Here is a 46,499-nt window from a genome sequence, read left to right as displayed (position 1 = left end):
GTTCGATCAGTTCCCACTCGCCGTCGGTCAGGTCGCCACGGGTCATACAACCGTGCTACCAGCTGGAGCACCCGAACACGAAAGACGACCATCCCGCCTGTGATCCGGACCCGGAACAGGCCCTAGCTGTGAGAGCAGGTCCTGGCCGCCCATGTCGTGTTCGGACCACCCCACCAGTCCAAGATCACTGCCATCGATCGTTCTGGTGCCCGTTCCTGGATGAGACGGAGTCCGGCGGAGAGGGAATGGCGCAGGTAGGCGGCGCGGTTTCGCTGGCCGTCGGGTCGGGTCGGGTCGACGGCAGGCAGGTCTATGTCATTACTGGTTGGTCAGTTTGTCCGCGATCTGGTCGATGAGGCCCTGCTCGACGGCCGGCGGCGGAACGTCCTGGATATTGTGGACCTCGAGCTCGACAGCGACCTGGCCGACGTAGAAGTAGACGGCGTCGAAGACGTAGCCGTAGGTGCCGTACTCGTCCGTGATGCCCATCGAGGTGCGGACGAGCGCGGTGGCTCCCGGCGGCGGGGACGGTGTCTCGACCGCGACGATCTCGTAGGTGAAACCGCTCGCGTCCTCGCCTGCCAGCTGCTCCTCCAGCGCGCCGCGGTAGCAGTCGGCGAAACGAGGGCTCGTCACGATCTCGGCGTTCTCGCTGATCTGCTCCGCCGGTAGGATCTGGGCCCGGCTGATCGCCTGGAAGTCGGATTCCTCGATGTTGGTGAACGTGTCACCCGTCGTCTCGTCCGACGGCGGGGGCGGGTCGTAGCCGGGGACGCCGACGCACGCCGCGATCTCGGCGCGCATCGCGCTGCTGCCGCTGTCCGGGTCGTCGGCGCCGCCCGAGCTCTCGAAGCCCGCCGTCTCCGGCCCGGCCGTGAGCACGTAGTCTCCTGCGCGCAGGTCTCTCGCCGGAGTGTCGATGGCCTGGGCGGGGGCGCCTGTGGGCGTGGTTGCGGCCGGCGGTGTCGCTACCGGTGTCGTGGACGAGACGACCGCGAGGCTGCCCTCCTGGCATCCCGCGGCCATGACCGCCAACACCGACGCGACGATGCCCCCGGACACCGACCGAAACACACTCCGGTCCCGCCGCCTGCCGCCCATTCCTACCTCCGCGATATTCACCCGAGCCGTTCCGTGAACGGTCGTCACAGTTGTTGTCGAGGAGCAACACGATGCCGGAGCAGAGCGGATCAGCGTTCGTTTTCGGCTGTCGCTCGTGGGACACGTGTGAGCACGAAGAACCCTGACCATAATTCGGCGGGTTGCCTTCCGGTGAATCTTCACGTTGCCCCCCTTGACGGGCGGGCGTCCGTGCCAGTCTGCGGCCTGCTCGGGTTGTCGGCCGCTCGCGTTGACGGCGGAGAGGCGGGGGTGCCGTGATCGGCAGGGGCGGGCGGCCTGTTTCGCTCCCGCAATGTCACGCAGCGGGGCGGACGCATCGCTTTCGGTGCTCTGTCTGTCTGGGCTGACGTTGTTCGCTAGGCGACACGTACACATGCACATCCGGCGAACGGTGCAGTCTGTGTCGATCCCTCCTCTCAGGAAAGGCGCAGATGAAGATCATGGCCAGGCGGCGGCAGGCACCTTTCGTCAACCGGGCACTCGCGGTCGCGGTCACCTTGGCCGCGGTGACCGGATTCTCGGCCTGTGGTTCCGAAAGCGACGCGGACACGTTCGCGGAGAAGCTGCGCTCCCAGGGCTACGGCACGGTCGACGTGTCAGCGGACCGGGAGAAGAAGAACGGGAAGTCCCGCCTTGTCGCCTACGACGCGCACATCATCGTGAACACCGACGCGGACCCGCAGACCTGCGACGTCGAGCTCGAGAACGACGTGCCTTCCTCCGGCAAGGGCCTCGTGGGCGCCTTCGACGTCGACGATATACGCGACGCCCGCGGCGCCCAGCACGGGGTCGAGAACGACCGTGCCTGGCCGGACAACCCGACGCTCACCACGCTGCGGGCCGAACTGGCCGAGCACGCCATCGACTGCTGATGTCGCACCCGGTCCGGTCCGCCGCCGCCGCGTCCTGCCGCTGCGGGCCAGGGCGGTGGGGACCAGGCGCGGCGAGTGCGGCGGGCCCGGGGCTGCTCAGCGTTGCGGCTGCGACCGGGTCCGGGCGTCGTAGCGGCGGCGAGCCTCGTCGATGTCGTCGGCGTTGCTGGCCGCCCAGGCGATCAGCGAGGAGACCGTGGCGAGCAGGGTGTGGCCCAGGCCGGTGAGCTCGTAGTCGACCCGGGGCGGGATCTGCGCGTAGACAGTGCGGCTGACGAGCCCGTCGCGCTCCAGGGTGCGCAGGGTCGAGGTGAGCATCCGCTGGTTGATGCCTGGTACCGCGCGCCGGACCTCGGAGAAGCGCCGCGGGCCTGCGCTCAGCTCGGAGACGACCGCCAAGGACCACTTGTCGCCCACCCGGTCCATGATCGTTCGGACCCGGCAGTCGGCTTCGCCCTGTGGTTCCCAGGCATGGGCGGGCTCCTCGTCGGGCTCCGGAAGCTGCTGTGGCACGCTCGGTTCCAGCACGTGTTCGGTCACGACGACCTCCGTTCAGTGGTTGACGGCGGTCCTGCTCCCGCAAATACTACTTTTCATGTCGGTGAAGTGGACATTCAGCCGGCGGCTCGCCGTCGACCTGTCGCGGGGCAGCAGCGCGCTCTGTTCGTGACCGGTGACCCGGCCCGCCCAGAAGGATTCGCCTCGAGCCCCGCGGAGCCACAGCTGTGTCCCTCACCTTCCACTGGTTCCTGCCCACCTCCGGAGACGCGCGTGACGTGGTCGCCGGCGGGCACGGCGCGCCGGCCGTCGCCACCACCCGGGGGCGGCCGCCGACACTGGAGTACCTCGGGCAGATCGCCCGTGCGGCCGAGCAGCTCGGCTTCGTCGGCGCGCTGACCCCCACCGGTTCGTGGTGCGAGGACGCCTGGCTCACCACCGCGATGCTGGTCGAGACCACGCGGCGGCTGAAGTTCCTGGTCGCGGTGCGGCCCGGGTTCGTCTCGCCGACGCTCACGGCCCAGATGGCCTCCACCTACCAGCGGCTCTCGGGCGGGCGGCTGCTGCTCAACGTCGTCACCGGCGGCGAAGCGGACGAGCAGGAGTCCTACGGCGACTTCCTGAACAAGGAGGAGCGTTACGCTCGCTGCGACGAGTATCTGACCGTTCTGTCGGAGCTGTGGCAGGGCCGGACGGTGGACCGCGACGGGCGTTTCGTGCGGCTGCGCGGCGCGACGTTGTCCCGGCTGCCGGACCCGCCGCCCGAGATCTACTTCGGCGGCTCGTCGCCGCCCGCGATCGCCGTGGCTGCCCGCCACGCCGACGTCTACCTCACCTGGGGGGAGCCGCCGGACGCGGTGGCGGCGAAGTTCGCCGAGGTCCGCGCGGCGGCCGAAACGCTGGGACGTCGACCGCGGTTCGGCCTGCGCGCCCACGTCATCAGCCGCGACAGCGCCGACGAGGCCTGGGCAGCCGCCGACCGCCTGATCTCCGGGCTCGACCCGGCGGCCATCGCGACGGCGCAGGCGCGGCTCGCCCACAGCGACTCCGAAGGACAGCGCCGGATGCTGGCGCTGCACAACGGCTCGGCCGAGAAGCTGGAGATCCACCCGAACCTGTGGGCGGGAGTGGGCCTGATCCGCGGCGGTGCCGGCACGGCCCTCGTCGGCAGCCACGAGGAGGTGGCGGACCTGATCGGGACCTATCGGCAGGCGGGTGTCAGCGAGTTCGTGCTGTCCGGCTATCCGCATCTGGAGGAGGCGTACTGGTTCGGAGAGGGCGTGCTCCCGATCCTGCGCGCCCGCGGGCAGTGGGAACCGTGAGAGGGCTGTTGCCGCCGCGTTACCGGCGCGCAGGCCGCAGTGCGGTAAGCGGGCCAGTGCCGCTTTTCGATGATGGTGACAAAGTGAATGTCCAGGACTCGCGAACCTGTGCCTTCGGGACTATTGACATCGGCTCCGGCGGAGACGAAAGTCCTGGTATGCCGTGGCTGGGTTCGGCGACATTCAGGACTATGCGTGCGACGCGCCTCGTGACCCGCTGTCACATCGATTTCCTGCTGGTTTCCTCGGCGGCCTGTACGCGCTCACCCGCGGGCTGAGAGCTCCGCTCGCCCGTCGAGGTGCGCTCGGCGCACCCGGTCTCCTCCCGCGTGATCCGGCTGCCGTTACCGGGCGAACCGTGAGGGCCGGCCCGGTCGGTCTGGTCGGTGGGGCCGGCGCTGCAGCACGCGCCGTCGGTGCGGCTGCGGGGAGGTCCGGGGTGTGTCGCCCTGATCGCTGGCGCTCCCATTGTCGCTGACGTTGGCGCTTTCGCCGACGTTGGCATTCTCGCGACGCCGTTGGCCGTGTCGCCGCTGCCGGCAGTGCCATCGATGCCGGCCGCACCGTCGTTGCCGGCCGCACTGTCGTCACCGGTCCCGGTACAGCCGTCCTGCGGTCAGCCCCCGCAACAGCACCTTCCCCCTGACCCACTGAACGCCGCGTGGCTGAACGCCGGAGTTCCCGTCCTCAGGAGCAACAGATGCCCCCGCTGACCCACACCCGCCCCACGCCCCTCAGCCCCCATCGCCAGGTGCGGGCCTACATCGGCCGCGCAGCCACCCGGTTCTGGCCGGCCGCGGACGGGGCCGCGGCGCCGCGGGCATCGATCGTGATGATGCCCGGCCGAGGTGAGGACGCCGCGGTCTTCGAGCGGACCGCCGTCCGCCTGGCGGTCGACGGCTACGACGTCACCTACCTCGCCGCGGGACTCGCGGCGGGAGAACATGTCAGCGTCGCGCTCGCCGAGGCACGGCGGCCGGACGTGCCGTTCGTCCTGTTCGGTTCGGACACCGGAGCACTGCGGGCGCTGTCGCTGGCAGGATCGCCCGCTCTGCGGCCGGACGCCCTCGTCCTGCTCGGTCTGCCGCTGCTGCACCGTCCGTTCGCCGGCGAGGTGCCGGCGGAGCTGCCGCCGAGGGCGTTGCCGGACCTGCCCACCCTGCTCATCCACGGCGAGCGGGACGAGGTGAGCCCGCACCACATGGCACGAATGATCACCAGGACGGTGCGGACCGCGCAGCTGGAGACGGTGCCGGGCGGCCACGGGGTGCTGGACGGGCCGGGGGTGCGCCTGGTCGCGGCTCTCACCGTCCTGTTCGTCGAGTCGCTGCGCCAGGGGGGCGTCGCACCGACATCGCGCTGACCGTGTTGGTTACCTCCAGTAAACCAGGGCAGAAAAAGGTGCCTCCTTCCGTGGCTCCCGGGCCGCGGCAAGAATTCTGGCTGACCCCGCCGACCGAGGAGGACTGCCCCTTCGGAAGGCACTTATCCGGAAAGGACAGAAATGACAGTCGAAGCGCTTCCGCTTGACGAGACCTTTGGTAACGCGGCCGGGGAGGCCAGCCTCGAGCGCGCCACCACCGCGCTGCGGGGGAACGGCTTCGAGGTCCACGTGGTGGACACCGCGGAGCAGGCCCGCGAGCTGGTGGGCAGGCTGGTGCCGACCGACCAGTCGGTCTTCACCGCGTCCAGCGAGACCCTGCGGCTGTCCGGCATCACCGCCGACATCGACGAATCCGGGAAGTACCAGTCGGTGCGGGCCGCCGCGCCGCCCCCGAGTGCCGACGTCTACGCCACGATCCGCCTCGGCGCGACGCCGGACGTCGTCCTCGGCAGCGTTCACGCGGTGACGGAGGCCGGCCACCTCGTCATCGGTTCCGCCAGCGGCAGCCAGTTCGCGCCGTACGCCTCCGGTGCGCGTCGCGCGATCTGGGTGGTGGGTGCCCAGAAGGTCGTTCCCGACCTGGACACGGCGCTGCGCCGCGTCCGCACCTACAGCCTGCCCCGTGAGAACCAGCGACTGTCCGACCTCTACGGCCAGTCGTCGTTCATCGGCCGGTTCCTGATCCTCGAGCGGGAGGCGTTCCCGGACCGCGGGGTCGTCGTCCTCGTCCGGGAGTCCATCGGCTTCTGACCCGGCCGCGGGAGCACCAGCCACCGGTGCATTACCACGCAGCACAACGCCCAAAAAGGTCATTCGACGGGTAGTGCCCGTCGCTGACACAAACACCGGGTGGTACCCGGCCGAGCCGGCTGTCGGGCCGGGTACCACCGGGGCGTTTTCGTCGCCGCTCCCCGGATCCTCCGAGTACCGTGAGGGTCACAGCTGCATCGGGGGATCGGGATGGGAATGCCGGCCTGGAGGGTTTTCCTCAGTCATACCAGCGAGCTGCGGGAACTCCCCGCCGACCGGTCGTTCGTGCAGGCATCCGAGGACGCCGTAAAGCGCCTCGAACACGCCCCGGTGGACATGGACTACTTTGTCGCCGAGGACGACGATCCGGCGCGGATGTGTCGTCGCCGGGTCGCCAACTGCGACCTCTACGTCGGCATCATAGGTTTCCGCTACGGGTCACCGGTCGCCGGTATGCCGGGCGTCTCCTATACGGAGCTCGAGTTCGACACGGCGACCGATCTCGGAATCGAGCGACTGGTTTTCCTTCTCGACGAGGCCCGTACGGTCGGGGTACGGAGGTTGTTCCACGACCCGGTGTACTGGGAGCGCCAGGAGGCGTTCCGCCGGCGCCTGCTCGGAGAGTCCCGCATCACCATCAGGCTGGTGGCGTCCCCGGACGAGCTGGAAAAGGAGCTGTTGCTTTCGCTCGGTGAGGTCGCCCGGCGCCGCGCTGCCGCGGCGTCGGCGGCGTCGGCGCTTTCAGGGCCGTCAACGCCGTCAGCGCGGAGGACCGCCGCGACGGGAGCGGGGGCCTCCGGTTCCGTGGCCACCTCGCCCGTCTACTGGATCCCGGACCTGACGACCCGGGTGGTCGACCGCCCGGGCCTGCTCGCCCCGCTGGTCAGGGCGTTGACCGGCGGTGATGCGGGCGTCGTGGCGGTGCACGGGGCGGGTGGCTACGGCAAGACGACGCTGGCGCACATGGCCTGCCGGAATGAGGATCTACGTTCCGACTTCCCCGACGGGATCCTGTGGACCGACATCGGGCCGGACATCGCCGACGCCCGGCTGGCCGAGAAGATCAACGGATTGTGCCGGCGGCTGGGGGACGACCATCCCGGCCCGTCCGACCCGCTGCAGGCCGGCATGCGGCTGGGTGAGCTGCTCGCCGGCCGGCGGATGCTCCTGGTCGTGGACGACGTCTGGTCCCGCGAGCAGCTCACGCCGTTCCGACAGGGCGGCCCGGACTGCCGGCGACTTGTCACGACCCGGGACCGGGCGACACTGCCGCTCGACTGCCCGGTCATCGCCGTGGATCTCATGCGGCTCGACCAGGCCGTCCGACTGCTGCGCGGCCGCGTCCCGGAGCTGGCGGACTCCGACGCCCGCGCCCTGGCCGAACGGTGCGGGCGGTGGCCGGTGCTGCTGCGCCTGATCGCCGGGCACCTCTTCCTGCGGGTCGAGGCGGGCATGCCGGTCGGCGCGGCACTGGAGGAGGCCGTCCGAGATCTGGACGAGGCCGGTCCGGCGGCGTTCGACGACCAGGGGAGGCTCCGGGCGGTCGCGGCGACTGTCGAGGCCAGCCTGCGGCTGCTGCACAGTCTGGGGGCGGCCGATGACAGCCCGCTGGCCCGCTATCTGGAGCTGGTCGTCTTCCCGCAGGGCACGGTTGTTCCGCGTGAGGTGCTCGAGGTCATGTGGAAGCACACCGCCGGTTGGTCACCGCTTCGGACCAGGCGGTTCTGCGACCGGCTCGCGGAGCTGTCCCTGATCCGAGCGGTCCGCGGGGACAACGCCGGAACGCCCGGTGTCCGGCTTCACGACGTCATGCACCGGTACATCCGCGAGCGGGTCGGGCCGGAGCTGCGGTCGGCGCATGCCCGGCTGCTGGCGGCATACCGCGCCGAGCTCGGTCAGTCCGCTCCGTCGGCATCGGCGTTGGCTTCGACGCCGGCGGATCCGGCGGTCCGGCGCGGATCCGCTGCCGCGTGGTGGCGGCTGTCGCCGTCGAACAACTACCTGTGGGCCAATCTCGCCCTGCACCTGCGTGAGGCCGGGGAACACGCCGAGCTCACGGCGCTGGCGCACGACCTGCGCTGGGCCGCCATGAAGATCCACCTGGCCGGCTCGGTGACCCTCGAGGCGGACCTGGCGCTCCTGCCCGGCGACCTGGCCGCGCAGGCGCTGGGCCGGCTCGCCCGCCAGATCGCCAACCTGCACCAGGCGACGGATGATCCCGCCGTCACCATGACGACGCTGGCGGTCTACGCGGCCGGCGTCGACGTGCTCGGCGAGGCGGCGGAACGGCTGTTCCAGCAGATGCCGCGGCCACACCTGCGGCCCACCGTGCCGCCGCTGCCAGACCAGCCGGATCCGGCCCTCGCCTGCACCCTCACCGGCCACCGGTCGCATGTGGCCGCCCTGGTCCTGGCGCCGGACGCCTCCTGGCTCGCCTCCGGCGGCGGTGGCGAGTTCTTTGGTGGTGGCGACGGGTCGGTGCGGATCTGGAACCCTGCGGCGGGGGAGGAGCGGATGACGCTGCCCGGCCATCCCGGCGGGGTGTCCGCGCTGGTGGCGGCGCCGGACGGGTCGTGGCTCGCCTCGGCGGGGCGGGATGGCTCGATCCGCCGGTGGGAGCTGGCCACCGGCGCCGAGGAGGCGCTGGGTACCCACGTGAACCGGGTGTCGGCGCTGGTGATCGCACCGGACGGCGCGTGGCTGGCGTCCGGTGGCCTGGACGCGACCGTGCGGCTGTGGGATCCCGACCGCGGCGAACGAGGGGTGCTCTCCGGCCACACGGGCTGGGTGTCGGCGCTGGCGGTGGCCCCGGACGGCAGCTGGTTCGCCTCCGGCGGCGGCGATGGGACCGTGCGGATCTGGGACCCCGCGGACGGCAGACAGCTGGCGGTGCTCGCGGCCCACTCCGGCTGGGTGTCAGCGCTGGCGGTGGCGCCGGACGGGTCGTGGCTGGCCTCCGCGGGCGGTGATCACACCGTACGGCTCTGGGAGCGGGCCGGCGGACGTCGGATCGCCGAGCTGGCCGGGCACGCGGCCCCGGTGTCGGCGCTGGCGGTGGCGCCGGACGGGTCGTGGCTGGCCTCCGGTGGCGGCGACGGCTCGGTGCGGATCTGGGATCCGCTCCACGGCACCGTCCGGGCCGCCGTTGACGGCCACGCCGGGCGGGTGTCGATGCTGGTCGCGGCCCCCGACTCGGCGTGGCTGGCCTCGTCGGGCGGGGAGGGCTCGGTGCGGGTGTGGGATCCGGCGTCCGGGGAGCGGCGCGCGCTGCTCACCGGTCACACCGAGGGGTTCGTCGCGCTGGCGGTCGCCGCCGGGAGCGGCCTGCTGGCCTCCGCGGGCGATGACGGTGTCGTCCGCATCTGGGATCCGGCCGCGGGCGGCGCCCTGCGCGCCGAACCGGCCGGGCGCATCACCAGCAGCATCACGAGCGTGGCAGCGCTCGCCGCGGCCGCCGACGGCTCCTGGGCGGCCGCCGGCACCCAGGACGGCCAGATCCAGCTGTGGGACCCGCGCACCGGCGCCGGTCGCGTCCCGCTCACCGGTCATTCCGGCCATGTCGACGTGCTCGCGGCGGCACCGGACTCGTCCTGGATGGCCTCCGCCGACGGCGACGGGACGGTGCGGATCTGGGACATGGCCACCGGGCTCGCACGGGCGTCGCGGGACGCCGTGACCGGCCGTTCACCGGCGCTGGCGGTGGCACCCGACTCGTCCTGGCTGGCCGTGGGCGCCGCGGACGGCACCGTGCGGATCTGGGATCCGACCGGAGGCGGGGAGCTGGCGGTCCTGGCCGGTCACACCGGCTGGGTGTCGGCGCTGGCGGTCGCGCCTGACGCGTCCTGGCTGGCGTCCGGGGCGACCGACGGCACCGTGCGGATCTGGGATCCGGTCGGCGGGCGGGAGCTGCGGACCCTGACCGGTCACACCGGCTGGGTGTCGACGCTGGCGGTGGCCCCCGACGCGTCCTGGCTGGCATCCGGCGCCGTCGACGCGACGGTGCGGGTCTGGGACCCCGCGACCGGACGGCAGCTCGCCCTGCTCGGCGGCCACACCGACGGCGTCGCGGACCTGCTCGTGGCACCCGACGGCTCCTGGTTCGCGTCGGTCGGCCGGGACCGGACCCTGCGGGTGTGGAATCCGTTCGCCCTGGCCGCGGGGCCGGTGCTCGCCGGCCGGGGCGACACGGTCTCGGCCGCCGCCGTCGCGCCGGATGGCCGGTGGATCGCCGCCGTCGGCCGCGAGGGCACCATCCGCATCTGGGATCCGGTCGGCGGCGACACGGTCACCATGATCCGGCTCAACGGACCGCTCCATGCCTGCACCTGGGCCGCCGGGGCCGCCGCCGGCAGCCAGGTGATCGTCGGCGGGTCACACGGCCTCTACCTGCTCGACCTCGTGGCGTCCGGCGGCGTTCCGCGTGGGTAGCCTCCGCCAGGCACCGGCGGCCGGGTCAGCGGCGGTTCAGTCGGCTCCGTGCGTGCTCCTGCGCCGCGCCCACCTCCGGCCTCTCGGCGATGGCAGGACGCAGCCGGATCGCGTTCGCCAGATCCTCGAGGGCCGCCGCCGGACTGCCCGTGCGGGCGGTGATCAGGCCGCGCAGCACCAGCGCGTCGACGTGCGCCGGCAGGATCGTCAGGGCGGTACCCAGGAGACCCGTCGCTGCCTGGTGCTCGCCCAGCGCCCAGTAGGCGCGGGCCAGGTCCACGCGGAGGTCGACATCACCGGGCAGCCGGGTCGACGCGGACTGCAGTTCGACCACCGCGTCACCCGGGCGCCCGGCCTCGTCGAGCAGCAGGCGGCCGAGTGCCGCCTGCAGCTGGCCGACGGCCGTCTTGTCGCCGAGAGCGTCGAAGTAGGTCGTCGCGTTGCGGAAGCGGGTCTCCGCCTCGGCCAGCTGCCCCCGCTTCGCGGCGATCGTGCCGAGGAACGCCTCGGCCTCCGCGTGCGTGCGCGGATCGGCGTGGTCACCGCCGAAGGCGACAGCGTCACCGGCGTACTTCTCGGCCAGGGCGAGGTCGCCGTCGGCGAGCGCGCCTTCGGCCGTGCGCAGATACACCGCGGGGCTCGGGTTCGGGGCGGTCTGGACGGACGAGGGACGGCCGCCGCGCCGCACCGGATCGATCAGCCGGTCGTGCAGCAGCTCGTACCACCACGAACCGGCCCGCTCCTCGGTCCGCAGGACGTGCCGTTCCGCCAGCGCCCGGGCGACCGCGTTCGGCATCCCACCGGTGGTGCTGATCCCCTCGTAGACGGTTCCCCGGTTGCCGAGGTCGGTGATGAAGACCCGGATGAGCCAGTCCCACACATCGGGCTCGGGCACGCCGTGCTGGGCGGCGACCTCCGCGACCGTCCGCCGGCAGAAGTCGGTCAGCGCCCGGTCGATGTTGCCGTGGTCGCGCAGGTGGCCGAGGGAGATCACCGGCACGTCCTCCGGCAGGGCCTCCCACAGCGCCGAGCAGACGACCTGGAGGTGTACCGGCTCGACCGTCTCGGCGACTGATTCGCGGACCTCCCCGAGACTGCTGGTGACCGTCGTGGTGCGCAGGTCGTCGACCAGCCGCTCGGCCACCCCCCGGTCGAAGCGGCGCCCGACGGGCTCCAGCGGCCGGGTCACCGCCTCCAGGGCCGCGTCCCGCCGCAGCGGCTGGACCGCGAACCGGGCCCTGCCCTGCGGCGGGGCCAGGTCGGACTCGTAGGGAAACAGGCGGGCGACGAAGTCGTCCCGGATCGAGATCAGCAGCCGCAGCCGGGGCAGCTCCTCGACGGCCGCAGCGAGCTCCCGGACGAACTCGTCCCGGTAGGAGCGGCGGTGCGGCAGATCGCTGAACAGCTCCTCGAACTGGTCGATCGCGGCGAGCAGCGGCAGCGTGGTGTCGTAGCGGTCGATCGTCTCGGGCAGGCCCAGCAGGAAGGCCGAGATGGTCATACCGGCCAGGGCCGCCGGGGACGTCGCCTGCGACCACGCGGAGAGCAGCGCGAAGGTGTACGGGTTGTGGTGCGGCACCACGGCCGCGGGGAAGGCCGACCCCTGCGACACCCGGCTCACCGGCAGAAGGTCGGCATCGTCCGCGCCGATCAGCGGAATGACCCCGGCGCGCAGGAGCGACGTCTTGCCCACACCCGACCGGCCGTAGAGGACCAGCATGCGGTTGCTCATCCACAGTGCCTGGACCTGCCGGGCTTCCTGACCGCGGCCGTAGAAGCGATGCCGGTCGCCGGCCTCGTAGTGCCGCAGGCCGATGTAGGGGGAGGCGCCGGCCATCACGACCAGCCCAGCTGGTCGGCGAGCTCGGCGCAGAAGTCGGCGGTGCTGCCCCAGAACACCGCCACGTTCCACCGGCCGAAGTAGGCGGCGATGTACTCCTCGGCCCGGCGCCGGTCGCCGCGGTAGTCCGCCGCCGTCAGCGCGAGCTGGATACTGGCGCGCCGGCGGGGCTGCACCGCGGCAACCGTGCGCAACAGCCCGTGGAAGAGGAGCCGGAACGTCCAGTCGTGGAGGCTGTAGCCGAGGAACAGCATCGGCCGGGTGGCCAGCGCCGGCAGGATGTGCGTCGGGATGATCTGCTGGTCGTCCGCGCCGCGGTCCATCGCGAGGTTCATCACGAAGTCGAGGTGGTCGTCCTCGGTCAGCACCAGCGAGCGGGGCTCCTCCACGGTTCCGTGCAGGTGGTAGACCACCGGCTCCTCGGGATTCGGGAACGCCTCGGGGATGCCACCGGCGCGGCCGACCGGCGCGCCCTCGTACCAGGGGCAGACGGCCCGGCGCGGCCGCTTGCCGGCATGCCGCAGCGCCGCACCCATGAAACCGTCGGGGTTGGTGGTCAGATAGACGGGCAGCGGCAGCCGCGCGAGCAGCGCGTGCGGCTCCGTGGGCGCGGCGAAGTCCGGCGCCGGGCGGGCCTGGACAGCCCCGGCGACCCGTTGCCGAACCGACTCCGGCTGCTGCTCCGTGACGTCGGCGTACTGCATCACGCGCGGGAGGTCGTCCTGGTCGGTGAACGGATACTCGGCGCTCGTCGCCCAGGCCTCGCTCAGGCCGGAGCCGGCCGGCCGGCCGTTGCCGACAGCGCCCGGACCGACGAGCGGCGTACAGTCGCCGTTCTTGAGCTGGTCGACGAGACGTTCCCAGTCCTTCTCGTTCATCGCGCGCCCCACAAATGTATTCGGCGTCGTTTCGCCACTTTCTCACAGCGTCACCCCAGAATCATCCGGCCCGGGTCGGGATGCTTTCGCTGGCCCCGGCCCGCCGACCGCCGGCAACGGGCGGCAACGGGGCTGGAAGCAGTCGGAACGGGGCTGGAAGCAACCGGAACAGGGCTGACCGGAGCCGGAACAGGGCTGACCGGAGCCGGATCAGCCAGGTCAGGAGCGGCGCCGTGGTCCTGGGAAGCGAAGCCGGGCGGAGCGGGCCGGAGTCGGAGGCGGAGGCGGCGGTGGAGGCGGCGGTGGAGTCCGGCGAGACCGCGGCGTGAAAACGCCGCGTGGCCGAGGAGCACGCCCGAGGCCGCGGTTGTGGAACCGGTGCCCGGCACCGCTGCGTGAACCTGTGCTCGATGGTCACGGAGATGGATCCCGTATTTCTCCGGAATTCAGCCGTGAGACCACGCTTCCGGATCCGCCGTGCCACCACGGGCCACGGAGAGGGGTTTATGTGAGAAGATCGGGCCCGGGTTCAGGGTGGAAGCGGGTGCAGGATGGTGGCGACCATACAGCCGACAGGCGCCGGGCCGAACCGGGCGGTACCAGTCGTCTGGGGAAGCGTTCCCCAGCGGAACAAGAACTTCACCGGGCGAGAAAGCCTGCTCGACGCATTGCGGCACCGGGTGACGTCCGAGGTGACAGCTGTTCTTCCGCATGCTCTGCAGGGCCTCGGGGGAGTCGGCAAGACCCAGCTCGCCATTGAATACGCCTACCGCTTCGCCAATGACTACCAGGTGGTGTGGTGGGTCCCGGCGGACCAGACCGCGCTGGCGCGGTCGGCGCTGGCGGGCCTGGCTCCCCGGCTCGGCCTGAGCGTCACCCCCGGCCGCATCGAGGACGCGGTCGCCGCCGTGCTCGACGCGCTGCGCCGCGGGGAGCCGTACGAGCACTGGCTGCTGATCTTCGACAACGCGGACCAGCCGGAGATGATCAGAGAGCTGCTGCCGCACGGGCCCGGCCATGTGCTCGTCACCTCGCGCAACCACCGCTGGCAGAGCATGGCCGACACGGTCGAGGTCGACGTGTTCAGCCGGCCGGAGAGCCTGCAGTTCCTGCACCGCAGGGTCCCCGGTATCACCGCGCCGGAGGCGGACCGGCTGGCAGAGGAGCTCGGCGACCTGCCGCTCGCCCTGGAACAGGCCGGCGCGCTGCAGGTGGAGACGGGCATGGCCGTGGCCGACTACCTGGAGCTGCTCAGCCGGGAGGCGGCGAAGCTGCTGGCCGAGAACCCGCCGTCCGACTACGCGGTTCCCGTCGCCGCCGCCTGGAGCCTGTCCGTGACCCGGCTGCGGGAGCAGATGCCGTTCGCCATGGAGCTGCTGCGCCGCTGCGCCTTCTTCGGGCCGGAGCCGATCTCCCGCGACCTGCTCATCCTGGGCAGGTACGTGCTCAGCTCGCCGCTGCGCGACGCCCTCGCCGACCCGATCATGGTCAGCCGTGCCATCCGTGAGCTGGGCCGGTACGCCCTTGCCCGGATCGACAACAACCGCAAGACCCTCCAGGTCCACCGGCTGATCCAGAAGCTCATCCGGGACGAGCTGTCCGACAGCGAGACCGTCCAGATCCGTGACGAGGTCCACCGCCTGCTGCGGGCGGCGGACCCGGATGATCCCGACGACGTCCAGAAGTGGCCGTCCTACGAGAACCTGCTGCCGCACGTCGAGCCGTCCGCCGTCGTGGAGAGCGCGGACACCGACATCCGCCGGCTCTACGTCAACATCATGCGGTACACCTACAACGTCGGGGACACGCGAGGCTGCCTGGAGAAGGCCGAGCGGGCACTGGCGATCTGGGGGGCGGTCGGCGACGGCGCCCGTGACCGCAACCTGCTGGTCGCAGCCCGCCGCCGGGCCGACGCACTGTGGAGCCTGGGGCGGTACCAGGACGCCTACGAGTCGCGCCGGTCAACCATGGAGGACATGCGGCAGGTCCTCGGCACCGACGACCAGGAGACGCTGCTCGTCACCCTGGGCCACGGCGCCGACCTGCGGGTGCGCGGTGACTTCGCCGGCGCCCGCGACCTCGACGAGGATGTTCTGACCAGACTGCGGGACGTGCTCGGCGAGGACCACGGTGACACCTTCATCGCCGCCAACAACCTGGCCGTGGACTACGAGCTGACCGGCGACTACCTCCGGGCCCGGGCCCTCGACGAGCGGACCCTGCAGGACCGCCGGGACTACTACGGCCGCGACGACGACCCCTTCGTCATCTTCTCGCTCAACGCGGTGGCCCGTGACATCCGCCAGGCCGGGAAGTACCGGCAGGCCCGCAGCCTGGCCGAGCAGGCCTACCAGCTCTACGAGCAGGTGACCGGGGCGGTCCTGCCGGAGAACCACGCCTGGGTCCTGCTGCAGGCGAAGGACCTCTCGGTGGCCCGGCGGCTGGACGGTGACTTCCACGGCGCCCTCGCCCTCGCCCAGGAGACCCACCGCCGCTACGAGGACAACTTCATCACCGACCACCCCGACACGCTCGCCGCGGCGATCAACCTGGGGAACTCGCTGCGCCGGGTCGGTGATCTCCAGGCCGCGGCGGACTTCATCGAGAGGACGGTGGAGGGCTACCGGCGGGTGCTTGTCGCGGATCATCCCTACACCCACGCCAGCATCCTGAACCTCGCCGTCGTGCGCCGCCAGATCGGCCGGGACAGCGGGGACATGAGCCTCATCGAGGACGCGAAGGACAAACTCGAGGACGCCCTCGCCGGGCTCGAGCGGAGCCTCGGCCCGGAGCACCACCTCACTCTGACCTGCCGGTCGAGCCTGGCGGCGGCCGTGGCCGACCTCGGCGACGTCGAACGGGCACGTGACCTGGACGAGACCGTCCTGCCCGGGCTGACCCGGGTGCTCGGGCCCGAGCACCCGCACGCCCTGATGTGCGCCGCGAACCTCGCCCTCGACCTGCGCGCCCTCGGCCTCGAACGGCAGGCGGACGTCCTGGCCGGCGAGACGCTGGCACGCTACCGGCAGGCACTCGGCGCGGAGCACATCGACGTCCTGGAGATGACGAAGGGAAACCGGCTCGACTTCGTCTTCGAGCCCTCGCCCTTCTGAGCGGGTCCTGGTCCTGGTCCGGGTCCGAGCCGCTGGTGGTGGGTCGGCGGGTCGGGTCAGCCGGCGCTGGCGGGCGGTGCGGTGCCGGCGGCGAGCCAGGCGGCGAGTCCCAGCGGGTCGGGAGCGGATCCCGACCGGCTCGTGATCTCGCCCGCCAGGGCGAGGACCTCCTCCGGCGCCGCGTCCAACGGCCCGCCGCCGGTCAGCCTGCTGCCGGTGAGCCCGCCGTCGGTGAGCCCGCTGCCGGCCGGATCGGGAAGGTCCCGACAGGCCAGCGCGAGGCCTGTCCACGCGTCGATCCGCGCCGGGTCCCGAACGAGCTCGTCCCGGTAGGCCCGGGCGGCCCCCGCCGCGTCTCCCGACACGTACCGGGCGTCGGCGACGGTCGCCGGCGGGGCCAGGGCGGCCAGCGCCCCGGGGTTGTGCCGCACCTGGTCGAACTGTTCGGGCTCGGTGACGGCCAGCCGGGCGAGCCGTATCCGCCCCGTCATGTGGAACGCGGGCCGGCCGGTGATGACCCGCGCCGGGACGGGCGGCACCGCCGGGCAGGCCCGCCCGGCCAGCCAGGCGTCGGCCCGTGCCGCGACGGTCTCCGGTTCGGGGCGCAGGTTGCGCAGCCGCCAGGTGGTCCGATGGTCGGCGGAGGCGATGCGGGCGAAGGCCGCCGGCCGGTCCGGCACCACCGCCCGGCACAGCTCCGCGGCCTGCCGCTCCATCCCGCCGATGAACCTCGAACCCTCCGGGGTGAGCTCGCCCGACGCCGCCAGCGTCGGCAGGGTCCGACGCACCTGGTCCCGCCACCGGGCGAACTCGAACTCGGCCAGCCGCGCGCCCGGTGCCCCCGCGGAGGCACGATGGACCTGCCAGAAGTCGCAGAGGCCGAGGTAGGCGTAGGCGCCCTGGAGGAGTCCGCGCACCGGCCGCGGATCACTGCGCCACGGCGCGTAGAAGAGCTCACCACCGGACCGGCCGTGCAACGGCACCAGGTCGAGCAGGGCGGACAGCTTGGCGTGCTGGAACTCGTGGACGAGCGCGCCGGCCAGCGTGATGCCGTCCGTCGGGCAGGTCAGCGCCACTGCCCCGAAGGCGTCCCGCGAACTGGCCGACAGCTCCGGTGCGCTCGCGGTCGCCCGCAGCGGGACGAACGCGGCCACTCCGCGCGCGATGGCCATGGCCCGGGCCTGATGACCATGGGTCAGCAGCAGCCAGGCCTCGTCCAGCCGGGCCTGCCAGTCGGCCACCTCGGCGCGGCTGAGCCGGCCGGCCACCGGCAGGCCCTGATGCCCCCGGTAGGGGTCGAGATCGTCCAGCAGGACGCTGATCCGTTCGCCGCCGGCCGTGCTGGACAGCAGGCGCAGCGGGCGCCACACCCGGGTGTCGTTCCCGGTGGCGTCGCCGACGGCGATGGTCTCCAGACCGGCCAGCTCCAGGCTGCCGCTGCCCCCGCGGTGGCGTACCCGCACCTCCCCGGTTCCGGGCGGGAGGTCGGCCCGGCCGAGCGTCGGGAACATCACCCCGGCCCGCGTGGGCCGCACGGTGACCTCGAAGTCGAGGCCCGCGCGGATCGCCGCGGCTGCCGCCAGGCCGACCAGGTAGGCCAGGTCCTCCTCGGGCGGGCCCGACCTGCGCAGCCGGCTCAGGCAGTGGGTGGCCCAGGCGCCGATGTTGGGGGAGAGCAGGACGGACTGCACGGCGGCGCGGTCGCGGCGCTGCGCGTCGGAGAGCAGCGCCAGCGCGTGCCGGAGCTCCGCCTGTAGCGGCGTGCCCCGCTCCGCCGCGCTGTCGACGACCGCCCGCAGGAGGAGGACGCGCCGGCTGAGCTGAGCGTCCCGCAGCACCCCGTCGGTGCCGCCCGCCCCCGCGGCGAGGATGTCGAACTCCGCCCGGGCGAGCACGTGGGTGCCCGCGGGCCGGTCGGCCGAACCGCCGATGCGCCCCGGGCGAGAGCCCGTGCCAGTACCGAAGGCGGAACCGGGACCGAAGGTGGAACCGGTGCCGCCGGGGGGCCCTGGTGTCACCGGCCGGTCAGATACTCGACTGGAACCCTGCAAGCGCCTCACCGGGATGCTCGATATCCCGCACGAGTCGGCGTAGTGACCGGGACAGGACCGTGTTGGGATCGCCCGTCAGTACGAGGCCATCCAGATCCGCCCGGGTCAGGTCCGCCATCTCGGACACGATGTCGCCCGTCGCCGCTTCCACGGTTGCCCCCCGTTGCCGCCCGTTGCCGCCCGGTTTCTACCCGGGTCTATCCGTCCCCGGCCATCTAACCACGGCCCGCGCCCGCCGACCGACCAGAAGTTCGGCAGGGACAGGCCAGAGGCTGGCTCGAACGGCCGCTTAGGGCCGCTTCCCGTTGTCCCGCCGCGTCAGGTCGTCCCGGAGTCGGTCCTGAATGTGCAGCACAATGCGGAGAAGGTCTGGACAGTACACGGAGGGGTTACGAAACCCCGACCCGCGGCGGTATCTGTGTGGGTAGTAACCGCCGCCGCACACCTTCACCACCGGGCAGGCCAGGCAGCTGGGTGCCAGCGCGTCGACACCCAGCTGGCGGGCGATGATCGAGGTGTGGCCCAGCGCTGCGTCAAGCGGGTGGTCGACGACGTTCAGGCCGGTGGCCGGGGCGCCCTCGTAGGTCGACTTCAGGGTGTCCACCTGCTCCAGGGCGCCGTCCGTCTCGATGACGAGCAGGCTGGAGGGGGTCAGGCCGACCGCCTCGGTGTTGCTGGCCCCCCCGAGGATCAGATAGATGATCTCCTGGAAGAGGCGGACATCCGGGGGATCGGGCGAGGAGTACCAGCGGTCGAAGACCGCGATAAGCCAGTCGGCGTACGGGGTCGCGGCCGCTCCCGGCTCCCGCCCGGGCGGCGGACCGGACCAGTGCCCGTGCGGCAGCAGAAGATCGATGGCGGGCGGGTCGAAGGAGAGCAGCTCCTCGTAGGTCGCGATCGGGTCCGCGGTCAGGTCGACGGTGCACAGCAGCCCGCCGAACAGCTCCCGGTAGGGCGGCGACGCCAACAGCCGCACCCCCCGCACCACCTCGTCGTAGCTGCCGCGGCCGTCCGCGTGCACCCGGTGCCGGTCGTGGACGGCGGACGTCCCGTCGAGGCTGACACCGACCCGGATACCGTGCTCCAGGAACAGGCGAAGAAAGCTCTCACTGAGCAGGACGCCATTTGTCTGGATGCTGAACTGCACCGTCACACCGGGCGGCAGGGCGGCGCGGAACACGGCTGCCAGATGGCCGATGTACTCCTTTCCGGCAAGGAGCGGCTCACCGCCGTGCAGGACCACCCGGACGAGCGGCAGGCCGTGTTCCCGGGCGTGCTCGGCGATCCGTCGGACGGCCGCCGCCATCGTCTCCCGGGACATGACCGTCGGCTGGCCCCGCCAGCTGCTGTCGGCCATGTGGTAGACATAGCAGTAGGTGCAGGAAAGATTGCAGCGGCTGTGTACCTTGAGGATAAACTGCCGGAAAGGGCGCGGTCGCCAGCCGTTTCTTGCGAGGGCATCGACATCGATCGCCCCGTCCGGCCACTCGCGTGCCCGCTGGGCCGGCAGCGCGAGAAGTTCACCGGATTCAGAGCCCACGAGCGGCAGTATCCACCACCTTCCCCCCGGCGCCGTGACCGGCCCGGGCTCGCTGGTGCCGTGACCGGCAGAGTTCGCCCCGGCCGGTCGCGGAGCTAGGCCGCCCCGGCCCTGACCTCCGCTGCGGCCGGCGCCGTCACGGCGGCCGGGACGGGTGCGCCGCTGGCGGCCAGGGCTGGCAGCGAGGCCGGCGACGTCTCCGCGTCCGCACGCCGGGGGAGGACGAGGGAACCGAGGAAGGCGACACCGACCGAGGCCAGGCCCACGAGGACCGTGGCGAGCAGGCCGGCGTCCGGCCCGTTCCGGGCGCTCTCGGCGAAGAACAGGGCGCCGACGCCGGAGACACCCAGCGCGGAGGCGAACTGCTGGGTCGTGGTGAGAACACCGCTCACCGTGCCGCTGATATCGGGCGGCGCGGCCGCCATGACACTCGCCGCCAGCGCGGGAATCACCAGCCCGTTGCCGGCACCCGCGAGCATCAGCAGCGGAGTCAGCTCGTAGGCGGAGATGTTGACACCCTCCACCACGGTCACCGCGGCCATGCCGCACAGCGACAGGGCGGTGACCAGTGTGCCCGCGGTCAGCACCCGTGGTCCGTGCACGGCGACGAGCCGGCGGGCCCCCAGTGACGAGAGCGCGAACACCAGGCCGAGCGGCGCGAACATCAGCCCGGCGTTCAGCGGCGAGCGGTGCTGCCCCACCTGCAGGAAGATCGTCAGCGCCAGCAGGAAACCGCCGAAGAAGAGGAAGTAGCCCGCACTCATCACCATGCCCCCGACCACCGGCCGGGAGCGCACCACCGCCGGCGGGATGATCGGGTGCCCGCCGCGGCGGGCCAGCCGCGCCTCCCAGCCGGCGAATCCGCCCAGCACGAGGACATCGCCGGTGAGCGCCAGCCAGGTCCACAGCGGCCAGCCCTCGTCCCGGCCGAGGGTGAGCGGGATCAGCACCAGCCCGATACCCAGTGTCAGGGCGCCGAGACCGACGAGGTCGAGCCGCTCCGGGCGTGCCGCCCGCGACTCGGCGACCAGACGCCGGGCGCCGATCAGCGCCACCAGCCCGACCGGAACGTTGACCAGGAAGATCGGGCGCCAGCCGAGGCCGAAGATGTCCAGGTCGAGCAGCACCCCGCCGAGGACCTGCCCGCAGACCCCGCCGAGCCCGATCGTGACGCCGAAGAACGCGAAGGCCCGCGGTCGCTCCGCGGGCGGGAACGTGACGCTGATCAGCGCGAGCACCTGGGGGACCATCGCCGCCGCACCCGCGCCCTGCAACAGGCGGCCGGCGATCAGCACCCCCTCGTTCGGCGCGAGTCCACACAGCGCCGACGCGGCGGTGAACAGCGCCATGCCGACGAGGTACATCCGGCGGCGGCCGAAACGGTCACCGAGCCGCCCCGCGGTGACCAGCCCGGCCGCGTAGGTGAACGAGTAGCCCCCGACGATCAGTTCGAGGCCGGCGTTGGACGCCCCCAGGTCCGTTCCGATGCTCGGCGCCGCCACGTTGACGACGAACACGTCGAAAAGGCTCATGAAACTGGCGATCAGAATCACCGGCAGCGCGCGCCACCGTCGTGGATCAGGCATTGCCGGGTCGGCTGGTGGCGTCACCGGGCCCCTTCCCATCAGCGTTCGCCGGCCCGGCCGTCCTCACCGGCTGCCGGCCGGAAGAGACGCTCGCTGTCTGCCAGCTCGAAAGTCATCGGTCACAGCGAAGTCCAAACAGGGTGCCGGCATTCCCGCGCCTGATCGCGCCGCCCCGGATATCCGTGCGGAGGTGCGCTCCGCGGCCTTGCTGCCTGGCGTGGCAGGCCGGTCTGGGTTCGCGTTGCTGCAGGTCAGCGGCCTTCGGTGCATCCACGGGTGGGCTGGGGCGACCGCGGACCCGCCTCGGGTGACCCTGGCCACACAGGTACGCCGCGGGCGATTTGTGTGATTCGTCTGGTGGCCATGTGAACTGTGACGAGTTGTATCCACAACAGTACTGTTGTGTGTCCGCTGCCCGTCCTGCCCTCGTCGAACCTCAACAGCACAGGCGGCGCTCCGCCCGCTTTCCGGCCCCCTTCGCGATCGTGGATGTGGAGACATCCGGGCTCGCGGCGGCACGGGGCCGTATCCTGTCGATCGCCGTCATCCAGGTCGACACGCACGGTTCGGTGGAGGCGGAGTGGTCGACGCTGCTCGATCCGGGATGCGATCCCGGTCCGGTGCACATCCACGGCCTCACCCGAGAGCGGCTCGCGGGCAACCCGCGATTCCCGGACATCGTTGACCAACTGCACGCCCAGCTGACAGGACGGGTGCTGGTCGCGCACAACGCGTCCTTCGACTGGCAGTTCCTGGCGGCGGAGGCCGCTCGGGCCACCTGGATCTACCGGTCGAACGGCGGATGTGTTCGTGCGCGCTGGCACGTCGTCTCGACCTGCCACTGCCCGACTTCCGGCTGGCCACGGTCGCCGACTTCTGGTTCGTCCCCTTCGAGAGGCAGCATGACGCGCTGTGTGACGCCCGGGTCGTCGCGACGGTCCTGCCGCACATGCTGGCTCTCGCCATCGACCAGGACGTGGAGCTGCCCATTACGATCAGCGGCCGGGTGCCGGCGCCGCTACCGGTCCGGGCTCCCAGGGCGCGTTGTGCGTTCCTGAACCCGGGCCAGCTCACCACCGCCGGACTCGTGCAGGGAATGCGCGTGGCTCTCACCGGCGAGACAGGCACCCCGCGGGCCACCCTGGAACGGCTCCTCGCCGACGCCGGGCTGGCCGTCGCGGATGCTGTCAGCCGACGCACCAGCGTCCTGGTCGCCAACGACAGCGTTGCTGGCAGCGGCAAGGCCGGCCGCCGCTGACGAATCGGCTCGCTTCGCTGAAGTCGCAGGTAGCGGACCCCGGGACACGGGAGGCACGGTGAGTCCGCCGGTTCGTGCGGCCTCGGGTGGCCGGCAAGCAACCCGCCCAGCGGCACGACCGCTCGGTGTCCGGCGTGTGCTGGTCCTGGGCGGGCCGCATGCGGACGCCGCCGCCGTCCGGGAACGTGTCATCGAGTCCGGCGGTCTCGTCGCGGTGAACCTGACCGCGAGCGTGACCGACGTGGTGTGCCTGCCCGGCGGTGAGACCGACCGCCGGATGACCCGCATCCGGAGTCGGGGGCTCCCCGTGACCACGGCGGAGACCTTCCTCCGCCTCCTGGAGAACCTGGCTGCCGGCGGGCCTCGGCCGCCCGGTGGCACAACGGCCTCTGAGCCTCGCGCACTCGTCCGCGGAGCGGTCGTCGATCTTCCGACGGCAGCGGTCGGCACGCGGTGGACGGTCGCCGCGAACTGGGCCTGGGACAGCACCGTGGAGATCGACCTGGTCGCCTTCCTGGTCGGCGTCGACGAGCTGGTCAGCGACGACGACGATGTCGTGTTCTTCAACCAGCCCCGCACGGACGACGGCGCTGCCGCGCTCAGCGTCGACGGACCGTCCGAGCAGGCCATCGCCCTGGATCTCGCCCTGTTGCCGAGCTCCGTGCACCGGGTGGTCGTCGCCGCGCTCGGCGACGGTCGGACCTTCGGAGAGATCGGTCCGGTCAGCGTGGCGGCCCGAACACCGGATGGTCTGCCGTGGCTGAACGCGACGATGGATGCGGCGACCACCGAGCAGCCCCTCATCCTGGCCGAGGTGTACCGCCGCAACGGCCTGTGGCGTTCCGTGCGGTGGGGCAGGGCCACGACCACGGACTTGCTGCACTGGCGCGCTCCTACGGGGTGGACACCGAGGACTGACCGGCGGCGCGGAGCCAGCGGAACGACCGGGTGCGGGGCAGGAAGCCGGCCCGTCCTGCCAGGAGCTCGTGGCAGAGTGATGGCCGGGTCCCTGCCATGCCGTCGTCGCGGAGAGGACGCTATCTCGTGGAGTACGTGAAGCTGGGGTCGACCGGTCTGGAAGTCTCCCGGGTCTGCCTGGGTTGCATGAGCTACGGAACGCCCGGGAAGGGGACGCACCCGTGGTCCCTGGACGAGGAGGCGTCCCGGCCATTCTTCCAACGGGCCGTCGAGTCCGGCGTCACCTTCTTCGACACCGCGAACGTCTATTCCCTGGGCCGCAGCGAGGAGATCACCGGCCGGGCCCTGAAGGATCTCGCTCGGCGGGACGAGGTCGTCATCGCCACGAAGGTCCAGGGGCGGATGCGTTCCGGCGCCAATGGCGGTGGTCTTTCACGCAAGGTCATCATGACGGAGATCGACGCGAGCCTGCGCCGCCTCGGTACCGACTACGTCGACCTTTACCAGATCCACCGCTGGGACGACTCGACGCCGCTGGAGGAGACTCTGGAGGCCCTGCACGATGTTGTGCGTGCCGGAAAGGCCCGCTATATCGGCGCCTCGTCGATGTACGCGTGGCAGTTCGCCAAGGCGCTGTTCGTCGCCGAGCGCCACGGGTGGACGCGTTTCGTGTCCATGCAGGATCACTACAATCTGCTCTACAGGGAAGAGGAGCGGGAGATGCTCCCGCTGTGCGCCGACCAGGGCATTGGAGTGATTCCCTGGAGTCCGTTGGCGCGCGGCCTTCTCACCCGCGACTGGGACACAGGCACCACCCGCACCGAGACCGATGCCTTCGCCAGAACGCTCTACCAGGACGACGACCGGCTCATCGTCGAGGAAGTTGCCAAGATTGCCGCCGAGCGCGGTGTGAGCCGGGCTCAGGTGGCGCTGGCCTGGGTTGCGCGCAACCCCGTCGTCGTCGCACCGATCGTCGGCGCGACGAAACCCCACCATCTTGACGAGGCCGTCGCCGCGCTCGACCTTCTGCTCACCGAGGAGGAGGTCGCCCGCCTGGAGGCGCCGTACCGTACCCGCCCCGTCGCGGGGATCTCGGTGCCGCCCCGGCGTCGTCCGGCCCAGAACTGATCAGTGTCGATGCCGTGACCGCAGGATCCGCCGGGGTCGGGCGCCGTTCGGCTGGGACGCGGCAGCGGACACAGCTGCTGGCGGTCCGCGCCGAGCATCGCGGACCGCCCAGGTCGCGGCACTAGGCAGGCGGTCGTCGCAGCAGTTCCTCGACGGCCGACGCAACGCGGCGGATCATCTCATCGGGCGTCGTGCCGAGAACAGCGCAGCGGGCCTCGACCGGGCCGTCGAGCCACAGCGTCACGTAGCCGACCGCCAGCGACCAGAACATGTGCAGCACGGGTTCCGGGTCGCCGGGAGGAACGGCGCCTTCGTCCTGCGCGGCCAGAACAACCGACCGTAGCAACTCGATCGGGCGCACTCCTGCCGCCGTCACCTCCGGATGCGCGGCCGGTTCGGCGAGTTCGGGGCGCAGCATCACGCGCATGTGTGCTGGATGATCGGCGGCGAAACCGGCGTAGGCCACGAGCAGTTCACACAGGGTGGCGACGGCGTCGGAGCTGCCGGCCCGCGCGGCGTCGAGCCGAGTGAACAGCAGGTCGTGCCCGTCCACGACAATCGCCGCGAACAGCGCCGCCCGGTCGGGAAAATGATGGTAAGGAGCGCCCGAGCTGACTCCGGCCTCCCGTGCGAGCCTGCGCAGGCTCAGCGCCCCGACACCTTCCGCCGCCACCAGGTCCAGACCGGCGGCGAGGAGTCGCGCGCGTAACGCGCCGTGGTGGTAGGGCCGCCCGCCGGGGTCGACGCCCGAGTCGGCGTGCTGATCAACGCCTTGGCGCATCGTCACAGTGTATCGCTTGACCTGTCTATCTAAGCAGTGCTTAGGTGCCAGTCTAAGCACTGCTTAGATATCCCTGGTCAACCACCGGAGCAGCCGATGTCCCGACCCCTCGCCCTTGTCACCGGCGTGACCGGCTTCGTCGCCGGCCACTGCGCGATCGACCTGCTCGACCACGGCTTCGATGTCCGTGGCACGGTCCGCGACCTGTCACGGGCACCCGTCGACCACCTGCGTGCCGCCGCGCGGCGGACCGGAGGGCGGCTCGAGTTCGTCCCGGCCTCGCTGCTCGAGGACCCAGGCTGGGACGCCGCCGTCGACGGCGTCACGGTCGTCGAGCACGTCGCGTCGCCGGCACCGAAGTACCGTCCCCGCGACGAGGAGGAACTGATCCGTCCCGCGGTCGACGGCACCCTGCGTGTGCTCCGAGCCGCGGGCCGGGCCGGAGTGCGGCGGGTCGCGCTGACCTCGTCGGTCGAGGCCGTTCGCAGCGGGCACGACATGTCCGGCGGGCGGGAGTGCACCGAGGACGACTGGTCGGTCGTCGAACGCTGCGAGCCGTACGCCAAGAGCAAGACGCTGGCCGAACGGGCCGCCTGGGCCGAGGCCGAACGACTAGGGCTGGAGCTCGTCGTCCTCAACCCGGGCCTCATCCTCGGCCCGGTCCACGGCCCGGAGATCAGCGTCTCGGTCGACGTCGTGCGGCAACTGCTCACCCGGCAACTGCCGGCGCTGCCTCGACTCGGCTTCGCTCCGGTGGACGTGCGCGACGTGGCCGCCGCCCACCGACTGGCGCTTCAGACGCCGGAGGCCGTCGGCCGCCGGTACATCCTGGCGACCGAGGCCATCTGGCTCGCGGACATCGCGCGGACTCTCGCCCGCGAGTACAACCCCCGCGGCTTCCGCGTCCCGGAGCGGCCGATCCCCAGCTGGACGGTCCGGCTCGGCTCGCGGGTCAACCCCACCCTGCGACTCGCGCTGCCGCTCCTCGACACACCGGCCCGCACCTCGTCCGCCCGTGCTCGCGCCGAACTGGGCTGGACCACCCGCGACGTGCGGACCACCATCGTCGAGACCGCCGAGTCACTCATCGCGAGCGGCACGGTCCCCCAGCGCTGAGCGGATGGGCGGCCGATCGGGCCGGTGCAGGCATCCTGCCGGGCGTGGTGGCCGGGCGTGGCTGCAGCAGCCCCGTCCGCGAGACCCTGTCTCAGATCACCGTGTCCGGGTCACCGGCGAGATCGTCCGGGTACGCCTGGACGTCGTGGTAGGCGTCATGGACGGCCGCGTGGTCGTGGTCAGGTCCGAACTCACGGTCGTTCTCCGTCGGGTCGTCGAACCCGGGATAGCCATCATCGGTGGCGGCGGGGTCGTCGCGCCCGAGGCCTGGGTCTGCCTGGTCATCGCGGTTCTTGCCCCCGTCAGGAGTGCCGTCGCCGCCGTGCCTGACGCTGTGCTCGTGATCGTCGGCGGCCTTCGTCCCGTCCGACTCCCGGTGCTTCTCGTGGTCGCCATCGTGGTCGCCGGCGCCATCGTGATCGCCGGCGTCGATAGCGCTCGCGGTGTGGCCGTCCGAGACCATGGCCGCACCGGCGTTCGACTCGTGCGCCGGGCCGGTGTGCGGGTCGCCGTCCCAGCCGCCGTCCCAGCCCTCGCCCCACCCGTGATGGGCGTCGGTGTGGTCGGCGGACGGGTCGTCGGCGTGCCGGGCCGGGGGCAGCCCGGGGTCGTCGTGCGGCCCGGCGTAGGTGTCGACGTGTGGGCGGGCCCGGTCGAACTGACTGCTGAAAATCGACATGTCCGCTGCCTCCGCGGTCAGAAGTCGGCGAACCGGGGAGTGCTGACGGCGTCCCGGGCGGCGCGCACATGATCGGCGATCGCACCCCGGCCCACCCGGATCCCGGCGTTCGCCGGGTAGCGTCGCAGGACGTCCAGCCGGGCGAGCCGCCGCCCGACGCCGCGCAGGACCGCCTCCCGGCTGTCGGCGGGTGCGCCGCGCAACTCCTGGGCGAGCCGGCGCGCCGTCTCCCACCGCAGCGCGAACAGGTTCTCGGTGAGGACGTAACCCAGCACCGGCAGTGTGGTCGTCACCAGGGTGTTCCACCGGTCGAGCACCGTGGCCCACCCTCGCGCCGACTGTGCCCCGACCGCGGCAGTGCGCTTCTCTCCCTGCGCGTAACGGGTGTAGACCTGGCTGGCACCCGAAACCAGGAACACCGGATTCAGCAGGGCGGCGACGCCGAGCGACACCGCCGCGCTGGTGTAGTCGGGCCGTGGAAGCGCCGCCGGGTCGAGGTCGAACAGCCGCGCGACCTGCGCCGCCAGCTGGCCGGTCTCGGCGGCGGCCCGCTGCGCCGGAGCCAGCGCGGAGCGCAACCGGGTCTCCTGCGCCTTCAGCCAGGCCGGCTCCCGCCCGCCGGTCAGCGGCTCCAACAGCCGGGCGTCCCGGTGCCGGACGAACGCAGGCAGGACGGATCCGACCTGGTCGAGGTGCCGCTGCAACTCGACCAGACCCTCGGCGAGCATCGCGGCCGTCCGTGCCCGGCTCTCGTCGTCCGCCGGAAGCGGCACCCGACCGCCCAGTCCCGCGCCGGCACCGCCACCACCACTGCCGACATCCACGCCCACGCCGGCGCTGCCGAGCAGGGCGGCGTGCAGCTCGTAGAAGGGCCCGAAGATCGTGTAGAGGAAGTAGTCCTCCTCCAGCCCGACCGCTGCGCGCAGCATGTCGGGGATGTCGCGCGGGTCCGCCAGCGCGTGCCGGCCGGCGACGATCTCGGTGTGGACCGCCCGTACCAGTTCCAGCTGCCCCACGATCGTCGTCTCCGCCGCCGCAGTGGCCACCCGCAGCTCCGCGCGCGACTCGGTGGACGTCCCGTCGACCAGCCGCAGGTCGGTGTGCGGCAGCAGCAGGTCCACACCGGGGCCGCGGACCCGTAGCGCGTCCGCCGCCACCGCGCAGGCGACCGGGCGCCCGTCCGCCAGCTCGGCAGGGTAGGGGCCCTCGGCCAGCGTCAGCTCCGCGGCGGTGCGCAGAGCCGGATGCTGGTGCAGGCGCCGGCCGAACACCGCCGACTCGCTCTGCACCGTCACCGGGCCATGGTCCGGGTCGAAGATTACGAACCGCTCGGCGGAGCCGGCGACCCGAAGCCGCGGGTCCACCAGGTCGAAGCGGGCCACCACCTGGGAGCTGTGCAGCTCCTGCAGCTCCAGGGTGGTGTCGTGGAGCACGCAGTCGAGCCGGGCCGTCTCGGCGCTGCCCGCCACGCCCCGCGCGGAGACCGGCGCGGACGTCCCGACGGTGGAGGTTCCGCCGGCTGAGGTTCCGGGGGCTGAGGTTCCGGGGGCGCCGGCGCCGGCGATACCGGCCGTGGCCACCACCGTGCCGGTGGTGCCAGCAACGCCGGTCGGGCCGCTGCTGGCGGCGTCGGCGGTCGGCGCCGGTGCCGTGGCCCCGGCGTCACCGGGCTTCGTCAGAGCCACCGGTCCGCCCCCGGAAACCACTGTGGATCCGGGCGCCGTCCCGCCGACGGAGACCGAGGTGGCGGCCCCGGGAGTGGGCGCCGTCGCGTTCAGGAAGGCGTGCAGCACCTGCGGGGTGACCAGGTGCAGAATCGCGCCGGTCAGGAAACGGCCGTCGAGGACGGCCCCGCCCCGCAGCTGCGCGGCCGCCGGGCCGGCGGCGCTCAGCTCGATCCGGTTCCGGGGCCACTCGACCAGCGTCCGCCCGCGGGACCGCAGCTCCAGCCGCCCACCGCGCACCACGACGTACGCCGTCAGCTCCGGCGCCGTGGCGTGGGCGACGGCCGTCGAGCCCGCGGCGGCGGTCATGGCAGTGGTGGCGGTCATGGCAGTGGTGGTGGCGGCGACCGGCCCGGGCCCGGCCGGTGCGGCAACGGGGTCATCCTCGAACAGCGGCGTCACTGACACCGCGCACGGGCTGACGAACGTCGTCGACGCGGCATCCGGCAACAGCCGGCCGTGCAGGCCGGTGAGGGTGGCAAGCGCCTCAGGCGGCAGCGGACCGGGCGTGGACGCGCTCAGCGTCCGCCCAGCGGGAAGCCGCAGGTCGACGACGAGGCGGCTGCTGTACGCGACGAGCTCGACGGTCACGTCCGGGTCGACGGCTGGTTCGAGCGCGCAGACGGCACCCGCGCCGAGCACGCTCGTCTCGTGGACGTACACCGCCGGATGGTCGGTGATCAGCACCCGGCGGCTTCCCATCAGGGAGAAACCGCTGGAGGCGTGCTCCCGCAGCGGGAACCAGGCGCTGTCGAACACGATCCGGCCCTGGACCGGCGGCGGTGGCGCCGGCGCGGCCGGCGAACCGATCGGAAGCCGACCGGTCAGCCGCGCGGCCCGACCCGCGCCCGGCCCCTGGCCAGGCAGCCCCTGGCCAGGTGGGCCCTGGAATCCCTGCATCTGCCCCGTCCCGTCTCCACTACACCGGCAGGCCGTCTGTGCCGACGGTGCCGAACGCCGCCCGTGCCAGCACGGCGACATCGGTCAGATCCGGCAGGACCGCATCGGCGCCGGCGGCAGCGAGCTCCGCCACCGTGGTCTCACCCGTCGCCACCGCGACCGACCGGACCCCCGCGTCGCGGGCGCCCTGCACGTCGTACGGCGTGTCTCCGATGACGACGACCCGGGCTGGCGCGAACACCCGCCCATAGGCGGCCCCGGCCCGCGTGACCGCCTGCCGGACGAGCTCCGCCCGGTCGAGGCTGTCGTCGCCGTAGCCGCCGACGGCCAGGTCGAGATGGTCGGTCAGCCCCAGCGCGCGCAGCTTGGAATCGGTGACCGATCGGATGTTACCGGTCACCACTGACTGGACTGCCCCGTCGGCCGCGAAGCTCGCGACCGCCTCCGCCGCACCCGGCATCGGCCGCCCGACCTCCCGCATCCGCCCCTCGATCGACCGGGCCACCCGCCCCATCGCGTCGTACAGCGCGGCAAGGGTCGCCTCGTCGGCCGGGACGTCGTTGAGCCGCAGCGTCTCGAGGAGGATGGCCCGCTCAGTCCGGCCGGTGGTGCCCGCCCGCTCGCGCAGTGGACGCCCGACCGTCTCGGCGAAGGCCACGGCATGGATCTCCTGGCCCAGCGGGCGGACAGTCAGCAGAGTCGCGTCTATGTCCCACAGAATCAGCGCGGGTTCGGCCACCGCGCCATGATTCCACGCCGAGGCGGGCACGTCCGGCACGGATCCGCGCCGCAGGCCGGCAGGCCCACGGTCGCTTCGGCCAGCTCAGGCGGCGCGGGCGCAGACAGCAGCCCGCCGCTGGCCGCCTTCGTCGGAAAACGCGGGGCAGCCCATGCTCATGGTTGTCAAAATGGGCGAATGACTGGCGGCGGGGCGAACGGGGCGGGCCCGGTGCTCGTGGCGGAGCTGACCGCGGCTCTGGACGCGACTCCCGGAGCCTGGGAGGGCTGGGACGCCGCCGACGACCGGACCCGCGAGCTGTTCGCAGCCTGGGTTGCCAAGCCCCGCAGCGCGTGGATCCGCCGGCAGTACGCGGAGTCAACCGCCTTTCACACCACCCATGGGGCCCTCGGACAGACGGTCGTGGGTAGCGAGCGATCTGATCTCGTCGTGGACGTCGCTGGAGATGTCGCGGAGTCCGTTGCCGTGAGCCTGGCCGGCCGCCTGGTCCACCTCGTCGGAAACCTGATCAACTGACATCGTGGCTGCTCGCGATGGGGACGTCGGTCCGGATCGTGGACGCCCAGTCGCGCGGTTCGACCGGGGACTGCGGCGGGTTGGGTGGCGACTGGATGTACCAGCCGACGTCGTGCCAGCGGCCGAACTTGTGGCCGGTGTTCGGGTGGATGCCGATGAGCTGGAAGCCCAGCGCGGTGTGCAGGGCCACGCTTGCGGGGTTCGGCTGGGTGATCCCGGCGAACAGGCTGACGTAACCGAGAGCGCGGACCTCGGGGATCAGCCGTTCGTACAGCACCCTGCCCAGCCCCCGCCCGCGATGCTCTGCCTTCAGGTAGACCGAGACGTCGGCTGACCAGCGGTAGGCCGTCCGCGGGGCGTGCCTGCTGGCGTGCGCGTAGCCGGCCGCTTCGCGATCAACCTCGACGATCAGCCACGGCAGCCGTGGCCGGGCCTCCATACGGGCCAGGATGTCCTCGACGCTCGGCGTGACCTCCTCGAACGAGGCCGCTGTCCGCTCGACCCACGGCCTGTAGACCGACTGGATGAAGGCCGCGTCCGCCTGCCCCGAAGCGGACCTGACCGCGATCTCGGTCGATGTCGCCGTCCCCGTCGTCCTGTCGCCGACCGGCTGTTCGCGTTCCATGAACGCCATTGTCGACGTCGGCCTGCCGGCTGTGCCCGTGTGGCGCAGGGGCGCGGTGGCGCTCGCAGGCTGACGGTGTTGGGTGACCGTGGTGGGGCGTGGCACGATTGCGCAGGTGACGAGCAGCAACGCCGCCGAGCGGCATCTGCGTGACCTCGCCCGCCTGCGCCGCGTTCGGGACCGGATCGACCGGGAGTACGCCCGCCCGCTGGACGTCGAGGCGCTCGCCCGCGGCGTGCACATGTCGGCGGGGCACCTCAGCCGGGAGTTCCGGCGTGCCTATGGCGAGTCGCCCTACGGCTACCTGATGACCCGGCGGATCGAACGGGCGATGACGTTGCTGCGCCGCGGCGATCTGAGCGTGACCGAGGTGTGCTTCGAGGTGGGCTGCTCGTCGCTCGGAACGTTCAGTACCCGGTTCACCGAGCTGGTCGGTGTGCCGCCGAGTGTCTATCGGCGTGAGGCGGCCCGCGCCACCGCGGGAATGCCGCCGTGCGTGGCGAAGCAGGTCACCAGGCCGGTCCGGGCCGCCAGACCGGTCAGGAATCGAGAAGCGGCGGTGACGGGGCCGCACGTAGCGTGACGGCCATGGACATCGCCATTCACTCGACCTTCCTCCCGCACGACGACCCCGAGGCCTCCCTGGCCTTCTACCGGGATGTTCTCGGCTTCGAGGTGCGCAACGACGTCGGCTACTCGGGCCTGCGCTGGATCACCGTAGGCCCCGCCGGGAAGCCGGGGACGTCCATCGTGCTGCACCCGCCGGCCGTGGACCCGGGCATCACCGAGGACGAGCGCCGCACCATCACGGAGATGATGGCCAAGGGCACCTACGCCAGCATCCTGCTGGCCACCGCCGACCTGGACAAGGCGTTCGACGAGCTGCAGTCCGGCGGCGCCGAGATCGTCCAGGAGCCGGCCGAGCAGCCGTACGGGGTGCGTGACTGCGCTGTCCGTGACCCCGCGGGTAACCTGATCCGCCTCCAGGAACTGCGCTGACCGGGGAACCGCACCGACCAGGAACCGCGTTGGTCCAGGAACCGCGGGACCGCCTGACCGACCGCTCGCCCGCCTGCCCCCGCCCGACGGAACGCCCCGCCTGACGGACCCAGCTGGAGACACGATGAGCACGGCCACGAAGACCGATCCGCAGCCGACGGAGCAGCGGCCGCCGCACCCCCGCGAACCGTCGCGGTCGCACGCCGCCGACAGCCACGACCTGATCCGCGTGCAGGGCGCCTGTGAGAACAACCTGAAGGACGTCAGCGTCGAGCTGCCGAAGCGGCGGCTGACAGTGTTCACCGGTGTCTCCGGCTCGGGCAAGAGCTCGCTGGTGTTCGGCACGATCGCCGCCGAGTCACAGCGGATGATCAACGAGACCTACAGTGCCTTCGTTCAGGGCTTCATGCCGACGCTGTCGCGGCCCGAGGTCGACGTCCTGGAGGGGCTGACGACCGCGATCATCGTCGACCAGCAGCGGATGGGCACCGACCCCCGTTCGACGGTCGGTACCGCCACCGACGCGAACGCGATGCTGCGCATCCTGTTCAGTCGGCTCGGGCAGCCGCACATCGGCTCGCCGAACGCGTACTCGTTCAACGTGCCGTCGGTGCGGGCGAGCGGCGCGCTCACGGTCGAACGCGGTTCCAGCAAGACCGTGAAGACGACCTTCACCCGGACCGGCGGCATGTGCCCGCGCTGCGAGGGCCGGGGTTCGGTCTCCGACATCGACCTCACCCAGATCTTCGACGAGTCGCTGTCGCTCACCGCGGGGGCGATCACCGTCCCCGGGTACAGCGCCGACGGCTGGTTCGGGCGCATCTTCGCCGCGGTCGTGCCGGGCGACGTGCCCATCTCGGCGTTCACGAAGAAGCAGCGCCAGGAGTTCCTGTACGGCGAGGCCCGCAAGATCAAGGTCGACGGCATCAACCTGACCTACGAGGGCCTCATCCCGCGGATCCAGAAGTCGTTCCTGTCGAAGGACGTCGACGCGCTGCAGCCGCACGTCCGCGCGTTCGTGGAGCGGGCGGTGACGTTCACGACCTGCCCCGAGTGCGCGGGGACGAGGCTCTCCGAGGCCGCCCGCTCGTCGCGCATCGGCGGGGTCAACATCGCCGATCTCTGCGCGATGCAGATCAGTGACCTGGCCGGCTGGGTACGCGGGCTCGACGAGGCGTCGGTCGCACCGCTGCTCGCCGCGCTCGCGAACACCCTCGACTCGTTCGTCGAGATCGGGCTGGGCTACCTCTCGCTGGACCGCCCGTCCGGCACGCTGTCCGGCGGCGAGGCGCAGCGGGTCAAGATGATCCGCCACCTCGGCTCGTCACTGACCGACGTCACCTATGTGTTCGACGAGCCGACGACCGGTCTGCACCCGCATGACATCGCGCGGATGAACGACCTGTTGCTGCGGCTGCGGGACAAGGGCAACACCGTCCTCGTCGTCGAGCACAAGCCGGAGACGATCGCGATCGCGGACCACGTCGTCGACCTCGGCCCCGGCGCCGGGACGGCCGGCGGCACCGTCTGCTTCGAGGGCACCGTCGACGGACTGCGGGCGAGCGACACCCTCACCGGCCGCCACCTCGATGACCGGGCCGCCCTCAAGGCGAGGGTCCGTACTCCCACCGGGGAGCTGCCGATCCGCGGGGCGTCGGCGCACAACCTGCGCGCGGTGGACGTCGACATCCCCCTCGGCGTGCTGGTCGTGATCACCGGCGTGGCCGGTTCCGGCAAGAGCTCGCTGGTGCACGGGTCGATTCCGGTCGGCGCGGGTGTGGTGTCGGTCGACCAGAGCGCGATCCGCGGCTCCCGGCGCAGCAACCCGGCGACGTACACGGGCCTGCTCGACCCGATCCGCAAGGCGTTCGCGAAGGCCAACGGCGTGAAGCCGGCGCTGTTCAGCGCCAACTCGGCGGGGGCCTGCCCGGCCTGCAACGGAGCCGGCGTCATCTACACCGATCTGGGGATGATGGCCGGTGTGTCCTCCACCTGCGAGGAGTGCGAGGGCAGGCGGTTCGAGGCATCCGTCCTCGACCATCATTTCGGCGGGCGTGACATCAGCGAGGTCCTCGCGATGTCGGTGGCCGAGGCCGAGGAGTTCTTCGGCGCCGGCGACGCCCGCACCCCGGCCGCGCACGCCATCCTGCGCCGGCTCGCGGACGTCGGGCTCGGCTACCTCAGCCTCGGCCAGCCGCTGACCACACTGTCCGGCGGTGAGCGGCAGCGGCTCAAACTCGCCACCCACATGGCGACCAGGGGTGGGATCTACATCCTGGACGAGCCGACGACCGGCCTGCATCTCGCCGACGTCGAGCAGCTGCTCGGCCTGCTCGACCGGCTGGTGGACGCCGGCACGTCGGTCATCGTGGTCGAGCACCACCAGGCGGTCATGGCGCACGCCGACTGGATCATCGACCTCGGCCCCGGCGCCGGGCACGACGGCGGCCGGATCGTGTTCGAGGGCACCCCGGCCGACCTCGTCGCCGCCCGCTCCACTCTCACCGGCCAGCACCTCGCCGACTACGTCGGCACGCGGTGACCGGCACGCGGTGACCGGCCCGGGCGGGCCGGCCCGGGCGGGCCGGCGGCCAGGGAGCCGTCATCCGCCCGGCACGGCCGGTTTCCGCCAGACGGAGACGTGGAGGCCACTGGCCGCGGTGAGCGGCTGCCGCGACCAGCCGCCCCAGCGTTCGGCGAGTTCCAGCCCGGCGAGGCGGCCCATCAGGTCCAGCTCCGCCGACCAGGCGTAGCGCATGGTGAGCGGGTAGCTCTGCTGCCCCGCCGGTCCGAACGTGAGATGACGGACATGCACCCGCTGCGTGATCGGGTCGTGGCGGGTGAGGCTGATCCGCGCCGTGTGCCCGGTGAGATCGTCGACCTGCACCCGCTGGCCATGGTCGAACAGGGTCACATCGGGGACGAAGGCCTCCACCACGAAGGCCCCGCCGGGCCGCAGCGCGGCGGCGACGTTGCGGAAACACCGCACCTGGGTTTCCTGCTCGGTCAGCATGAAGAAAGTGTTGAAGACGACGAACACCATCTCGAAGGGCCCGCCGGGCGCCGCGACGTCCGCGAAGTCACCGGTGGCGACCGGGATCTCCCGCCCGCCGGGTTTCTCCTGCAGCCGGGCGACCATGCGCCCCGACGCCTCGATACCGGCGACCGTGACGCCCCGGGCGGCCAGCGGCAACGCGACCCGGCCGGTGCCGATTCCCAGCTCCAGCACCGGCCCGTCGCCCGCGTGCGCCTGCAGGAAATCAACCGCCGGCGTTTCCGCCGTGCTTTTCTCCGGGCCGGAGTACCAGTCGTCGTAGACGTCGGCGATCCCATCGCCATAGGACGTCAGACCGTCGGGGGAATGCTGCGCTCTCGTCGCGGACATGCGCCTATTCTGGCGGCCGTGTCGATTTCGCGCACCCGGTTTTTCCGTACCTCCGACGCTGTTTGTGGAAGCCATCGGTGCTGTTGCTCCGCACCGCCGGACCGTGGCGGACCGGCGAGCAGGCACGGTCAGGGTGACAGGGGAGTGGTCCTGGCGGATGCCCGCGCGAGATGGCGGCGGACCAGCGCCTCGTCCCTCGCGCTGGAGGTGGTGATCGTCCACAGTGGCCCCGCGATCAGATGCCGTGGGCCGGGAGCGGTCTCGCGTTGCCAGCGTTGCCGGTCCTGGACGTCCGCGTACACGTCGATGGACACCCGGCCCTCGGCGGTGCCGCCCTGGGCGGTGCGGCCCTCGGCGGTGCGGCCCTGGGCGGTGTCGCTGTCGGCGGCGCGAAGCCAGATCCGTGACGCCCACCGCCCGTATCCGTTCGGCCTGGCCCCGGGATCGCCCGTGGCATCCTGGCCGCCTCCGGCCAGCACAATGACCGTCAGCCAGGTGGTGAGCCGCCGGCCGGCGGCCTCGTCGAGCGTGCCCTGTCGTGGTCCGAGTGCGATGAGCGAGCTGCCCGTGGACGGCGTCGTCACGACGGGAGGCGTGGCGCCCGGCGCGCCGGAACCGCGCGCGGCGGGCACGACTCTCCCGCAGGCCGCGAACGCGCAGAGAACGAGCGCGGCGGCTGTGGCAGCGCGGACGACAGCGAAGGCGGCCATGGTCCGCCATGGTGGCGGGCGGCTGACCAGGGGCCGGTGCGGCGCGCGGATCACCGCCATGCCAGTGACGCTGTGCGGCAAGCCGACGGTTATGGGCGCTCATCCACTCCGAGACGACCGGGCAGGTTCCCGCCGCGGAACCCGCACAGTTCCCGTCGGCACCGACATTTCCTGGGCTCAACATCTCGTTTAAAAAGGTAGAGAATGACGGGCTGCTGGCGGGCGCGCACCATGGACGATCAGTGCGGGTGAATGGAGGCTTCCGGGCACCCGCTCTCCGACCGACCTCCGCCATGACAGGGTGAACATATGGGGACGCGCGACAGGGACATGGCGGTGCCGACGGCGCCGGTGGGTGTTCTGGCGTCCGTGGGGGCACTGGAGCCGGTAGGGCCCCCTGCCCGGTCCGCGTCCGCGGTTCCGGTGCGGTTTCCGCGGTGGGACGGCGGCCGCGACCTGGAGCGTCCGGGTGACCATGCTCCGGCGGGGTCGACGCGGGCCGGTGCGGCGCTGGAACGGTCGGTGGTCCGTTCGCTCGCGGTACTGCGGGCGGCGGTGTGTCTCATCACCGTGATCTATCTGTTCCTGTGGCGGTCGTGGTACGAGGAGAAGCCCGCCGCGGTGCTGGTGATCGTGGGCACCGCGGCCTGGGGTGCGTTCTTCGTCGTGCGGAGCCTGCGCCACGGTGTCGGCGAGCGGATGGCGGCCGCGACGGTGGCGGTGGCCGCGGTTCCGGTGCTGCTCAGCCCGTTCTGCCTGCCACCGCCATCGATCGGCGATACCGGGAACTGGGTCCTGCTCGCCGTTCTGCACGCCGGGCTGACCGCGGGGTGGGCGCTGTCCCCGCGCCGGTTCGCGGCGGCTGAGGCATGCCTGGTCCTCGCGGTGGCCGTGGGCGGGCATGAGGGGCGCCCGCAGGTGTTCACCGCTGTCACGTTCACGATCGTGGTGCCGGTGCTGTTCGCGTGTGCCGCGGTGCGGCTGCGGGCTTCGGGCCGCCGCGCCGACGACCGTCTGACCTCGGCGATGCTGGGCCATCGCGCCCGGCTGCTCGTGCTCACGCTGGACCATGACCGCCGCGAGCGCCAGCGGGTCCTGCACGACACCGTGCTGAACACGCTCACCGGCCTTGCCTGGGGCGGCGGCGACGATGTCGCTCTGGCCCGCCGCCGGTGCGGGGCGAGTGCGGATGCCATCCGGCGGTTGCTCGCCTACGACTTCGGGCCGCCGCCGGTCGGGCTCGACGCGGCGCTCACCGCGGCCGTCGCGAGTGCCGGCGACCGCGGTCTTGTCGTGCACCTGCAGGGGACCTCGCCGTTCGAGCGGTCCGTGCTGGCGGCGTCGGAGGAGCCACCGGCGGCGGTCGTCGCCGCGCTGGCCGGGGCGACCGGTGAGGCGCTCGCGAACGTGGCGCGCCACGCGGGGACGGGCGAGGCCTGGGTACGGGTGGCGCGGGCCCCCGGGCGGCTGACGATCCGGGTGTGTGACCAGGGCGCCGGCTTCCAGCCGGGCCGGGCTGCCCCCGACCGGCTCGGGGTGCGCCAGTCGGTGCTCGCCCGGGTCCGCGACGCCGGCGGCCTGGCCACCGTCGAATCGGCGCCCGGGCAGGGCACCGTCGTCACGATGCGCTGGCCGGCCGGTCCGTCGGTGCCGGCGGCGCCGACACCGACACCGACACCGACAGCGGCGGCCGGGGCCGGGTACGAGGCGGAGTACGGCGAGCGGGCCGGCGCGGAGCTGGTGCGGGAGACGACCGCCGCGGCCCTGCGCCGGGACTACAGCTCCGGCCTGCGTGCCGTGGTCGCCGGTGTCGCACTCGCCTGGCATGTGCTGATGCTGGTGCCGCTGTTCGGCACCCTCGGGCGCGTGCACTCCCCGCTCGCCGCCCTCGGGATCTGGTGCGCGCTGGGGCTGGGGACGCTCGCCGTGGCGAAGGTGTCCCGGCCCCGGCCGCTGTCGGGCGCGGAGGCTGCCGGCCTGACCGCGCTGTCGGTCGGCGCGGTGCTGGCCAGCGTCAACGTCGACGACACCGAGCTGCTGCGCATCACGAACTGGCCGCTCATCGTGGTGGCGCTGCTGCTGGCCTTCGTGACCGCCTCCCGGACGGCCGCGCAGGCGATCGCCGCCGGCACCGTCGCGCTGGCAGCGGTGGTGGTGACGGTGGTCGTACGCGGCGCGACCGACCCGCTGACGCTCTCGCGCCTGCTGTCCCTCGCCTACGGCATCCTCGGGCTGCAGCTCATGGTGGCGATGATCGGGCCGCTGCTGCGCCGGACCGCCGACACCACCGCGCTGGCCGTCCGGACCGAGGCGGAGACGCTCGCCGGGCAGGACTCGGACGCGATGATCCGCGCGGGGCGGGCCCGCTGGCTGGGCGCCATCCGCGGCGAGGTCCTGCCCATGCTGGATGCCCTCGCCGGCGGTGACGCCGATCCGCGGGACCCGCGGTGGCGCCGGCTGTGCGCACGACAGGCGGCGGGCATCCGGCGGATGCTCGCGCGGGACGGTGCCGGCGCCACCCTGGCCACGCTCGCCGAGGACATCGAAGCCGTGGCGGCCGCCGCGGAGGGGCGAGGGATGACGGTCGAGGTCCAGATCGCCGGCGAGTCGGGCGCGGTGCCGCTCGCCGTCCCGTTCGACCTGCGGGCCGGGCTGGTGGACCTGATCGACCGCACCCTGGCGATCCTGCCGGAGAACCGGGCGATGCTCACCATGTGGAGCGGCACCGACGGCGGCAGCGTGTTCGTCTCCGCCGCCTGGCCCGGCGGCCGCGAACCGCCGGCCCTCACCGGCGCCGTCCAGGCTCTCGTGGACGTCGACGACGGCCGCCTCACCGTCGAACTGCGGTGGCGGTCAGCGCAGCCTCCCACCGCCAGCGCAGCCCTGGCAGCCAGCGCTGACCTGACCTGACCGGCCCTGATTGCTCAGCGCAGCCGACGAGCGAGGGCGGGGAACAGCCGCAGGGCGTTGCCGCGCGCGATCGCGGCGCGGGCCTGCCAGTCGAGTGCCGGATCTGCGCGCAACGCCGCCACGCCGTCGCCGAGTGTGGCCGCGGGGATCGCGTTGTAGTCGGACCCGAAGAGGATCTTGTCGCTGCCGGCAGCGGCGAGCAGGCTCGGCGTCGAGTACGGCGACATGGGGCCGGCGGTGTCGTACCAGAACCGGCGCAACGCCGACCGGACGACCGCCGGGTCGGCCCCGTACCCCAGCGCACGACCCAGCGAGAGCCGGCCGGCCAGGTAGGGGAACGCCCCGCCACCGTGCGCGAGGATCCAACGGATCCGCGGATGGCGGTCGAGCGCGCCGGACACGATGAGCTGCACGGCGGCCCGTCCGGTGTCCGCCGCGTAGTCCATCAGGAAGGCCGGCACCGCGATCGGTGACGCACCGGGCAGGTCGTAGGGGTGCACCAGCGCCACGCCGTCCCGCGCGTCCAGCGCCGCCAGCACCGGTTCCAGCGTCGGGTCGCCGAGGTAGCGGGTGCCGGCGTGGGTGGTGAGCAGCACCCCGTCGGCTCCGAGCTCGTCGTAGGACCGGTTGATCTCCCGGACGGCGTCCGCCGCGTCCAGCAACGGGATCGTGGCGAGCCAGCCGAAGCGGTCCGGGCGTGCGGCTGAGATGGTGCTCAGGCTGTCGTTGACGATCGTCGACAGTTCGACGGCCAGTGCCGGAGTGGGGGTGAACGCGGCGGGAACGGCCGCGGAGACGAGCGCCAGCTGAATGCCGTACTGGTCCATGGTGGCGATGGCGGTGTCGATGTCCCACTGGGTGTTGAGGGGGCCGCCGGAGGGGGGGATCACCCCGTGCGCGATCAGCCAGTCCCGGACGGGCACCGGCATCATCGCGTGGTGGTGCACGTCGATGCGCAGCGGCATCTCCCGGCGGCGGGATCCGGCCGGCTCTCCCGGCTGGCCGGGCAGCAGCGACGACGACGGGGCCGGTGCCGGGGAGGTCGTGGCGGCGGCTGTCCCGCCGGCCGCCACCGTGGCCCCGGCCACCACGCCGGTCGCGGTCAGCAGCAGGCTCCGGCGGGAGGCGCGGCCCGCCCGGTGATCCACGCCTGACCGGCCGGGGGAGAGGCTGGGCTCCGCCTGCGGCGGGTCGGAAACCTGATCTGCGTCGCGATCGAACATCACCATGTGTTCCTCTCTGAATTCCTACTGTTACTGACATGCTGTCCCTGGAAGGTGCCTGATGGCGTGATCGTCGGGCCGCGCGTCGGTGCGGGGTGTGGGCGCCCGCGCAGACGGGCTCAGCGGAATCCAGGCCGCACGAAGGCGCCGGCGAACTGCTGGGCACGCCCTGCCGCGGTCGCTGATCCGGGCCGAAAGAGCGTGCAGCGGCAGAATGGAACGAAGGTGAACGGGCGTGCGCACGGGAACGGGCGGGAGTGTGGGTCCGGGGTGGCGGCGGGAACCCGGAAGACGAAACGGCAGACCAAATTCTCCGGCATGGTGCTGGAATTCAATCACGCCGAATGTCTGGATGGGCAGGATATGCATCCAGGTGGCCGCCCGCGCGCGCCCCGGAAACCCCCCGCCCGGTTCAGCTGGGTGGTGTCGGAACGGGTCTTCGCCGGATACACCCCGCAGGCGGCCGCCGCCTCCGTAATTTCATGTCAAACCCCCCGAATGGCACACCGCTCGACGGTGCTACCGCCTCCCCCGGGCAGCCGACGGCCGGGCCGCCGCATTGTTGCCGGCTGTTGCCCGTCTCTTGAAATCATAGGACTTTTATCGGGGCGGAGGAAGTATCGCTGTGTTCTCTGTCATAGCTCGACCTGAATGTGCGTCACCGTGGCTTCGGTTCTGGTGCCGGGCCGGGCCACCGCGGATCACGGAGCCTCGCGGGCAGCCGCCGGACGTCTGGACGCCGGAGGCGGGCGCGCGTCGGCCGGCCCCGCGGAGGCGTCAGGTGACCGGTGGCCGGAATGCGTGATGTGATGACGATGTCCGCAGGTGAGCCGCGTGCCTGCGCTGTCCCCTCTCCCGATGGTGGTGACCGTGACCGGCGACGTCGACCGGTGGATCCGGCAGTTCAGACCGGCCAACGAGTCCGGCCCACGGCTGGTGTGCTTTCCGCACGCGGGAGGCGCGGCGACCTTCTTCCACCCGCTGTCCCAGGCTCTCGCCGACGTTGCCCAGGTCGTCGCGGTGCAGTACCCGGGCCGTCAGGATCGGCTGGCCGAGCAGCCGCTGACCAGCATCGAGGCGCTCGCCGACGTGGTCGCCGCGACCCTGATGCCCTTCGGGGACCGCCCGCTCGCCCTGTTCGGGCACAGCATGGGGTCGATCGTCGCCTTCGAGGTGATCCGGCGGCTGGAGAACACCCCGGGTGCTCCCGAGCCGCTGATCCTGTTTCCGTCCGCCCGGCCGGCGCCGTCACGGGGGCGTCCCGGCTCGGTGCACAGCCGGGACGACGACGCCGTCCTCGCGTCGATCGCGCGGCTCGGCGGCACCGATCCGCGCATCCTGGACGATCCCGAGTTCAGGCAGATGATCCTGCCGGCGGCGCGCGCCGACTACCAGGCGATCGAGACCTACCGCAGTGAGCCCGGCGCCGTCATCAACGCGCCGATGCGGGTGATGATCGGCGACAGTGACCCGGCGGTGACCCGGGACGAGGCACTCGCCTGGCGCCCGCACACCACCGGCGACTTCGATCTGGCCGTCTTCCCCGGCGGGCACTTCTACCTCAGCACGCAGCTCGCCGCGGTCGCCGACCGCATCCGCACGGGCCTGCTCGGCGTCGCCACCCGTTGATCCCGTTGATCCGTTCGCCCCGAGGCCCGTCCGCCGCGCGCTGGGCCCGAGACGCCCGCCGGCCCGCGCGGACCACAGCCTGCGCCGGCCGGCGGCCAGGGCAGGCACTCAACGCGGGGCGGCGGGAGCCGGGGGACGCTGGTCGCGGCGCCCCAGGCTGATGACCTTGCTCGCGGGCCCCACGACGAGCAGTTCGGTCGCGTCACCGGCACCCGCTCTGCTTACCCCGAGGACACGGACCCCGGCGATCGTGCCGTCGACTGATCCGATCGGCTCGCCGTCGCCGTCGCCGTCGCCGTCGCGGCCGTCGCGGGCACGCTTCGGCATGCGCACGACCAGAAACGGCGTCTGCTCGGCGTAGAAGGAGCTGACCACGTCCTGGCCGACGGCCGCGGCGAGGAAGTACGGGACGGCCAGGGCGGTGGCGCTGCGTGCGGTGTGGATGCCGAACCGGTGCTCGATGTCGTCCGCCAGCGCCGTGTCGAGGACCCGGGCGACGACGCGCAGCGGCAGACCGCCGGGGCCGGGAGCTCGCGCCTGCCGGGCGGACAGAACGGTCTCCAGATTCGCGTGGCCGTCGCCGGTCATGGCCGCGATGGTGGTCGCGCGTTCCAGCCCGGCCTCCACCAGCGTCGAGCCCACCGTCGCGTCGCCGATCACCACCGGGACGCCGCGTTCCCGGGCGACGGGGAGGTAGCGGTTGTTCTCGTCCCGTTCCACGACCACGACCGGCCGGCCGGCGCGCAGCAGTCCATCCATGGCTGCCACGCCGACCGGGCCGAGCCCGCAGATGATCACGTGGTCACGCACGGTGCGTGCCTGACCGATGCCGAGTATCCGCTCCAGCCGGCGGCTGACGATGACATTGGTGATGAAGGCATAGACGACCGCCACCGCCAGCGCCCCGAACAGCATCAGGCAGATGCCGAAGACCTGGAGCCATGTGTCGGCCGTGCCGAAGTTGTAGTCGCCGTAACCGACCGTGACCATCGTCCCGACGGTGAGGTAGAGCGCGTCCAGAGTGTCGAAGTCGGCCGGCGCGGCCGGGTTGTTGTTCCGGTAGGTCAGGGCGAGCACGACCGTGCTCACGGCCGTCACGGCGGTCACGACCGTGAGGGCCCGCCGGAAGGGTGCGTCAAGCTCCGCACGCATCACGGCGGCAAGCCCTCGCAGGCGCCTGCCGCGGGGCTGGCGGGCACCTCGCCGCCCGGAGCCCCTGCCTGTTGCCACCCCGGCCCTGGTCGCATCGGCGCCGCCGTCGGCAGTCGGAGCGCCGGAGCCGGCCGCCTCGGTGGCGGTGGCAGCGGTGGCGGCGGTGGCGGCGGTGGCGGCGGCAGGGGCGAGCGCGGCGAACATGCGGGCGTGGCGCAGGTCGTCCGACGACAGTCCGCGGGTGCGCAGGTCCGAGAGCCGGCCCAGGACGACCAGCCGGTCGCCGGGCGCGACCGGGACGTCCCGCGGCGGGCAGATGTCGGCGCGCCGCTCGCCGGCACGCCGCAGCGAGACCGGCGTGAGGTCGCCGTACAGCTCGCGGAACGCGGCCCGGCGGGGGACGTCCTCGTCGACCACGGTGAGGATCTCCGCATCACCGGACGTCCCGGCGGGGGCGAATGCGTGGATCACCGACGACTGCAGGCACGCCTCGACGAAGCCCGGCCCGGCGAGCCCACCGACGCTGAGCACCCGGACCTCGGCGATGGTGTCCTGAAGCTGGTGACCGAGCTGGGGATTGTCGATGTTGGCGACGATCCTGATGCCCGGGGCCGCCTCGGCGGCGACGAGACAGGTCCGCAGGTTCTCCAGGTCGGTGCCGCCGCAGGCCACCAGTGCCAGCGCCCGGTCGAGGCCCGCCTCCCGCAGGGATTCCGCGTGCTCGGCCCCCTCCGGGACGAGGGTGACCCCGAGCCGTTCCAGCCGGCGGCGCAGACCGGGCGCACCACGGTCGTCGACGACGACGACGCGGACCCCGGCGGCGTCCAGGTGTTCGGTGATGCTCATGCCGAGTGAGTTCAGCCCGCACACGATCACGTGATCAGTGCCCGACGGTCCGGCGCCCCCCATGGCCGTCACTGAACCATGCCGATGTCGCGCCGCCCGGCTTCCGCCAGCCAGGCCACGCCGCCAGGCCACGCCGTCGGGCGACGCGGCGGGCGGACCGGAAGTTCCGCGATCTCCGGAAAGGCCTGTCGGACCCGTAGGACCTGTAGGACCGTGGGGTGCCGCGGGTGCACCGCGCGGGTACAGGCCGGGACGGGATGATTCCGGTCGGTTGTTCCCGTGGCCTTGCTCGGGAGCATGATGGAGGAGTGGTGCTGCTGAGGTTGCGGATCGACACGGAACCCCTGAGGGCCAGACTGGCCAGCGAGGTGTTCACCAGAGTCGCGGGTACCCAGGGGCCGGAGCGTCGGGAACGCATTCACGAGGCCGCCGGCGAGCGGTGGTTCGGCCCGGACCGGCCCATCCGGCGGGTGCACCGCGACTCGGCGATGTTCGTCGGTGGGCTGCGGGCGCTTCTCCTCCAGTCGCTGCACCCGCTCGCGATGGCGGGCGTGGCGGATCATTCGGACTACCAGCATGACCCGTGGGGCCGGCTGCAGCGGACCAGTTACTTCCTGGCTGTCACGACCTTCGGCCCGGCCGGCGACGCCGAGGAGGCGGTCGCCCGGGTGCAGGCCGTGCACCGGCACATCCACGGCGTGGCATCGGACGGGCGGCCCTACTCGGCGGCGGACCCGCACCTGCTGCACTGGGTTCACGTCGCCGAGGTCGACAGTTTCCTCGCCGCGCACCAGCGTTACGGCGCTCGGCCGCTGAGCCCGCGGGAGTGTGACGGCTACGTTCTCGACACGAGTGTCGTCGCGAAGCGGCTTGGCGTGCCGGACCCGCCGCGCACCCGGGCCGAGCTCGCCCGCCAGCTCGCCGCCTTCCGCCCGGAGCTGGAAGGCACCCCGCACGCCCGGGAGGCAGCCCGATACCTGCTGCTGCGGGCGCCGCTGCCGGCGCTCGCCCGGGTTCCCTACAGTGCCCTCGCCGCCGCGGCTGTCGGGCTCATGCCGGCCTGGACCCGCTGGCCGCTGCGCCTGCCGTACCTGCCCGTCGTCGAGGGCACCTGGTGGCGGCTCGCCGGGCAGGGCGCCGTGTCGAGCATCCGTTGGGCCACCGAACCGCGCGACCAGCGATAGCCACCGCACCCGGCGGGGAGCGGTCAGAGCGGCCGACCGGACAAGCGGGTGGGCGGTCAGGGCGACCGGTCTGGGAACGGGCGCGTCCCCCTCACAAGACGCGCCTGCTCACCAGACCGGCTGCCTGGTGGCCGTCCTCCGGTGGGAACCATCCGGCACCGGGGCGACCGGGCGGGAGCAGCCAGCGACTCCGCGGCCCGGGCGGACGGGGGTCCGGTTCCCGGGGCCGGTGGTTGGCGGCGGCTCCTGTGAGAAGTACGCCGCCCGGCGTCCGGACCCGCGCCCGGATACGGCGGGAGTCGGCTGGGTAGGTGATCCATCATGCTGAAGTGGCTGCGCCGGAAGGCGTCCGGGACGCCCGACTCGGATCAGGTGAACAGCTCGTCGTGGAATCCGTCCGGATGGTGGTGGTGCATGGAGCACAACCGGGTCGAGAACCCGCCGGACTCGCCGGGCCACCGGCGCCTCGGCCCCTACCCGACCGCGGCGGACGCCGAGAACTGGCGCGACGACGTCGACCGCCGCAACGACAAGTGGGACGAGGAGGACCGCCGCTGGGCCGGCGACCGCTAGCCCTGTCTTCCGCACGTGCGTGCGGTGAGCCAGCTGCTTGGTCTCTTGTTCGGATCACGTCGGGGTGACCGCGATCGGTAGTGACAGGCCTGGGACTGTTCCTGGCTGTGACGGTCGTGA

At 72.3% G+C, this 46,499-nt stretch carries 35 protein-coding genes and 1 pseudogene; 19 read left to right on the top strand and 17 right to left on the bottom strand.

Translation table 11 applies throughout. The features are described 5' to 3' along the window. Nucleotides 1-318: 318 nt before the first annotated feature. Nucleotides 319-1,062, bottom strand: a complete 744-nt coding sequence (locus AB1460_RS20345) for a hypothetical protein (RefSeq protein ID WP_368963293.1) — start codon at nucleotides 1,060-1,062, stop codon at nucleotides 319-321. Nucleotides 1,063-1,553: 491 nt separating this feature from the next. Between AB1460_RS20345 and AB1460_RS20340 the strand changes: the two genes are divergently transcribed. Beyond that, nucleotides 1,554-1,994, top strand: a complete 441-nt coding sequence (locus tag AB1460_RS20340) for a hypothetical protein (RefSeq protein WP_368963292.1) — start codon at nucleotides 1,554-1,556, stop codon at nucleotides 1,992-1,994. Between the two features lie 96 nt (nucleotides 1,995-2,090). Here AB1460_RS20340 and AB1460_RS20335 read toward each other — a convergent pair whose 3' ends face one another. Beyond that, a complete protein-coding gene (locus AB1460_RS20335; protein WP_368963300.1) occupies nucleotides 2,091-2,420 on the bottom strand; it encodes a winged helix-turn-helix transcriptional regulator in 330 nt (109 codons plus the stop codon). 299 nt (nucleotides 2,421-2,719) lie between these two features. Between AB1460_RS20335 and AB1460_RS20330 the strand changes: the two genes are divergently transcribed. The 4 genes from AB1460_RS20330 (at nucleotide 2,720) to AB1460_RS20315 (ending at nucleotide 10,376) form a co-directional block, all read left to right on the top strand. After that, nucleotides 2,720-3,814, top strand: coding sequence for an LLM class flavin-dependent oxidoreductase (locus tag AB1460_RS20330; protein ID WP_368963291.1), 1,095 nt, complete (start codon nucleotides 2,720-2,722; stop codon nucleotides 3,812-3,814). A gap of 700 nt (nucleotides 3,815-4,514) precedes the next feature. Next, nucleotides 4,515-5,177, top strand: coding sequence for an alpha/beta hydrolase (locus tag AB1460_RS20325; RefSeq protein WP_368963290.1), 663 nt, complete (start codon nucleotides 4,515-4,517; stop codon nucleotides 5,175-5,177). A 141-nt stretch (nucleotides 5,178-5,318) separates the two neighbouring features. After that, the gene (locus AB1460_RS20320; RefSeq protein WP_368963288.1) at nucleotides 5,319-5,948 is read left to right on the top strand and encodes a lactate utilization protein; all 630 of its coding nucleotides are present in this window, start codon (nucleotides 5,319-5,321) and stop codon (nucleotides 5,946-5,948) included. Between the two features lie 216 nt (nucleotides 5,949-6,164). Then, the gene (locus AB1460_RS20315) at nucleotides 6,165-10,376 is read left to right on the top strand and encodes an NB-ARC domain-containing protein (RefSeq protein WP_368963286.1); all 4,212 of its coding nucleotides are present in this window, start codon (nucleotides 6,165-6,167) and stop codon (nucleotides 10,374-10,376) included. 25 nt (nucleotides 10,377-10,401) lie between these two features. On the opposite strand, the gene AB1460_RS20310 is transcribed toward AB1460_RS20315, so the two are convergent. After that, entirely contained in the window at nucleotides 10,402-12,213 is a 1,812-nt protein-coding gene (locus AB1460_RS20310; RefSeq protein ID WP_368963284.1) for a tetratricopeptide repeat protein, read from the bottom strand. Beyond that, nucleotides 12,213-13,094 (bottom strand): SIR2 family NAD-dependent protein deacylase, encoded by an 882-nt coding sequence (locus AB1460_RS20305; protein WP_368963282.1) that lies wholly within the window; start codon nucleotides 13,092-13,094, stop codon nucleotides 12,213-12,215. The genes AB1460_RS20310 and AB1460_RS20305 overlap by 1 nt, the downstream gene beginning before the upstream one ends. A 551-nt stretch (nucleotides 13,095-13,645) precedes the next feature. Between AB1460_RS20305 and fxsT the strand changes: the two genes are divergently transcribed. Beyond that, the gene (gene fxsT, locus AB1460_RS20300) at nucleotides 13,646-16,207 is read left to right on the top strand and encodes an FxSxx-COOH system tetratricopeptide repeat protein (RefSeq protein ID WP_368963280.1); all 2,562 of its coding nucleotides are present in this window, start codon (nucleotides 13,646-13,648) and stop codon (nucleotides 16,205-16,207) included. A gap of 56 nt (nucleotides 16,208-16,263) precedes the next feature. On the opposite strand, the gene AB1460_RS20295 is transcribed toward fxsT, so the two are convergent. From AB1460_RS20295 to AB1460_RS20280, 4 genes are all read right to left on the bottom strand, one after another. After that, the gene (locus AB1460_RS20295; protein WP_368963279.1) at nucleotides 16,264-18,225 is read right to left on the bottom strand and encodes an HEXXH motif domain-containing protein; all 1,962 of its coding nucleotides are present in this window, start codon (nucleotides 18,223-18,225) and stop codon (nucleotides 16,264-16,266) included. A 7-nt stretch (nucleotides 18,226-18,232) separates the two neighbouring features. Continuing rightward, entirely contained in the window at nucleotides 18,233-18,409 is a 177-nt protein-coding gene (fxsA, locus tag AB1460_RS20290; RefSeq protein ID WP_368963277.1) for an FxSxx-COOH cyclophane-containing RiPP peptide, read from the bottom strand. Between the two features lie 138 nt (nucleotides 18,410-18,547). Continuing rightward, nucleotides 18,548-19,798: an FxsB family cyclophane-forming radical SAM/SPASM peptide maturase gene (locus AB1460_RS20285; protein WP_368963275.1), complete on the bottom strand. Its 1,251-nt coding sequence runs from the start codon at nucleotides 19,796-19,798 to the stop codon at nucleotides 18,548-18,550. Between the two features lie 95 nt (nucleotides 19,799-19,893). Continuing rightward, entirely contained in the window at nucleotides 19,894-21,330 is a 1,437-nt protein-coding gene (locus AB1460_RS20280; protein ID WP_420497322.1) for an MFS transporter, read from the bottom strand. Between the two features lie 419 nt (nucleotides 21,331-21,749). On the opposite strand from AB1460_RS20280, the pseudogene AB1460_RS20275 reads away from it, so the two are divergent. The 4 genes and pseudogenes from AB1460_RS20275 to AB1460_RS20260 all read left to right on the top strand — a co-directional run. Then, nucleotides 21,750-22,097: pseudogene (locus AB1460_RS20275) on the top strand (exonuclease domain-containing protein); the annotation flags it as partial. An 89-nt stretch (nucleotides 22,098-22,186) separates the two neighbouring features. Continuing rightward, entirely contained in the window at nucleotides 22,187-22,642 is a 456-nt protein-coding gene (locus AB1460_RS20270; RefSeq protein ID WP_368963302.1) for a hypothetical protein, read from the top strand. 136 nt (nucleotides 22,643-22,778) lie between these two features. Next, nucleotides 22,779-23,699: a TerD family protein gene (locus AB1460_RS20265; RefSeq protein ID WP_368963273.1), complete on the top strand. Its 921-nt coding sequence runs from the start codon at nucleotides 22,779-22,781 to the stop codon at nucleotides 23,697-23,699. Next, complete coding sequence (locus tag AB1460_RS20260) at nucleotides 23,687-24,688, top strand: aldo/keto reductase (RefSeq protein ID WP_368963272.1); 1,002 nt, start codon at nucleotides 23,687-23,689, stop codon at nucleotides 24,686-24,688. The genes AB1460_RS20265 and AB1460_RS20260 overlap by 13 nt, the downstream gene beginning before the upstream one ends. A gap of 121 nt (nucleotides 24,689-24,809) precedes the next feature. On the opposite strand, the gene AB1460_RS20255 is transcribed toward AB1460_RS20260, so the two are convergent. Beyond that, nucleotides 24,810-25,469: a TetR/AcrR family transcriptional regulator gene (locus AB1460_RS20255; protein WP_368963297.1), complete on the bottom strand. Its 660-nt coding sequence runs from the start codon at nucleotides 25,467-25,469 to the stop codon at nucleotides 24,810-24,812. A 96-nt stretch (nucleotides 25,470-25,565) separates the two neighbouring features. On the opposite strand from AB1460_RS20255, the gene AB1460_RS20250 reads away from it, so the two are divergent. Beyond that, nucleotides 25,566-26,585 (top strand): NAD-dependent epimerase/dehydratase family protein, encoded by a 1,020-nt coding sequence (locus tag AB1460_RS20250; protein WP_368963270.1) that lies wholly within the window; start codon nucleotides 25,566-25,568, stop codon nucleotides 26,583-26,585. A 91-nt stretch (nucleotides 26,586-26,676) separates the two neighbouring features. Here AB1460_RS20250 and AB1460_RS20245 read toward each other — a convergent pair whose 3' ends face one another. From AB1460_RS20245 to AB1460_RS20235, 3 genes are read right to left on the bottom strand one after another with little or no spacing between them, the layout of a single operon-like run. After that, complete coding sequence (locus tag AB1460_RS20245) at nucleotides 26,677-27,264, bottom strand: hypothetical protein (protein WP_368963268.1); 588 nt, start codon at nucleotides 27,262-27,264, stop codon at nucleotides 26,677-26,679. A gap of 17 nt (nucleotides 27,265-27,281) precedes the next feature. After that, complete coding sequence (locus AB1460_RS20240; protein WP_368963267.1) at nucleotides 27,282-29,888, bottom strand: hypothetical protein; 2,607 nt, start codon at nucleotides 29,886-29,888, stop codon at nucleotides 27,282-27,284. Between the two features lie 19 nt (nucleotides 29,889-29,907). Beyond that, nucleotides 29,908-30,627 carry an HAD family hydrolase gene (locus AB1460_RS20235; protein WP_368963266.1) on the bottom strand — a complete coding sequence of 240 codons (720 nt, stop codon included), beginning with the start codon at nucleotides 30,625-30,627 and terminating at the stop codon, nucleotides 29,908-29,910. Between the two features lie 177 nt (nucleotides 30,628-30,804). Here AB1460_RS20235 and AB1460_RS20230 point away from each other — a divergent pair, with 177 nt between their 5' ends. Beyond that, nucleotides 30,805-31,143 (top strand): hypothetical protein, encoded by a 339-nt coding sequence (locus AB1460_RS20230; protein ID WP_368963264.1) that lies wholly within the window; start codon nucleotides 30,805-30,807, stop codon nucleotides 31,141-31,143. Here AB1460_RS20230 and AB1460_RS20225 read toward each other — a convergent pair. Then, nucleotides 31,136-31,768 (bottom strand): GNAT family N-acetyltransferase, encoded by a 633-nt coding sequence (locus AB1460_RS20225; RefSeq protein ID WP_368963263.1) that lies wholly within the window; start codon nucleotides 31,766-31,768, stop codon nucleotides 31,136-31,138. The genes AB1460_RS20230 and AB1460_RS20225 overlap by 8 nt on opposite strands. Before the next feature lie 115 nt (nucleotides 31,769-31,883). Here AB1460_RS20225 and AB1460_RS20220 point away from each other — a divergent pair, with 115 nt between their 5' ends. The 3 genes from AB1460_RS20220 (at nucleotide 31,884) to AB1460_RS20210 (ending at nucleotide 35,309) form a co-directional block, all read left to right on the top strand. After that, nucleotides 31,884-32,351: a helix-turn-helix transcriptional regulator gene (locus AB1460_RS20220; protein ID WP_368963262.1), complete on the top strand. Its 468-nt coding sequence runs from the start codon at nucleotides 31,884-31,886 to the stop codon at nucleotides 32,349-32,351. Between the two features lie 5 nt (nucleotides 32,352-32,356). Next, nucleotides 32,357-32,767 (top strand): VOC family protein, encoded by a 411-nt coding sequence (locus tag AB1460_RS20215; RefSeq protein ID WP_368963260.1) that lies wholly within the window; start codon nucleotides 32,357-32,359, stop codon nucleotides 32,765-32,767. A gap of 124 nt (nucleotides 32,768-32,891) precedes the next feature. Beyond that, nucleotides 32,892-35,309 carry an ATP-binding cassette domain-containing protein gene (locus AB1460_RS20210; RefSeq protein ID WP_368963259.1) on the top strand — a complete coding sequence of 806 codons (2,418 nt, stop codon included), beginning with the start codon at nucleotides 32,892-32,894 and terminating at the stop codon, nucleotides 35,307-35,309. Between the two features lie 60 nt (nucleotides 35,310-35,369). Here AB1460_RS20210 and AB1460_RS20205 read toward each other — a convergent pair whose 3' ends face one another. Further along, nucleotides 35,370-36,152, bottom strand: a complete 783-nt coding sequence (locus AB1460_RS20205) for a class I SAM-dependent DNA methyltransferase (protein WP_368963258.1) — start codon at nucleotides 36,150-36,152, stop codon at nucleotides 35,370-35,372. A gap of 128 nt (nucleotides 36,153-36,280) precedes the next feature. Then, nucleotides 36,281-36,922: a hypothetical protein gene (locus tag AB1460_RS20200; protein WP_368963257.1), complete on the bottom strand. Its 642-nt coding sequence runs from the start codon at nucleotides 36,920-36,922 to the stop codon at nucleotides 36,281-36,283. 249 nt (nucleotides 36,923-37,171) lie between these two features. Here AB1460_RS20200 and AB1460_RS20195 point away from each other — a divergent pair, with 249 nt between their 5' ends. Then, the gene (locus tag AB1460_RS20195; protein WP_368963256.1) at nucleotides 37,172-39,772 is read left to right on the top strand and encodes an ATP-binding protein; all 2,601 of its coding nucleotides are present in this window, start codon (nucleotides 37,172-37,174) and stop codon (nucleotides 39,770-39,772) included. Between the two features lie 14 nt (nucleotides 39,773-39,786). Here AB1460_RS20195 and AB1460_RS20190 read toward each other — a convergent pair whose 3' ends face one another. Next, a complete protein-coding gene (locus tag AB1460_RS20190) occupies nucleotides 39,787-41,001 on the bottom strand; it encodes an amidohydrolase family protein (protein ID WP_368963255.1) in 1,215 nt (404 codons plus the stop codon). An 852-nt stretch (nucleotides 41,002-41,853) separates the two neighbouring features. On the opposite strand from AB1460_RS20190, the gene AB1460_RS20185 reads away from it, so the two are divergent. Beyond that, nucleotides 41,854-42,624 carry a thioesterase II family protein gene (locus AB1460_RS20185; RefSeq protein WP_368963296.1) on the top strand — a complete coding sequence of 257 codons (771 nt, stop codon included), beginning with the start codon at nucleotides 41,854-41,856 and terminating at the stop codon, nucleotides 42,622-42,624. Between the two features lie 108 nt (nucleotides 42,625-42,732). Here the strand turns inward: AB1460_RS20185 and AB1460_RS20180 are convergent, their stop codons facing one another. Then, entirely contained in the window at nucleotides 42,733-44,685 is a 1,953-nt protein-coding gene (locus AB1460_RS20180) for an NAD-binding protein (protein WP_368963295.1), read from the bottom strand. A 245-nt stretch (nucleotides 44,686-44,930) separates the two neighbouring features. On the opposite strand from AB1460_RS20180, the gene AB1460_RS20175 reads away from it, so the two are divergent. After that, a complete protein-coding gene (locus tag AB1460_RS20175; RefSeq protein WP_368963253.1) occupies nucleotides 44,931-45,806 on the top strand; it encodes an oxygenase MpaB family protein in 876 nt (291 codons plus the stop codon). 321 nt (nucleotides 45,807-46,127) lie between these two features. Continuing rightward, complete coding sequence (locus AB1460_RS20170) at nucleotides 46,128-46,379, top strand: hypothetical protein (RefSeq protein WP_368963251.1); 252 nt, start codon at nucleotides 46,128-46,130, stop codon at nucleotides 46,377-46,379. The last annotated feature ends 120 nt before the right edge of the window (nucleotides 46,380-46,499 follow it).

The sequence above is a fragment of the Parafrankia sp. FMc2 genome (genome assembly GCF_041008525.1).
Classification (GTDB): Bacteria; Actinomycetota; Actinomycetes; order Frankiales; family Frankiaceae; genus Parafrankia.
This window is presented reverse-complemented; position numbering and strand designations above follow the sequence as displayed.

What these genes read in the sequence shown, in the direction of transcription:
- AB1460_RS20340 (WP_368963292.1), top strand. Translation starts at nt 1,554, where the DNA reads ATGAAGATCATGGCCAGGCGGCGGCAGGCACCTTTCGTCAACCGGGCA.
- AB1460_RS20335 (WP_368963300.1), bottom strand. Translation starts at nt 2,420, where the DNA reads ATGGACCGGGTGGGCGACAAGTGGTCCTTGGCGGTCGTCTCCGAGCTG.
- AB1460_RS20325 (WP_368963290.1), top strand. Translation starts at nt 4,515, where the DNA reads ATGCCCCCGCTGACCCACACCCGCCCCACGCCCCTCAGCCCCCATCGC.
- AB1460_RS20320 (WP_368963288.1), top strand. Translation starts at nt 5,319, where the DNA reads ATGACAGTCGAAGCGCTTCCGCTTGACGAGACCTTTGGTAACGCGGCC.
- AB1460_RS20315 (WP_368963286.1), top strand. Translation starts at nt 6,165, where the DNA reads ATGCCGGCCTGGAGGGTTTTCCTCAGTCATACCAGCGAGCTGCGGGAA.
- AB1460_RS20310 (WP_368963284.1), bottom strand. Translation starts at nt 12,213, where the DNA reads ATGGCCGGCGCCTCCCCCTACATCGGCCTGCGGCACTACGAGGCCGGC.
- AB1460_RS20305 (WP_368963282.1), bottom strand. Translation starts at nt 13,094, where the DNA reads ATGAACGAGAAGGACTGGGAACGTCTCGTCGACCAGCTCAAGAACGGC.
- fxsT (WP_368963280.1), top strand. Translation starts at nt 13,646, where the DNA reads ATGGTGGCGACCATACAGCCGACAGGCGCCGGGCCGAACCGGGCGGTA.
- AB1460_RS20280 (WP_420497322.1), bottom strand. Translation starts at nt 21,330, where the DNA reads ATGAGCCTTTTCGACGTGTTCGTCGTCAACGTGGCGGCGCCGAGCATC.
- AB1460_RS20270 (WP_368963302.1), top strand. Translation starts at nt 22,187, where the DNA reads ATGTGTTCGTGCGCGCTGGCACGTCGTCTCGACCTGCCACTGCCCGAC.
- AB1460_RS20255 (WP_368963297.1), bottom strand. Translation starts at nt 25,469, where the DNA reads ATGCGCCAAGGCGTTGATCAGCACGCCGACTCGGGCGTCGACCCCGGC.
- AB1460_RS20250 (WP_368963270.1), top strand. Translation starts at nt 25,566, where the DNA reads ATGTCCCGACCCCTCGCCCTTGTCACCGGCGTGACCGGCTTCGTCGCC.
- AB1460_RS20245 (WP_368963268.1), bottom strand. Translation starts at nt 27,264, where the DNA reads ATGTCGATTTTCAGCAGTCAGTTCGACCGGGCCCGCCCACACGTCGAC.
- AB1460_RS20240 (WP_368963267.1), bottom strand. Translation starts at nt 29,888, where the DNA reads ATGCAGGGATTCCAGGGCCCACCTGGCCAGGGGCTGCCTGGCCAGGGG.
- AB1460_RS20230 (WP_368963264.1), top strand. Translation starts at nt 30,805, where the DNA reads ATGACTGGCGGCGGGGCGAACGGGGCGGGCCCGGTGCTCGTGGCGGAG.
- AB1460_RS20225 (WP_368963263.1), bottom strand. Translation starts at nt 31,768, where the DNA reads ATGGAACGCGAACAGCCGGTCGGCGACAGGACGACGGGGACGGCGACA.
- AB1460_RS20215 (WP_368963260.1), top strand. Translation starts at nt 32,357, where the DNA reads ATGGACATCGCCATTCACTCGACCTTCCTCCCGCACGACGACCCCGAG.
- AB1460_RS20210 (WP_368963259.1), top strand. Translation starts at nt 32,892, where the DNA reads ATGAGCACGGCCACGAAGACCGATCCGCAGCCGACGGAGCAGCGGCCG.
- AB1460_RS20205 (WP_368963258.1), bottom strand. Translation starts at nt 36,152, where the DNA reads ATGTCCGCGACGAGAGCGCAGCATTCCCCCGACGGTCTGACGTCCTAT.
- AB1460_RS20200 (WP_368963257.1), bottom strand. Translation starts at nt 36,922, where the DNA reads ATGGCGGTGATCCGCGCGCCGCACCGGCCCCTGGTCAGCCGCCCGCCA.
- AB1460_RS20195 (WP_368963256.1), top strand. Translation starts at nt 37,172, where the DNA reads ATGGGGACGCGCGACAGGGACATGGCGGTGCCGACGGCGCCGGTGGGT.
- AB1460_RS20190 (WP_368963255.1), bottom strand. Translation starts at nt 41,001, where the DNA reads ATGGTGATGTTCGATCGCGACGCAGATCAGGTTTCCGACCCGCCGCAG.
- AB1460_RS20185 (WP_368963296.1), top strand. Translation starts at nt 41,854, where the DNA reads ATGGTGGTGACCGTGACCGGCGACGTCGACCGGTGGATCCGGCAGTTC.
- AB1460_RS20180 (WP_368963295.1), bottom strand. Translation starts at nt 44,685, where the DNA reads ATGGGGGGCGCCGGACCGTCGGGCACTGATCACGTGATCGTGTGCGGG.
- AB1460_RS20170 (WP_368963251.1), top strand. Translation starts at nt 46,128, where the DNA reads ATGCTGAAGTGGCTGCGCCGGAAGGCGTCCGGGACGCCCGACTCGGAT.